We start from the raw sequence: 41,734 nt of genomic DNA, 5'->3' as shown, positions 1-41,734 counted from the left end.
TGTAATTCTTGGGCTGCCCATTTCTCCATTTTTTTGCTTACCTCCACCTTAATTCCTTCTTTCAAAACTATACCTATCAATCGTTTCCCCTTTTTTTAAGTTTCTTCTCTTTTTGTTAAGAAAGATCCGACTAATGGATAGTAAGGGGGGTGTTTGACAACTTAGCATCAAAATCTCTGTTTATTTTAATAATAATAAACGCTGGGGAGATAAAGTAACAGTCCAAGGCAAAGCTTGCTCCTTAATTTCTAACCATTTATCCTTATATAACTCTGCTTGGATATGAAAATCTCTGTCATGGTTGGAGGGTTGATTAAGTTTCAGATAGAGAGTCACCCGATGGGGTCCTTCAATGGCATTAGCCAACCAACAGGGAAAAGTATTAATATCGCTTAAATCTCGACCAAAAATAATTTGATGGGCGCGAATTCCCGTATAGGCTAAATAGTCGGGAATTCCGGGGATGGTGTGTAATTTAACATCCCAATCAATGGCCTCCAATTGTTGATTATTAATGATAATAGCACGGGAAAAATTTTTACAGCCAGTAATTTTTGCCAAACTAACGCTATCTGGTCGCTCAAAAATTTTCTGTTTAGAATTATTAGCAATTGCCCGCCCTTTTTCCATAACTAATAAATTCTCACATATTCGATAAGCTTCATCCATATTATGGGTAACAAAAATTGTCACGCCATCGTAATTACTTAAAGTTTTGATCATCTGACGTTCTAATTGAGCGCGTAGATGGGTATCAAGGGCAGAAAAAGGCTCATCTAATAATAAAGCTTCCGGATGACTAGCTAAAGCGCGAGCGATGGCGACCCGTTGCTGTTGTCCCCCCGATAATTGATGGGGATAACGGTTTTCCATGCCGGGTAACTGCACTAATTCCAATTGGTTGGCAATCTGCTGTTTAATAACTTTTTTAGATAAGTTTTTCGAGAGACCAAAAGCGATATTTTCTGCTACGGTGAGATGGGGAAAAAGGGCATAATTCTGCACCACAAAACCGATACGACGCTGACGACTGGGGAGATTAATTCCCTTTTCGGAATCGAAGAGAATGCGACCATTTAAGACAATACGGCCCCTTGAGGGCGTTTCTACCCCAGCCAGCGATCGCAAAATCAGGCTTTTTCCCGAACCCGAAGCCCCTAATAATCCTAGGGGCTGATTTTGGCAGTTAAAAGTGACCGAGAGGTTAAAACCGGGTAAATATTTCTCTATATCAACAAATAAGCCTATTTTATCCCTATAATGCTGATTTTCAGCTGCTAAAAGGGCAAAATCGCGACCCTCCCAGGGTGGCAGCCAGTCCTCCATCTCGTTAGGTTTGCTTTCTCCCGGTCGTCCTAATTGCTGTTTGCGTTGACTTTGCCAGAGATTAACGGCGATAATCCCCGATAGGGAGATTAACATGATAATAAACACCCATATCCAAGCCTCAGTCATCGCTCCTGCTTCCACAGCGAAGAAAATCGCCATCGGGATAGTTTGAGTTTGCCCCGGAATATTACCCGCTAACATCAAAGTCGCCCCAAATTCCCCCAAAGCGCGGGCAAAAGCTAGGGTTAATCCTGCTAATACTCCGGGGAAGGAGAGGGGCAAAAGTAGGCGCCAGAATATTTTCCCTTCCGATGCCCCTAGGGTGCGGGCAACCTGTAAAAGATTGGCATCCACCTGTTCAAAAGCCCCGAGGGTGGTTTTGTACATCAGGGGAAAAGCCACCACCGTCGCGGTGATGATGGCGGCATACCAAGTAAAAACGATGCGAAAGTTAAATAAGTCTAATAACTGTCCTAATGGTCCGTTTTTGCCGAATAGAAGGAGTAAAATGAAGCCTAGCACCGTCGGGGGCAAGATTAAGGGTGCGACGAAAACTGCCTCGATTAGGGATTTCCACCGTCCACGATAGCCTAACATCCAATAAGCGGCGGCAATACCGAGAAAAAAGATGATTATCAGGGCAATGGTGGCGGTTTTCAGGGATATCCATAGGGGGGAAAAGTCGGGCATTGTTTATCTGGCTATTCCGAAGCCGAATTTTTCAAAAATGTTTTTAGCGGCTGTCCTGGTGAGATATTGGGCGAAAGTCTTGGCAGCTTGCGGGTTTTTGCTGTCTTTAATCACAGCTATGGGATAAATAATCGGAGAATGGAGATTATTGGCAGCCGTAGCCACTACTTTTACCCGGTCGGAAATTTTGGCATCGGTGAGGTAAACAATGCCAGCATCGGCGTTACCAGTTTCTACGGCGGCGAGAACATTACGGACAGAGTTGGCAAAGACCAGTTTTGGTTTTATTTGCTCTAAAATGCCGATATTTTTCAGAACTTCTTCACTGTACTGACCGACGGGAACGCTGCGCGGTTCACCCACGGCAATTCTTTTGACATTACTGTTAGTCAGGGAACGAAAATCGCTGATTTTTAGGGCGGAATTCTTGGGAACGATTAAAACTAGGCGATTAGTGAGCAGGTTTCTTCTGGTAGTTGTATCGATTAAACCAGCTTTTGCTAAAGCGTCCATTTGCTTAGTGGCAGCCGAGAGGAAAACATCGGCCGGCGCACCTTGTGTAATTTGCTGTTGCAAAGCCCCCGACGCACCGAAGTTATAGTTAACTTTAATGTTGCCATGGGCTTTTTCAAACCCCGGCTTGATTTCTTCTAGGGCCTCTTTGAGACTAGCGGCGGCAGAAACTAGAATTGTCTGGGTTTGGGCGGTGGTGATAGTAGATGAAAAAAGGTTTATGCCCGCAGATAATAAGCAACTAAGGGCAATTGAGCCGATAAAAGCCAGAAAATATCGTCTTTTCATCAAGATTGATAGCAAGCGATCGATATTTATATTTCTATCACAACCAATCCACCGCCCAAAATCTGTATCTAGGGTTTGCGGCAAAAAGTTTTTCGTGGGGTGTGGGGAAGTGGGGTGTAGGGTGTGGGGTGTGGGGTGTGGGGAGAATAAATAGAAATAATCTCCTATCTCCTATCTCCTGTACCCTGACTCCTGAATCCTAGAACTTAGGGAATCGTGTGAATTTTGAGGAAATTGGTTCCTTTAGTTTTCTGCATGGGAATTCCCGCCATAATCAGGATTTTATCGCCCGATTGCGCTAGATTTTTCTGAAGCAGAATTGATTCGGTTTGCTTTAACACATCCTCAAAGACGGACACCTGATGATCGAGAAGAATCGGGATCACACCCCAGACTAGGTTGAGACGGTGATAGACTCGTTTATTGGGAGTCATAGCAATGACGGGAACCGAGGGACGTTCCTTAGAAGCCAGTAGCGAAGTGTAGCCAGAGGTGGTAAAAGTGACAATATAACGGAGATTAAGGGTTTGATCGATCGCCACTAAAGCCTCACTGAGAGCGTGAGTTTCATCGGACTGATTGGGGGGAACATTATCAAACTTCACATCCGCTTCCACATCATGGGCGATTTTGGCCAACATAGCCACCGCTTTGACGGGAAAATCTCCCACTGCTGATTCCCCCGATAACATCACCGCATCGGTTCCATCGATAATGGCATTAGCCACATCACTGGCCTCGGCCCGAGTCGGTCGGGGATTGTGAATCATGCTTTCTAACATCTGGGTGGCAGTGATGACGGGAATAGTTTTCATGTTGCAGAGTTTGATAATGCGTTTTTGCAACATGGGGACTTTTTCGGGACTTAACTCTACCCCCAAATCGCCCCGGGCCACCATAATGCCGTCACATTCCTCGATAATTGACTCTAAATTTTCGATCGCTTGCGGTTTTTCAATTTTAGCTATCACTGGCACATCCGCGTGATTTCTCTCGGCTAAAAATGCCTTAATCGCCTTGATATCTTCTCCTTTACGAACAAAACTGAGGGAAACCCAATCAACCCCCTGAGAAAGACCAAATTCTAGGTCTTGTTTGTCTTTTTCGGTCATGGAAGGTAAGCGCAAATTGAGACGGGGTAGATTAACTCCCTTGCGACTTTTGAGAATTCCTCCCTCCAATACTTGACATTTTAGGTCTTTTCCGTTAATTTCAACGATTTTTAGCTCTAATAAGCCATCATCGAGGAGAATTTGCTCACCTAGCTGTGCTTCCTCGGCCAGATAGGGATAATCGATCGAAACCGTGTTCGCTTCTCCCCGATACTCATCCATGGGTACAAGGGTGAGATAATCGCCGTCGTTGATGGTAATGGAACCATTGGGGAGATTACCGACGCGAATTTTCGGCCCTTGTAAATCTTGCAGGAGAGTGATAGGATTGTCTAATTCTTGAGAAATTTGCCGTAAAAGGCTAACAACTCTCGCATGATCTTCGTAGCTACCGTGGGAAAAGTTTAGCCGCGCTACATTCATCCCCGCACCGATCATCTGCTTGAGGACTTCTGGCGAATTACTGGCAGGGCCGATCGTGGCTACGATCTTAGTTCTATGGTTAATAATTGACATGGAACCCTTACTGATCGATCTTGGGACGATTACATGATATTCAATTTAGGTTAACTAAAAGTGAAGCGGAAAACAAATTAAGCTTTTCCACAGAGTTGCAATCGCTCCCGGTCCACTGCTTCACCGTCAGGAGTCAGTGATCAGTGATCAGATTTGAGTTTTCAATACTATTAAGTGGCAAGTTGGGAGCTTTCTTTTCACTGATTACTGTTTACTGGACGGCTACGCCGTGCCTTTGGCAACACAGCAAAAAAGCTCCAGCGCTCCCCTGGAGTCTTAACGAGTAATTTTTTAGATAGTCAACAGCTTATATCGCCCGCATTTCCTTATCTTCCTCCACATCGAGAACTCCAGGCACTGCCTTTAAAGAGGGGATCAGCGATCGAGGGGCTGAACCGGTAATAATGCCGGAAACCGATAAGATATTATCTACTGTCATACCCAGAAATTGTAAATTATTGGCCACTGTCTGAATATCGGCTAAATGCTGTTCATCGATCGTCACGATAATCTGTTCCATGGCTATTAATGAAAGTAAAAAGATGAGCAGGAGTCAGGAGATGGGAGCGGGGAAGTGGGGAGCAGGGGAAGTGGGGAGAATAAATAAAAATAATCTCCTAACTCCTAACTCCTAACTCCTGACTCCTCAATACTGACTGCTAAGGCGCTTGGACCAGTCCACTACCCACATCAACGGTGGGAATGGACAGTCGCAAGGCTTTCGAGGTGAGTAACTGCCAGAGTTGCGCCCCGCGCACTCCCGAAGCTTGAGCGTGGAGAGCAGCAATCCCGGCCACATGAGGGGTAGCCATGCTAGTGCCGTTAAAAACGTCGTAACGTCGGGGCATCGGTACAGAAGAATAGATCGCCACCCCGGGGCCGGCGATATCTACGTTAGCACCTTGGGCAGTACCAGAACCACAGGAAAAAGAGGCTAATCGCAGATTACTATTGATCGCCGCCACGGCCATAATTGAGGGACTATTAGCCGGTTGACCCACAGTACCGGGCCGGTGATTGCCGGCCGCCGCGATAATCAAACAACCATTTTGCAGAGCGCGACGACCGATAGTTTCGTAGGCAGTGGAAGGAGTTGGAACTGTATTGCCCAAGGACATAGAAATCACCGCACAGCGACTGGCGATCGCCCATTCCATGCCGGCGAGAATCCAACTTTGGGAGCCACTGCCAGCATTACTGAGAACTTTGCCCGCATAAATGGTGGCTTCGTAGGCGACCCCGTAGCGGCGACCGTTGACATCTTTAAATCCGCAAGCGGTGCCGATACAGTGAGTGCCGTGACCTTGACCATCCTGCACCGCTTCTCCTGGTACAAAAGACTTACTTTGGATCGATCGCCCAAAAAAGTCGGGATGCTTTAAATCCATACCCGTATCTAGTACAGCCACATTAATGCCGCGACCAGTGCGACCAAGGGAATTGATTACTTTCGTGGCTTTTAATCCCCAAGTGGATTGGGCATCATCGAGAAAGGCTAGGGCTGCGAGATCCTTATCTCCCAGCTCTTTTTTAGCCTTAGACTGTTCATAAAAAAGATGATTGACGGCATCGCGATAACCCTTGAGGTATTCCGAGGATAAACCCTCCTCGATTGCATAGTAAATTCGTTCGGGTTCGATCGCTAAAATTGCCGAACTTTCCCCCGCTATGTTCATGACACCGCTCAAGGCTAAGTCATCCAGGGAAACCACTGCCACCCCCAAAGTCGGAAAGGTTCCCCCTCCCGCCGCATCTAGTTCTGAACTGTCCATGGCCGAATCGGCAAAGTCCCGGGCATCGGGCAAGGCAGATATCCCCGCCACATCTCGCAGGGCGGCGATTCCTTCCGGGGTTGCTCCATCTTGGAAAGTAACAATATATCGCCCCGTGGTTTCTTCATTTGAGGCGGTACTGGGGATGGGAAAACTCGCTTGTCCAGACATAAAAAATACCTCCAAAAAATGGATATTTTAGCTAATACAATCGCGGAAAAATGGCTTAACCACCAGCCTTTTTATCGAAGATTTTTCAATCATCAACCACTGGTCTAACCATCCTTTAATTGTTCAGGATGGTTCGGCAAAAGATGAGTCAGTTAATTACCCACCCTCAAAATGTTCACGGTTTGGGAAACCATTTTCCTAAGTTCACTTCGGTCTCTAAGTGCCGTTATTTCTGGACTCCAGCCCTGGCGGTGTTAAATTTTTTCTAGTAATTCAGGCTCTGGGAAACAACGGAACTAGGTTAGGGAATCTCAATCAATTTTTTTATGTATTTGGGCTTAAACCGATCATATAAGTTTAAAACCCTCACCTTATATTTAATCGCTATTAAGCTGTGTTTTTTTCCTGGGATCAGCCTAACATTACCTCAAGGATTTTGGTTAAAAAATTTACAAATCTTTGAGAATGCTTGGCAGCACGGGGAAACAAAATAATACTTATGTTCTAACGGCAACCCTGAATGATTCAGTCGGAAAACTGGCTTTCACGGTAGGATAAACTAATAACCATCTCCGCTCGTTTAGATTTCGTTATGACCAACACATTAGACGATAAAGCCATAGTCAAGGACTATTTTAACGCCACAGGATTCGATCGCTGGCGCCGGATTTATGGGGATGGCGAAGTTAACAAAGTACAAAAAGATATTCGCATCGGTCATCAACAGACGATCGATACCGTTATCGGTTGGTTAGAAAGTGATGAAAATTTGCCCAATCTCTCAATCTGTGATGCCGGTTGTGGAGTCGGTAGTCTCAGTATTCCCCTCGCTAAAGCGGGCGCAACTATTTTCGCCAGTGATATTTCTGAGAAAATGGTGACAGAAGCCAAGGAAAGAGCAGCCAAAGAGTTAGCAGATACCAGTAAACTCACCTTTGCCGTTCAAGATTTAGAAGCATTAACCGGCCAATATCACACAGTCATCTGTCTTGATGTTCTCATTCACTATCCCACAGAAGAAGCATTAGGAATGATTAAACACCTGGGATCCCTAGCTCAATCCCGTTTAATCCTCAGTTTTGCCCCTAAAACCTGTTTATTAACCATTCTCAAGAAAATTGGTCAATTTTTCCCCGGTCCGAGTAAAACCACTCGCGCTTATCAACACAAGGAAAAAACTATTGTCGCCGCTCTCAACGAAAATGGCTTTAAAATTGAACGGACGAGTATGACTAGCACTCGTTTCTATTTTTCCCGTATCCTCGAAGCTGTCCGCAGTGAATAAAGAATGGCAGTCACCACCAGCAAATTAATCGAGTGGAAACAGCAAAAACGCGCGATTGTCACCCTCACAGCTTGGGATTATCCGATCGCGCGACTGCTCGATCGAGCAGGAATTGATATTATCTTGGTGGGTGATTCCTTAGCTATGACCGCTTTGGGCTATCCTACCACTTTACCGATCACCCTAGAGGCGATGATTCACCATGCAGCGGCCGTGTCTCGCGGGGTAAAACAAGCTTTAGTTGTCTGTGATTTGCCTTTTCTCAGCTATCAGGAAAGTGTCAGTCAGGCAATTCACTCCGCCGGAAGGATGTTAAAGGAAGCGGGAGTGCAAGGGGTAAAATTAGAGGGGGGTTATCCCGCTATGATCGAGACGATTAGCCGTTTAACCGAGATAGGCATCCCTGTTATGGGTCATATCGGATTAACTCCCCAGTCGGTGCATCGCTTAGGATACCGTCAGCAGGGAAAAACCCCATCGGATGCACAAAGACTAATCGAGGAAGCTTTAGCCTTGGAGAAAGCGGGAGTATTTGCCCTGGTTTTGGAACATATTCCCGCCAATTTAGCCGCTACTATTACCGATAAATTGACTATCCCGACGATTGGTATCGGTGCGGGGGAAGATTGTGATGGTCAGGTGTTAGTAACGGCGGATATCCTAGGATTAACCGAAAAAGCTCCCCCTTTTGCCAAAGTTTATGCTAATTTAAGCGAGACAATTACAAAAGCAGTTGTAGAATTTGCCAAGGATGTGAGGAGAAATGAATAACGGCGAAAAAGCTACCTTTGGGGCCGGCTGTTTTTGGAAAACCGAGGACGCATTTCGGCGTTTACCAGGGGTTTTAGCGACTTCTGTGGGTTATATGGGGGGAAATTTTCCCAATCCTAGTTATCTCGATGTGTTATCGCGAATTACCGGTCATGCGGAAGTGGCACAAATTGAATATAATCCCCAAGAAATAAGCTATGAGGCGTTATTAGCTGTTTTTTGGTCAATCCATGATCCGACTCAGTTAAATCGCCAAGGACCGGACCGGGGAGAACAATATCGATCAATTATTTTCTATCACACCCCGGAACAAAAGTTAATCGCCACTGCTTCCAAGCGTCAACTACAACTATCGGCAAAGTTTCAGCAAGATATCGTTACTTTGATCGAACCCGCAGGAGATTATTATCTGGCCGATCAGTCCCATCAACAGTATTTAGAGAAAAAACAGGCTCGATCGGTCGGGGATTTGCAGAAGAAAATATAAAGACAGGTTCGGGGTATAATGTAAAGTTGCTTTCGCAGGAGATCAGGAAAAATGCCCGAGGCGGTCGGAGTCATTCAAACGTTGGGTTTTCCCCCCGTTTTAGCGGCGGCGGATGCCATGGTTAAAGGGGGACGAGTCACCCTAGTTTATTTTGATCTAGCGGAAAGGGGCGAATTTTTAGTGGCGATTCGCGGTCCGATTTCCGAGGTTAAACCGGCAGTAGAGGCAGGATTAGCGGCGGCGATGACCGCTTTTGGTGGCAATGTGGTCAGTCATTACATCGTACCGAATCCTCCAGAAAATGTACTGGCGGTTTTACCAGTGCAGCATACGGCTAAGTCAGACCGTTTTCGCAGTTAATTTCCCTAGCGATTTGCCCCAAACTAGACTATAGTTAAAGACTGGAAAATAGATTGGATTCTATCAATTGAACTTATCTGATTTTTGTTATTAGGAGTTAATTTATGACAGCCCAACCCGCGGTGGGATCGATCGAGACCAAAGGTTTCCCCGGTATTCTAGCGGCCGCCGATGCGATGGTAAAAGCAGGACGGATCACGATTGTTGGTTATTTAAGGGCAGGAAGCGCCCGTTTTACCCTCAATATTCGTGGGGATGTACAGGAGGTAAAAACCGCTATGGCTGCCGGCATTGAAGCCGTCAATAAAACCGAGGGGGCAGCTTTAGAAACCTGGGTAATTATTCCCCGTCCTCACGATAACGTGGTGGCTATTTTACCGATCGATTATAGCGAGGCAGTGGAACCTTTTCGCGCCGCCGCCGACGGTGCGATGGCACCAATCCGTCGTTAATCTTCAAGGTCAATTTTTTGTTACTGGTTGGAACTTGTCTAGTTCCAACTTAGTTTTTAATGATGATTTAAGTTTTAGTTAAAAAACCGAATTTGATAATTGCTGCAACAGTTGCACCGATAACAGTGACTATCAAAGCCCATATTTGAGCCGTTGCCCTTTCTTTCAAGTCTTTGACATCTTCTTTGAGTTGGGAAACTTCGGCCTCTATTTTCGGTAATACTTCTAGTTTTGTTTCGATTCGCTCTAACCGATTGTCAAGTTTAGCGAGAATATCTTTTAAGTCAGTTTCAATGATAATAGGGTTACTCATGGGGAGATTCTTCTTTTGGGGACTAGGGGGTATCAATTTGTGTTAACAGTTCCTCTGCTAGATCAATAAACAAGTCTTTTTTGCCAATTTTAAGACTTAAGGGATCATCGGTAACTATCCAGCCATCTTTGATTAGGGCGTGTTTTACACAATCATGGAAAATATCTTTGGCAGGCATTGTTTTATGATTCGGCGATCGCGTTATTTAGTCAGTGAGCAATAGTCTCGATTAGGTTGGGACGGATAGAGGGGAATTTTTCTGACTTGAAGCAACGTGCTAGTTGATTGATTCTTAAAAAATCAGTATCTTGAGTAAAAATCACGCGACCATTGGATAAAGCAAATTGCAATTGTACTTCATCAGATACCCCCAATAAATTTTCTTCTGGAGTGGTAGTAACATCAAGGCCTCGCTGGCGCAATCCAAGAGCAATGCTATAGCTTACATTTTCATCAAGGTGAAATTTAATTTTATTGCCCATTCATTTTTTTTAGTTTTTCTTGGACTAGAGAAGGTGTTTTAGCTTGCATTTCCTTGGCAAAGGTATCATCATCTGTGATTTGTTGTCTAATTTCTTCAAGGTGATCGTGATAGTAAGAAAGGGCCGCGTAAACATCAGCTAAAGTAATGCTGGGATAATGATAAACAATTTCATCGGGTGACATTCCCAGGCGTTCGTGCCAAATAACGACATCTTGGACTTTGATGCGATGACCTGCGATGCGCGGTTTACCGCCACAGGTTTCTGGGGTAATTTCAATGTGATTGATTAAAGTTGTTGTCATTGATAATAACGAATTTGTCCGATTATAGGGTCACAAGGAATCTGCGCCCAAATGTCATATATATTATATCACGTCAAGGTTTATAGAATAATTTTATTATGACAACTCTTATAAACTTGAAGCTAATTGAGGCGCGACAATAGTTTCTAGGGAAAAAGCATTCAGATCCGTTAAGCTTTTGGCGTGTTCCAAGGTGATTGCACAAATATTACCCTGCTGATCAAGATCGGCCAAGGTATTTTCATTGATTTCTTGAGTCTCGACAATGGGATTGTTATTGAACTCTAGGTATAGAGTATCCGTATCCTGAAAGTAGGTGATTTTCATGGCTGACTTGGGTTATCAAGAGTTTCTAATCTTCTTCTAATAGTGATTCATTTGGCGGCGATTGCGGTTTTGAGAATTGTCCATGATATTTGAAAGTTAAGCGACAGCAAAGCCTGTATAGGGTCTAATTTCAGGGGATTTAAAGGCTAAAATAATCTGGTTTTGAGGGATTCCCGCAGCTACTAATTCATCGGCAATACCATCCTCAGTTCCGTCGTGTTGAATCCAAATTTTTTGATCAATAATATCAATATGTAATAGGGTTCCGTAGATTCGATAACCATTTTGCCAACCTGTTTCAACCAATAAATAGCGATCGCGGGTTTGATCTAGGACTAATTCGATTTGGATTTGGTGATCGGTGTCGAGGAAGTCGGCATAATCTTGGAATGTTTTTTCAATAATTTGCCGATATTGGGCAATTAAGGAAGCCATCGTACAATTACCTCCTGGTTGAGATCAAAACTAAATAACTGAATAATACCATCTTCAATTAAGGTTTGACCTGCTTCTTCTTCAAATACTGTTTTGCAGGTGTTTTCGCTAACAGCCAAAAATAGTTTATATTCGGGATAATAACGCTTTAAAAGATGGGTATAAACGACAAATTAACCAACTGCCTCTTCAAGGTCTTTCATATCAGAGGGACGAGTAAAGCTCTTAATTTCAACGGCTATTTTTTCTGTTCCCTTTTCTGCGGCTAATAGTCTTTCTGCTCCCAAATCAACAAACAGGTTTTTACCTCTTGCTAAACGAATCCGTAGGGGGTCATGGGTAATTGTCCAGCCGTCTTTGATTAGGGCGTGTTTTACACAGTCATGGAAAATATCTTTGGCAGGCATTGTTTTTTATAGATAAAAACTGAAATTTTCTCAGGTTTACTTTAAGTTATTGTCTGAATCTCCTAAGTTTCCTTGAATTTGCCCTAACAGTTCCTCACAATCTTTAACCAAGGTAATCCCCAATTCTTGGCATAATTCAAGCGCTTGTTGGCAGTAGTTGAGAGCGCGATCGCAGTGATTCATTTTGTGGGCTATTTCGACAAAGGCTTTTCAATGATTCTTTATCTACCGAAATTTTACGGGAAATAACGATAGAATTCTCGACGATGAAGAACACGAGCAAATGTAATTGTATCTTCTTCAACAAAAAAACCAATTCTATAGTCACCAATTCGGATACGATAGGCATTATATTCTCCTTTTAATTTTTTAAGGTTGTTAATTTCGCTTAGCTGCTTAACTGCTAAAATATCAGTAAAGACAAGGTTTTTTATGACTGAGTAAGAGGAGGTACTTTTTAAATCTTTAAGATCCTTGATAAAAGTAGGAAGATAGTTAATTTTCATTCTTTTTCTAATTCAATTAAAGCTTCCTCCAAAGTTAAGGGAGTTTCATCTTTAACGTCTATCATGGCGCAATAGAGTCCAGTATCTTCATAGGTTTCTATTATTTGTTGATAATCTTCAAAATTAATGATAACTTGCTGTATCTGACCTTGATTATCTGTAATCAAGTCTTGAGCAAAGGGATAATCTTTGATGTTCATAATTAATTGTTCCTCATTTTGTGGACGGTTTGCATTATTCACACTCCTTTGTTTCCAATTCTAATAGGATGGGAATTAAGTCTTTGGCAATATCAATGACAGCATCTATTGTATCAGCTTCAGCGACAAGTCCTTGTATATCGGGACTGGTGGCGACATAGTAATCTTGTCCGTTTTCTTGAAAGCGCTCAATAGTGAGGTTAATTGGGTTTTGCATGGAAAATCAATAAGGTTTAAAGTTTGCCTGTTAGTTTTTGTGATTAATTTGCTAAAGTTTCTTCTTTTCAGGTTTACCATAATAAATTTTCAGTATATCGCTTAAATAACTCATCTTTAGTGAGAATCGGAATATTTTCAGTTAAGCTTTGAGCGATTATTAGGCGATCAAAAGGATCTTTATGGTAGTAAGGGAGTCTCTTGAGTTGTTCGAGATGTTCGGCGTTAATAGATAGTATATCAAAGCCGTTATTATAAACATAATTTTGAATTAAATTTGGGAAAGTTGTCTTTAATTCTAATCTGTTAAGGCTGGCTTTGATGGACATTTCCCAGAGACTAGCGATACTTAATCGTTTTTGATATTGATTATTTTCTATAAGAGAACGAGCAGCATCACTAAGATTATTATCACCTTCGATAAACCATAAAAAGGCGTGGGTATCCATTAAAATTTTCATGGCATATATTCCTCAAATTCTTCGATGGGATCATCAAAATTGTCAAGCATTTTAACGATGCCTTTTGCGCTTCCATATTGGGGATGTTTAACAGTAGTAGGAAGAGAAATGAGTTGAAAGTCTTGACCCTCATTATTCTGGATAATAACTTGTTCACCTTTTGAGGCAGCTTTAAGGAGGTCAGAAAGTTGACTTTGGGCTTCGTTTAAAGTTAGTTTTATCATAGCTTTGTTCAGTTAAATATTAATTTTTGAGATGATAATTTACCTTAATTATTCTCTAATGTAGCCTGAATTTGCCCTAACAGTTCCTCACAATATTTAACCAACGGAATCCCCAATTCTTGGCATAATTCAAGCGCTTGTTGGCAATGACTGAGGGCAAGTTCAGGGCGATTAGTTTGGTGGGCGATTTCGGCAAGAACTCTTAAATTATGGGCGGTTAAATATTTAAAATTAATCTCTTGGGAAATAACTAAGGATGCTTGAATTTTGCTTTCTGCTTCGCTGTATTGTTCTAGTTTAATCAATGCTTCACCCATGTTATATAAAGAAAATGCCACCCCTCGCCGATCGCCAATTTCGTCACTGATGTCGTGAAATTGCTGGAAGTGGGAGATCGCCTTTTCATGCTCCCCTAACGAGTCATAACAAACTCCCAGATTGCCTAAAGACCTTGCCACCCCCTGCCGATTACTGATTTCCTTACTGATGTTGTGATCTTTCTGGTTGAGGGCGATCGCCTTTTCATACTGCCCTAACGAGTAATAACAACTACCCATATTGCCTAAAGAAATTGCCACCCCTCGCCGATCGCCGATTTCTTCACTGATGTCGTGATATTGCTGGTGATAGGCGATCGCCTTGTCATACTTCCCTAACGACTTATAACAAAATCCCAGATTGCCTAAAGAAATTGCCACCCCTTGCCAATCTTCCATTTCCTTACTGATGTCGAGACATTGCTGGTTGAATGCGATCGCTTTTTCGTACTGTCCCAAGGAACGATAACAACTTCCCAAATAACTTAACGAGTTACGATAACAAACTTGTTCCCGTTGACTCCCTGCAATAATTTGCTCATAAAGTTCTGCTTGCTTACGATAAAATCCTTGTAAATCTAAAAAACTATTAACCGATTTATCTTTCTCTTCTCCTCCTCGATCCTCATTCAAAATATCGTAAGCTAACTGCCATTCTCCCAATTCCCCTGCATGGTGAAACGCCTCTAAATATTCCTTCAAATCTTCCAAGGATTCCCAGGGAGGGACAGGTAAATGAGCTAAATAATAATTTAAGGCTAATTGATGGGCAGATCGCAATACTTCAGCATTTGCTTGATCTTGCACCACCATGGAAATTAAAGGCAAAAACTGAAACTGTCGCGGTTTTACATTGTATTCGGGGGGAAATTCTTGTAATAAAGATAAACGAGCTAAATAGCGTAAATCTTCCTCAGTTATTGCTGGAATTAACCCCTGCGCTAACCTGTCATCAAAATTCTCCCGCAGTACCGACAACCGCGTTAAACTCTCCCTAAACTCTTTCGATAATCGCGCTAAACTGGCGGTAATCACTTCTCTAACACAGGTTTCCGTGTCGCGGTGATACCCTTCCACATCAAACATATTTAAGCCCAAATTTTGCGACTCGGTGACAGAAACCCCTTTCCCAAACTTATCTTTCATCAAACTACAAACCAGTTCCATTAAGAGGGGATGACCTCCCATTTTATCGACAAATTGGGCTAATTCTTCATCGCTTCCCGTTAAGCCGTGATCTTCGGTGACATAACGCATCGCATCCGCTTCTTTTAACCCTTTTAAAGGCCAAGAATAATAATAATCTTGCAAATTGACGGGGAATTTTAGCTGTTCTCGACTGGTGACTAATAGCTTACTGCTGCTTTCTGTGTTTAACCATTTTTGCAAGAATTGCTGATAAACCAAATTTACTGGGGCAGTTAGTACCGTTTCCAAATTATTCAACACTAATAAACAGGGTTTAGCGGTTAACCCTTTGCTGATTGCGTCTATTAATTGCCCATCATTCCATTTTTCATCATAATTTTGTTTTAACTCCTCTAATAACCACCGTCCGAACTGTGCCAAAGGGTAAGGCTGGTTAAAATTAACCCATAATACCGGCCAATCAGCAGTTAATTGATCTGTAAACTTTCTCGCCAGGGCAGTTTTACCATAACCTCCGGCGGCGGTAATCTCGATTAACCTTAGATGGTCATTCCCTAACGCTGTTTGGAGTTCTTGCAATTCTTCCCGTCGTCCTTGCCATCTACGCACGGGTGGGAGTTGCGTATCCACTAACCCAGAGGTGGTCAGGGGTTGGGGGGAGGATTGAGCCGTTGCTTCGGGTTTAGTTACCGCTTTTTTAGAGGGTTCAGAGCGCCTTTTATGCCACTCCTCCGAAAATTTAGTCAAATTTGTTGTCTTATCGCCGCATTTCGCCCACAGAGTTAGGGAGAACCGCCATTCCTCCGACCCCTGCTGTTTGAAACGCTCATCCCGAAGAATGCCTAGATAATCGGCTAAATAGTGGCTAATCGCGTCCCTAACTTGATCTTTGGTCAATTTTTCCCCTTTCTGCTCTGCCAAGCGTACTAAAGCCGCTAAATTCGTCTCAACCTGCAAAAGCTTCCCCTCTTCCCCTAGAGCCAGCTTGACTCCCCAATCATTATCCTCACATTGACAGTGAGCCACATGATCTAATAAGACTTCAAACAAGCGTTTGACCCTTTTTTCAACAGTTTCGCCATAACTCTTCTTAGGCATGGGATTAGATCGGTAGAGGTTTGGGATAGCTTATTTTAGTCTATTTTTTGGGATGATGAAAAACACCTAAGGGACTTGCGCTTTGATAATGTACCTTTTGGGCGAACGCAGTTCGCCCCTACATTGTGGACAAAATTTGATAATGTAGGGGCGCAAGGCTTGCGCCCTCCGATCGATCAGGTTTGCTGATCACCATAAGTAGGGGGAGAGCCTTCAAGATGTTGATGATGAAAAACACCTAATCAGGCAAAACCTAGGGGCCGAAATTGAGCATCGTTGATGATTTTAACCGTTTCTCCTGATTGCTTAATCACAAATAAACCGCGCCGATAAGCATAACTATCTATCCCCTGATCGATTTCAATCCCCGCTACTGCGCCATAAACCTGAAAGTCTCGAAATTGGGGAAAGGCTAACTTAAATCGCTGTAATCGATCGAGAAAGTCATCTACATCATCCTTCGAGAGTCGAGATTTACACTCCACCGCCACTAACTCACTGCCATTCACCGCCAGAATATCAATTTCCATCGCTGCCCCGGGACGTTTACTTTTTAAGCGACTCATGGTTTGGGTGACATCAATCCCCCGTTCTTGAAATAACTGCACAACCGCCGGCTCTACCATTTCTTCTATAAAAAGACACAAAGGGGTGGTTAAGTTATTGACGGCTTCGGTGGTGGCTCGTACCAGCTTTTTCAATTCTTCCATCGTGCGATCGGCTTCAGCACTACGGCGATCGGCTTCAGCATTTCGTTGTTCAGCCTCGGCATTGCGGCGGTCCGCTTCGGCATTGCGGCGCTCGGCTTCTTTTTGGAACTCGGCAAATTGAGCCTCGGTTCTTTCAAACAGTTTGTAAATATCGGCGATCATAATAGCTTCTGACATGGCGTGTTCTTGTCTATTTGAGCAAAGCCGATCCTATTCTACCAACTCGGCCGGTTGAGAGGATATCGTTCTTTTACCCATCACTTGCTGACAGGATAAATCCGACACCATCCCGACCAAAAATCGCAAATTTTTTCCTCGAAAAGTTTGGGGTACCCCACTCCCCCAAAGCCTCCCCCAAAGCTGAAAGCCTTAGCCAATCAGCTTTTTATTATGCAATTTTTTTTAATTAGACCTCTTGCCTTAGCACATACCCCAGATTTTTTCATAGCAAGTATCAACCTATTGAAGTGGGGAAAATCTTATGTTTTCAATGCTTACGTTCTCAACTGCTACCCTAAAAAACCACCTCAAAAAAAACGGTTTTTTTGTCTTCGATAACCCTTGTGGCGATCGCTGGTTCCAATGTTTAGAGGATATTACCCAAGCAACCCCCGTTATCCAAACTAACGGAGAGATTATCTATCCTATCAAAGCAAATCCTGACGCTATGGGAAAAAGTGACGCACAATCCCCCGGAATTGGGCTTTTACCTCATACAGAATGGTCTTACAAAGCTATCCCTCCTAAATACCTCTGTTTGCGCTGTAAAACTCCGGATCGTTGGGGTGGGGGTGCGACGACTTTGGTTAAGTTTGATGACTTAATGCGTCATTTTACCCTTGAGGAACAACATTTTATGGCGGCTCAACCTCAATATTTTATGTCCAAAGACGGCAAAGAAAGCTGTTTTGCACCAATCTGGCAACGAGATGCCGAAATCATCCGCTTTAGCTATAATGTGCTGGTTTATGGGGAATTTAGCCCCGATATTAATAAACCGATCGCTTCCGGTCTAGATTCCCGTTTAATGGCTTTATGTGACAAATTTTTAGCACTGTTTGAAGCCTATCACGTTCCGCTCTATTTAAAAGCAGAACAGATACTGATCATGGATAATTATACTTGTCTCCATTCTCGCCAATCCTACATTGACCCCAATCGCTGTCTTGAAAGGGTAATGTTCGATGTTCCCTAACGGGAAATCGGGGTTAACTACCGGCTTTATCAGTAATGGCGGGAAGCGGATTTGAACCACTGACCTTCGGGTTATGAGCCCGACGAGCTACCAGACTGCTCTATCCCGCGTTGCTTTATCTAGTATAGAACTAAATCTCGGTAAATGCCAAGGAGTTTGTAATATTCCTTTACATTTACCGTCCGACCAGAGGTTAATACTTACGTTCCACGGGGGTGAAATCCTGAATCACCACGGGCATATAGTCGATATCGATGCCGGAGGGGGAATAATAGGCGAGGGTATGCTGAAGGAAATTTTGGTCATCCCGTTGGGGAAAATCCTCGCGGGAGTGGGCCCCTCGGCTTTCTTGACGATTGAGGGCAGAGGTGAGGATAATTTCCCCCACCACCATGAGACTTTGTAATTCCCAGGCCTCGATTAGTTCCGTATTCCAGCAATCCCCCCTATCATCCAGGTAAATCTGCTCGTATTTGCGCTTTAATTCGCCGATTTGTTTAATTCCCTCGCGCATGGTCGCTTCGGTGCGAAAAACGCCGCAATGTTGGGTCATACAGTCTTGGAATTGCTGACGTAGTTGACCGATGCGAATCGTGCCTTTTTTGGTCAATAAAGCGGTGATTTCCTCTTTAGCATCCTGAAGGTAAATATCGGGATTAAAGACGGGAAAAGCGCGTTTTTCGACGTATTTAGCGATCGATTTGCCGGTTCTTCTTCCATAGACCACACATTCTAACAGGGAATTACTGCCCAAACGATTGGCCCCGTGGACGGAGACACAGGAACATTCCCCGGCGGAGAAAAAGCCCTCGGTGAGGGTATCGGCACTTAAGCGAACGCGACCATCGGTATTAACGGGAATGCCGCCCATACAATAGTGAACTGTAGGACGGACGGGCATCGGTTCCTCTACCGCATCGACACCGACGAGACGGTGGGCCTCCTCCCAACAAAAGGGAATGCGACTCATAATTTTTTCCCGGCCTAAATGGCGTAAATCCAGATAGACAAAGGGACCCCCGGCGCTACCGTCCAGATTTACCCCCCGGCCGGCGCGAATTTCTAGGGTAATGGCCCGGGAAGTGATGTCCCGGGGGGCTAATTCCATGCGCGAGGGGGCGTAGTCTTCCATAAAACGACGACCTTCGCTATTGATTAAATAAGCACCTTCACCCCGGACTGCTTCCGAGATTAAAACACCGACGGGATAGAGTCCAGTGGGGTGAAATTGGACAAATTCCATGTCTTCTAGGGGAATACCCGCTTTGGCCGATAATGCTAAACCGTCCCCCGTACAGGCGAAATCGTTGGAGGTGGTGTTATAAACGCGACCATAGCCCCCCGTCCCGAACATAATTGCTTTTGCCCGAAGGATTTCTAACTGTCCGGTGGCGATTTGGTACATAACCACGCCTTTGGCCGTACCTTCTTCGAGGATAAGGCGTAAAACATACCATTCATCGTAGATTTTTACCTGATTACGGCGTAAATTGCTGACTAATTCGTGCAGCATGGCGTGACCGGTTTTATCGGCGGCGTAACAGGCACGGTTATGGCTGTGACCGCCAAAGGCTCTTTGGGCAATGCGTCCATCTTCGAGACGGGAGAATAACACGCCTAGATGTTCCAATTCGATGATAACTTCGGGGGCTTCTTGGGTGAGGATATCCACCGCATCCTGGTCAGCCAGAAAATCGGAACCTTTGACGGTATCGTAGGCGTGGGCCTTGGGATTATCTTTGGGGTCAACGTTTTGCAGAGCGGCGGCGATACCTCCCTGGGCGGCGACGGAGTGGGAACGAATTGGGTGGGTTTTGGCAACGACAGCAACATCGATAGTCGGGTTGAGGCGTTTGATTTCTAAGGCGGCGCGGCATCCTGCTAACCCACCGCCCACTATAACGACATCGTGTTCTTTCATGGCTGATTTTCCTACGGGCTTCTGTTTCTATGGTGGGGTGAGAATTGCTCGGAAGTCAGTTTTGTAACCGAGACTTTATATTTCAGGAGACAGGAGACAGGAGATAGGAGATAGGAGATAGGAGACAGGAGACAGTAGCCGGTCGTCAGGAGACTATTTTTATTTATTCTTCCCAATTCATAATTCATAATTCATAATTCATAATTCCCAAAAAACAACCCGCGGCAGTTAACCGCGAGTTATTTTTGGCTAAAATCGGATAATTACTGAACGGTAATCGTTCCGACCATACCGGCGCCGCGATGGGGTTCGCAGTAGTAGGTGTAAGTACCCGGTTCGCTGAAAGTGCTTTCAAAGGACTCACCGGCGGAAAAAGCCAGACCTTTATGGGATAATTTGCTGGCTTGGGCTTCGGGAACCTTGGCGCTATCGAAAACTATGTTATGGGGAGAAAGTTTGTTATTGACCCATTTCACCGTATCTCCTGCTTTAATAGTGAGGGCGGGGGGATCAAATTGTAGTGTACCTGCATCACCGCCCATCTTCACCGTGAAGGTTTCCGCAGCAGCGGAGGCAGTGTTGAAGAAGAAGCTAGAGACGACTAGCACCAGGGTAGCGACCAATAAACCTAATTTTTTCATGCTTGTTAATCCTTTACACGAGGGAAGATGACAAGTTTGACAGCCTGTCTTTTGACAAAAAAGTAAAAGTTTGCTTTTAACTGTCCCATTGATTAATTCTACACCAAGTTTGACAGCTTGTCTTTTGACAAGAAAACCGGTTTTTTCTGACCATGGTTGGGGAATTTCTTAAGAAATAGAGGAGAACCAATCGTGAAAAGACTATTAATTTCCCTGTGCTTGCTCTTGGCTGTGGTTACATTCGGTATGGCTCGTCCCGCTTTAGCTGATGGGGCTTCGATTTTCAGTGCTAACTGCGCTTCCTGCCACATGGGCGGTAAAAACGTGGTTAATGCCGCTAAAACCCTGAAAAAAGAAGATTTAGTTAAATACGGCAAAGATTCCGTTGAAGCTATCGTTACCCAAGTTACCAAAGGTATGGGGGCGATGCCGGCTTTCGGTGGTCGTCTCAGCGCTGAAGATATCGAAGCTGTAGCTAACTATGTCCTCGCTCAAGCGGAAAAAGGCTGGTAAAAATTAGTTATCGGTGGCGAGTTATCGGTTATCAGTCTGGTAAGAATTGTAGCGATCGAAATTCTTGGGTCAATTGCTGGCTTAAAATAGCTAATGGTTCATCTCGGGACAAGGTTGTGAAATTGCGATCGTTTTTCTATATTTTAGGTGCGACGGTAATCATTCTCCTAGGAGTCGCTACAGCCAGTTTTGCTTGGATTCTCGCCGATAGTCCTCTGTCTTTGCTCAAAGGTGGGGTGCTGCGGGAACCGATGGCGGCGATTTTTGTGCCGAAACAGGCCCCGGTTATGGTATCCTTGTTGGTCAATCCCGAACGTTTGGAGTCTTTTGGTCAATTAATCGCTACACCGGCTAATCGACGACGTTCGCACCAAGAAATTAAGGATTTAGAAAAAACTCTGCTCGGTAAAACGGGATTAAATTATCAAAAGGAAATCAAACCTTGGTTAGGGGAGGAAATTACCCTCGCTGTTACTTCCCTAGATTTCGATCGCGATACCGATAATGGTATCCAACCGGGTTATCTTTTGGCAATTCAAAGTAAAGATGGTGAACGCGCTAAGGAATTTCTGCAAGCTTCCTACTCAAAACAGGCGGTTTCGGGCAAATTTGACCTTGTTTTTGAACTCTACAAGGGAGTTAACCTCATTTATCAACGTCCCTTGACCGCAGGAGATAATAATCGTTTTCTCGCTAGTGCCGTCGTCGGTGATACGGTGCTTTTTGCCAATAATATCAAGGTTTTGCGCGAGGCACTTAATAACGTGCAAGTACCGGATTTAAACCTAAAAAATAGCCCCGATTACCGAGAAGCCCTCAAAAATATCACCGAACCGCGTATAGCTATAGTTTACGGCAATTTACCTCCGTTATCGGCTTGGATCGCTAATCAACCCGTCCCGGAGAGTCCCGAAGCAAAACAACGATTAGCCACGGCTTTTTCCCTCAAATCTGGGGGAATAGTCGCTCAAACCGCCTTAATTGGAGTCTTAGGACAGGATGACCAAGCACCAATTTTATCTAGTCCCGTGGGATCATTATCTTTTATCGGCGAAAATAGCCTTTTAGTCGCCGCTAGTCGCGATTTAAATCGTTTTTGGACTCAGGTAGAGGAGGGGTTAGAAGCAGATAGTCCCCTACAGGAATTAATAACACAGGTCTTAAACCGCTTCCAGTCGCCTTTAGGTTTAAATTTGCCTGAAGACATTTTTAGCTGGGTTAGAGGCGAATATAGCCTCGCTCTCGTGCCTAATTCAAAGGGGATGGAACCCGATAGTGTTTTTGTAGGGGAACGGGTGATGGGGGTAGAGGTGGACAGTGCGATCTCTCATTTGGATGAGTTGGCCCGCAGTCGCGGCTATAATGTGGTTAATCTGCCTTTACTCGATCGAACGGTGACAGCTTGGACAAAGTTAACCACGGCGGTCCCAGGAGGAAAAGCGCAACTAGAAACGATCGTGACGGGAGTGCATACTAGGGTCGATAATTATGAAATTATCGCTAGTTCTGTGGAAGCGATGGGTTTAGCTTTATCTGCACAGAAAAACCCCATTTTAAGTAGTGGTAAGTTTCGACAGGCAATTACTGCTTTACCCGCAGAAAATGATGGTTATTTTTACGTCGATTGGCGACAATTGCAACCGGTAATCGAGGCAAAATTCCCGATCGTGCGGGTGTTAGAATTATCGATTAAGCCTTTATTTAATAATCTGCGTTCTCTTACCATTAGCAGCCAAGGTAGCGAAAATTCTGTGCGTCGGGGAACGATTTTCTTTAATCTGGGAGTGAAGTCTTAATCAGTTATCAGTTATCAGATAGAAGCTTGTAGGTTTGGTTGAGCGATTTAATACTTAGGAGAAAACTGCTCGATTCAATGGTTTGAGCAAAACCCAACATTCTTGACGACATTGGTGTGGTTGGGTTTCCCTCAAGCGTCGCTAATAACCGTTCTGGATCCGTTATCAAGTAGCCAGTGGTATTGATTCTGTGGAAGGACTCTCTTGGGGTAGTATAAATGTAGAGGGAGAAACATTACCTCTCCAGACGCGAATCGCTGAGCGCCATCAATTCCAGGATTAGATTCCAAGGTAGCAAGCCCTAGCTTGAAAAATTCGCTAAGATATATATAATTAACTTGATCAGATTATTTATAAAGTCTGTTTAACAGCTAAAGCTAATAAAGTTTATTTTGAAGCCGATGACCAAAGAGCTACTCATACAAATCAATCGAGAAGGAAACCTCGAACTTCCTCCTGAAGTTCAAACCCGCCTCAACCCAGGAGATAAATACATGATTTCCCTGACGGAAGACTCCATCATTCTCAAAAAAGTTCATCAAGATAAAGTCAATCTAGAGCAATTCTTTGAGCGACTAGAAGCAATGGAACCAGACCCCAATCAACCGACTCTAGCTGAGATTAGCCAGATGATTAAAGAAGCTCGCCAAATTAGACGCGCCAACTCATGAAAGTTGTTCTAGATGTCAATGTTTGGATTTCAGGATTGTTGTGGGGAGGAGTTCCGGGTAAAATCCTTAAATTAGCTAAAAATCAAAAAATTACAATCATTACTCCCCAAGAATTTCTTAGTCGCTACTTTAATGAGTAGAGAAGAGGAGTAAGGTAATTAATTGACGATTTACACCAAGAGAAAAGATAAGTTTGACCTACAATAATTGCTATGATTACTGTAGGATTTAAAAAAAAGTGATCGCTCTTACTACTTTCTAATTACTTTAGATAGTAGTAGCCTAGGGCTTTTTAGACAAAAAAAGCCTATTCTGTATATTCCCAAAAAAGCAGCCTATGAATTAAGTAGGGGTTGCTGAATAAATCTAAAAACCTTGTTGGATAATATTTTTAGGCTTTTTTAGCCCAAAAACCTTTTTTAGCAGGATTTACACCGATATTCAGCCAACCCTAAGTAGAATTTAAAATCATGCCCACCGAGGAACTAGCCATGAAATCCTTTGCCCTTCTTACCACCGTCAGCCTAATCAGCCTTTCCACCCTCGCGACTGTTCGCCCCGTCATGGCGCTAGAGAGCCGACAACCAGCCGAAACCCGGATCGCTCAAGGGAACAATCAAGACGCGATCGGCCACTATAACCGGGGAGTTGGCTACATCCAACAGGAAAAATACGATCTCGCCCTCGCTGAATTCAACAAAGCGCTCAACATTAATCCCCGATTGGCTGGGGCTTACTACAATCGGGGGATTCTTTACGGCGAACAGGGGAAACCAGACCTCGCCCTGTCCGATTACAACAAAGCGATCAACATTAATCCCCGATTCGCCGAGGCTTACCTCAATCGGGGGGTTCTTTACGATGAACAGGGGAAACCCGACCTCGCCCTGTTCGATTACAATCAGGCGATCAACATTAATCCCCGATACGCCGAGGCTTACGTCAATCGGGGGATTCTTTACGCCATACAGGGGAAACCCGACCTCGCCCTGTCCGATTACAATCAGGCGATCAATATTAATCCCCGATTCGCCGAAGCTTACTACAATCGCGGGAATCTTTATTACTACCAACAGGGGAAACCCGACCTCGCCCTGTCCGATTACAATCAGGCGATCGAGATTAATCCACAATTGGCCCTGGCTTACTTCGGTCGGGGGCTTCTTTATTACTCTCGACAAGAAACGGAAAAAGCGATCGGAGATTTCCGACAAGCCGCCGAACTGTTCCGCCAGCAAGGAAACGCAGCGGCCTATGAAGCGGTTATGGAATTCCTACGGCAATTAGGTGCGGTCTAGTTCTTTTTCTTGGGTTGAGCGAATCAATGGGTTAAAGAAAACCTCTCAATTCTAAGGGAAAACGAAACCCAACAGCCAACACCTAAATCCGTCTGAATGAGCGATCGCAAATTTTGTCGGCTGCATTAACGAAGTGTCAGGCGGCAATCTCGCTGCCAACCCTGATAATAAAGCTGATCGTGGCTTGAGAGCAATTCCGTTATAATAGGGGTCAACTTAATATCGTTAGCAACGCAGAATGAGGATTTCACCATGAGGATTCCATATACATATTGGAAAGAATCAGATGGGATGTTCTTGGGCTATTTGAATGAATTTCCCGATCATTGGACCCAAGGTGTTGACTTAGAAGAATTAATCGAAAACCTGATCGATCTCTACAGAACATTTACTACGGAAGAAATCCCCGGAATCAAGAGAGTTGCAGAGTTTGAATTCGCATAAAAAGACATGATTTAATTGCACAATTGGAGCAAGCTGGCTGCTACTTGATTAGACGTGGAGGGAAACATGATATTTACCATAATCCAGATACTGGAAAAACAGAACCAATTCCCAGACATCGAGAAATTAATGAGCGATTGGCTAAAAAGATTATCAAAAGTCTTACTGGTGACAGATAAATTCACAGTGCAAATCAAACAAGGCTACAAGGAAGCAAAGGAGCTATGGAAAAATGATTACTGTAGGATTTTAAAAAAGGGCGATCGCTATTCCCATCCTCTTATTTTTTTGTTGGGTTTCCTTCTTGATCTTGAGAATCGCAATATCAACTGATTTTGGTAGATATAGCGTTTCCTAAGCTAGTGAGGTACACCTATTTTCTTCCCTTTTGCCTCTTGCCTTTTGCCTAAAACCCATAACTTTTGTACCTCAGCAGACTGAAAAACGCTATAATTGAGATGGGATTTAATCCTTATTCTTCACTTAAATTAAAATCAATTCGTTGATAAATATCCAGCAATGAGATTTGAAAATCCACAGAATAAAACCTTAAAACATCATTCTCTGATTCAGATGCTTTAAATAACCATTCTCCATTATTTTGTTGATAAAATTGTTCCACATAATAACGGTATTGATCGATCAAAATATATTCCTTAAAGTCAGGAATTGAACGATAAAACTTAAACTTATCAGTGCGATCATAATCTCTAGTTGATTTTGATAAAACCTCGACAATGATTAACGCATTAGTTACAGTATTTGTGCCTTTTCCTTCATATAATGGTTTGCCTTTAATCACCATGACATCAGGATAAGTATAAAAGCGGTATATTGGCATCCATAACCGGACATCACTCATGAAAGTCCAATAATCTTCATTATTAATCTTAGCTGGAAAATTTTTACAGAAATTCAAAGCAATCAGATTATGATTAGTAGTTGCTCCTACCATGGGAATAATTTCTCCATCTAGATATTCATTTTTGTATGCTGCTGTTTCTTCTAGCTGACAATATTCTTCAGGTGTATAATACCGTTTTTCGACTTGAACTTGCATACTAACCTCCCTTATCTTGGTTAAATTCCCATTCAATAGCAACTTTAATATTAGCTGGTGCTGAACCTTTGGTCACTAAAGGAATCCCCATTTTACCCCCAACTTGTCAGCCAAATTCTCAAGTAACCTGACTGGGTGGACTTACTTGGGAAACTCCCTGTTTGATCGAAGTTAATAATAATTGTAAGCTAAGACGTATTTAAATCGCTTATTTTTAGATTAGCCGAATCTCCCCCCAATCCCTTTATGCTACATATCAGCACAGGCACTCATGCACTCTTGCAATAGGCAAAAGGGAGAATAAATAATCATTCTTTAATAACCGGATTTAGTATGACTCCTAACCCCACCAACAAACTTTTTCAGCAAACCCTAATTATCAGTGACTCTTAAATTAATACAAACGTTTGCACAATCGTCTCCTCACTCCTGACTCCCCAGACTCTCGACTCCTCAAAACGAAAAATTTGTACCTCACCATTAAGATAACTGCTATAATACTGCATAAAATCTCGAAGTGGAACGATAGAGAGTTTAGTTGACCTCCACGGGGAGTAGCTAGATGAAAAAACGAGAGACTTTGCTGGAGAAGTTTTGTTGCTTTTTAGTTTTGCGACAAAATAGGACAGAATGGAATTGCGATCGGCGTTTGCGTCGTAACATGGAAAGCTATGGCCAAATCGATCCTAATGTCGATTCAGAGGAGTATTTGGCCCTATTCTTTCAGCAACAGTATCAGAATCACGGTTCCCAAAATCATCTTTTTCGTGGGCATTTATACGCTTATTTACAGGAACCTTGCTACTGGGCTGCTGCCGAAATCTATCAAAAATATCAAGCTAAACTAGATTATCAGATCGAAGACTACTTTAACGAAGGAATTCTTGGTTTTGAGGCTATCTTAGCTGACTTTAAGCCTTTATTCTCCACTCGCTTCGATAATTTTGCCAATCAGAGGATTAAATATCGCTTAATTGATCGCATCCGTCAGATTAGTCAAGCATTCGGCCATAATACTTGGAGCTTACTACTTAATTCTACCGGAGCGCGTCTCAGCCAAGCTCTCCAGGCGAGGGGATTAGTGGGGGAAACTCTCGAAAATTACCTTTTAGCTTGGGATTACTATAAAGAAATTTATGCCCAGGCAAAAATCAAAACCGATGGTAAAATTCAGGAACCTAGTCCAGAAATCTGGCAAAAAATCGCCGCTGCTTATAACTCGGATAGCCACTCTACCATCAAAATCAATTCTGCGACAATTACCCGATGGTTAAAGGATGCGGGACAAGCTATTTCTGATTATTTATTTCCCCAAGGAAAAACAATTTCCTTACAGCAACCTTTCGGGGATGGGGAAAGTAGCACGAGGGAAGAAATGATCGAAGATACTGATCATGATACCCCTTGGCAGCAATTAGAAGCGGCGGAAAATTTTCGCGAGTCGCAACAAAACCACCAAAAAATTCTAGCTTGGTTGCGGGCAGAAATTCAACAGATTTGTCAGCAGCCGCAACAGGCAAAACTGCATCCGCAAATTCAGTTAATTCTAGAGATGACTTATGGTTCAGGGTTGGGACAAGTGGCAATTGCCGCTAAGATTACAGAAATTACCACGGTAGTTATCAAACAATATCAGGTTTCTAGGGAACTGGATAAAGTTTATCGTCACCTCGCTAAAAAGTTTTTACCCTGGGCCAGCGAAAACCTGCATATTCCTTCCCAGTCCCACGATAGAGAAGTTATTAGTAAGGCAATAGAACCATGGCTAACATACTACTATCAAACCAGCGCAACAACTCAGGAGGATTAATTATGGTTAATGATTGGTTAGAACTAACTCCTGATAGCATTTGGCTAGAAATACCCGCAGATATTCAAGAGATAAGTTGGGCAAAAAGTGCCAGTTTTACTGATGCCAGTATTCGTCAGAGATTTTATATTAATTATCTCTGTCAACAAGTTATTTTTAACTATCTACAGTCAGGGATGCCTGGGGTTAGCTTAGTAGAAAATCAAGAGGATTTCTGGCAACTAGGAGTTAATGGTTTTACCGTTAAATTAGGCGAAAAGTCAGTAATAGTTATTGCCAGCGAAACTCTGGATCTAGAAGCGATCGAAATTCCTCAAGAATGGGTAGATATTCCTCAATTAATTGGTGATTATTATCTAGCGGTACAGGTAAACACTGCCGAAAGTTATCTAAGAATTTGGGGTTATACTACCCATAAAGATATTAAGGAAAAAGGACAATATATTAAGCGTAATCTTAACTACTCTCTACCGAGAAATCAACTGCAATCAGGATCAGATTCTTTGGATTTATGGGGAGAGTGTCAATTACAAGCAGTTAAGATTGAACCGGAAAAGATGGAGGAAAAACTATCTTTAGATAGATTGACAACCTTACTAGACATCTTAGCTAATCCTCAGTTAATCTTTCCCAGAAAAGCCGTTACTTTTCAGGAATGGGCAGCAGTTATCGTCAATAGTAACTGGAGAAAAATTTTAATTACCCGTCGGCAAAAATCCCCCGTCAAGTTAACCAATTGGTTTACTGATAATTTCCCCATTGATTGGCAAAGTGTCCTCGATTTTAGCTCACTGTCACTGGTTCCAGCATTCAAAAATACAGAAATTAAACGCATCAAAGATTTAGGAGTAGAATTACTGGGAAATCCCCTCGCTTTGATGATTACTATCGCTAAAATTGAAGAAGTATTTAGCCTGCAAGCGACTGTTTACCCCACGGGAGAAACAAGCACTTTACCCCCCCATTTAAAATTAACTATTCTCACCGAAACTGGTCAGGTTTTTCGAGAAGTAATTGCCACAGATAACGATGAATTTATTCGTTATCGATTTGATGCTGAATTGGGGGATAAATTCTTCATTGAAGTGGCCTTAGAATCGGCAAGAGTCACCGAATATTTACAAGTATAAGCGAGGAAAAACTTAATGATTAAACTCTTAACTCTCGAACTAGATGGCACATTTGATCGGGGATTTAAAGTAAAATTAGAAATTCGTCCCGATCTTAATTCTCGTCCCCAAACTGTGATCAAAGCAAGGCTACCAGCTAATTTAGAGTTATTAACTCTTTACCGTCAATGGCAACGTCACTATAGTGAATTAGAGGGATTTTTTAAAGTCTTAAAAGATAGCAATCCCCAACAAATTACCAATAGTTCTCAGCAGAATTTAGTTTTTAAAAACTGCCAAGAAAAAGCCAAATTATTTGAGGATAACTTAAACAGATGGTTGAATAATAGCCCAGAATTTGAACCGATCAAAACCGCAATTCTGCGCTCTGGCAATAACTTTCGTATCTGGTTACAAACCGATAATATTTGGCTGCAAAGATTCCCCTGGGAAAAATGGGAAATTCTCCAAAATACTGGCGCAGATATAGCCATTATTGTCTCAGAATACGATACCTTAACCAGACAATTAAGAAATCATGAAAAAATTCGGATTTTAGCCATTTTAGGCTATGCCACCGACTTAAGATTTCTCGAAGAAGATCGCAAAACCTTAGACGATATTGCGGGAAAAGCAGGAGCCGAAATTATCTGGGAAAAAGCCCCTCACCCGCAAAAATTAAATCAGTTATTGCGTCAAGAAACTTGGAATATTCTCTTTTTTAGCGGTCATAGTGCCAGTACAGAAGATGGCCAAGATTGCGAAATTCAACTAACAGAAACTCATAAATTAAAGATAGCTGATTTTAGCTTTTCTCTGGGAGAAGCCACTAAAAACGGGTTAAAGTTAGCGATATTTAACTCCTGTGATGGTATCGGTTTAGCACAACAACTATCACGGGAAAAAGGGATGGCATTACCCCATCTAATCTTTATGCGCGAGAAATTACCCGATCCTGTTTCTCCCAAATTTCTGCAATACTTTTTAACCGCTTTTACCAATAATAAATCTCTCTATAGCGCCGTACATGAAGCCCAAAAAAATCTCCACGATGACTGGGAAAAAGACTATCCCTGTGCCAGTTGGCTGCCCGTAGTTTGCCCCAATCCCACCGAAGAACCCCCCACTTGGCATAGTTTCAGTAAACCCCCTAAAAATTGGCGACGATTCGCTCTAACTTTCGGTTTAGGTTTAGCCGTAGCCATGACAGTCTTGGCAATAAGAGAAACAGGAATTTTAGAACCCTTAGAATTAAATATTTATGATCGTCTGATGCAACTAAAACCCAAAGATAAACCCGACGAAAGATTATTAATTATTACCATCGATCGCCAAGATTGGGCCTATCAAGATCGCATGGGGATGAAAAGACCAACAATACCAGGAAGCGATCAAAAACGTTCCCTCGCAGGAGAAGCATTATCGCAGCTTTTAAATAAATTACTGCCCTACGAACCGCAAATTATCGCCTTAGATATCCTCCGTCCCATCGCTGCCAGTCAAGATTATCCACCCCTAGCCAAACAATTACAAAATACTCCTAATTTTATCTCGATTTGTAAGTTCAATAATTACCCACAACCAGACGGATTTCCCCCACCCCCGGAACTGCCAAAAAATCAGAGTGGTTTTAGTAACATAGTCCCAGACGAAACCATTGCCGGAGTTCCCCGAATTCGTCGTTTTTTATATCAGGCAAAACTCGATCGCACCTCTCCCTGTCTTCCCCCGGATTCTTTGGCCAAAGTTGACTCAATGTCCTGTAATTTTAAAGATTATGCTCCTAGTTTTAGTCTCCTAATTGCCAAACGATATCTAGAATCCCAGAATCAAGATTTTGACTGCAATAAACTGGAGCGGGGAATTCTAGAAATTAATATCGGGGATACTCATCTCGGTGACTGGCTACAATCCAACCGCGGCCCCTACAGAACCAGTCAATCCGATACCCGATCCGGCCGTCAAGTTATGCTCGCTTACCGTCGAATCGCCGATAATGGCATCGATGCAATCATCAAAATTGCTCCGAAAAAATCTCTCCGACAGGTTTTAGATCCGGGTTTTAATTCCGAATCAGTCCGGGAAAAAATTGTCCTGATTGGAGTAACAGAACCCGGGATCGATGATTTTTTAACCCCCTTTAGTCGCAACCCATCGGAAGCAATTCCGGGGGTTTATTTGCACGCGCACGCGGTCAGTCAAATTCTCGATACAATGGAAGGAAAACGTACCTCGATCGCTTTCTGGAATCCCCTACAGGAGGCTTTCTGGGTGCTGGGTTGGTCCCTGGTGGGGGGATTATTAACGTGGCGTTTTCTTCGGGTAAAAACGGTACTTTTGACAGTGGCGATCGCTGTGATTTCCCTTACTGGTATCGGTTGGCTTCTCTTTAGTTATTTCGGTCTCTGGGTTCCGATTATCCCCCCAGCGATCGCACTTCTCACCACCTCCGGTATCTTCTTTTTTCTTCGTTCTTACTACTTAAAATAGCAAGGTAAGGCTTGCTGAAAAAGTACGGGCGAAGCATTCGGATAGAAAATCTCCGGTTTCACCGATAGGTGATTGCCCGAATGCTTCGCCCCTACAGGACCCGGGCCGATGAAGACGCAAGGTTTTGAAGCACGATTCTCTCAAAATCTTGCACCTGTTTCACGAGAAAAACGACAAAACTCTTACCTTGCCTACATTTCACATTTATTCAGCAAACCCTAGGTAACAACAATGATCAAACCTTCGATCGCCCTCATCCTTCTTTTCTCCCTACTGCCTCAACCCGGGTTAACCCTTGTCACCCCGGCTGCCGGAAATATTTCTAATCATCCCATTCTGACGGCACAGGGCGATCGGGAGCTTACCGAGGAGCAATTCCTACAACGAGTCACCGTTCGGATTACTAGCGAGACAAATCGGGGATCGGGGACGATTATCGCTAAAAAAGGCGATAATTACCTTATCCTAACCAACGCCCACGTTACCCGCAACACGAAAACCCTACAGGTACAAACTTACGACGGCCACAGCCGTGCGGCCCGCATTGTCCCCAATTCCCTATCGGAGAATCAAGATCTCGCTCTGCTGGAGTTTAGCGATACCCGGGACTATTCGATCGCCACCATCGCGAAGTTTACCCCCAATCAAGACAGGATCGGTTTAGAAGTGGTGGCCGCGGGATATGTTGCCGAAACGGGACAGTATCGGACGACAAAGGGAACCCTCGAACAGGTGAGCGATCGACCCCTCCGGGAAGGCTACAGCGTCGGTTATAGTGGCGATATCGTGCAGGGAATGAGTGGCGGCGGCATTTTTGTCGATGGGGAGTTAATCGGCATTAACGGGCGATCGGCCCATCCGATTCTCTCTAACTACATCTACGAAGACGGTACGAAACCCACAGACGCAGAAATCCAACAGATGAGAGCGGTTAACTGGGGCATTCCCATCAATACCCTATTAACCTACATCCGTCCCGAAATCCTCAGCGCCTATAACCTACCTCTACCGCCGGTGAACCCCGATATAGAAACCACCGCCTATACTGGCTATATCGCCGAATTAGAAACAAAAGCCAAGGGTTTCACCGTGCGGATTGATAGTAGCAGTAAAACCAATGGAAGTGGCGTAATTGCCAATGGAAGTGGCGTAATTATCGCTAAAGAAGGGAATATTTACACCGTCCTAACCGCCGATCACGTCCTTTGCGGAGAAATGGCACGCACCGACAGCTGTGCTGATTACACCTACACCGTCGTCACCAGCGACGGCAAAACTCGAAACATCGAGAAAAGCACCATCATCCGGCAGAAAGGGGTAGATTTAGCAGTTTTTCAGTTTGAAAGCCAGGACAATTATCCCGTTGCGGAAATAGCGAATTATAACCCAAATACCGGTGATTTTGTTTTTGCCGCAGGCTTCCCCAAAATTGGCGACAATCCCTCGAAATGGTTGTTTAGTGGCGGTATAATTAACGATAAAGAACAGGGATTAATAGAAACCCGCCAAAGTCCTTTAAGCACTCAACAAGGAGGAACATTACAAAGTGTTGCTTCTTTAGAAGGAGGGTATGAATTAGTTTATACCAGCATCACATTTGGGGGCATGAGTGGCGGTGCAGTCTTAGACTCCCAGGGGAGAGTAATAGGGATTCATGGAAGTTCGGAAACAGCAGGGGTAACGGAAATTCAGTTAGGGTTTAGTTTAGGGATTCCCATTAGCACTTTTATCGGATTGCAAGAAAGATTGAAGGTAAAACCGCAATTATTAACCACTGCTCAACCCCAAGTTAGTCCGCAACAAAAACTAGAAATTATTCAAGCGATTACTGGTGTTATTGTTCCTAATACCAATGCGAAGGCGGATATTTGGATAGAAAGGGGAGGACAATTATGCCGGTTAGGAAGGTGTGAGGAAGCAATTAAAGCCTTTGATGAGGCGATTAAGCAAAATGACCCCGATAATGTCTATTTAGCTTGGTATGGGAAGGGATTAGCGTTAGGTGAGTTAGGTAAAGCTCAACCAGCTATAGAAGCTTTGCAACAAGCGATTAATACCTTACCTAAACGGGAAAATTTAAAGGAGTTTCACAGTAGTATTTTACAAAAGCAAAGTGTTGTTTATCGCTATTTAGAAAATTATGAGCAAGCCTTAACGGTGATTAATCAGGCGATTTCTCTGGTTCCCAATAACTCCAATCACTATAATGAGAAATGGTCAGTATTAAGTGAATTAAAACGCTATGATGAGGGATTAGCCGCAATTACTCAGGCAATTGAGCTCGCTCCCCGTGCTGCTTGGTATGTCAATCGGGGGATTCTTTACTATAACCAAAAAAAATACGAATTAGCATCAGACGATTACAACAAAGCCATTGAACTTAATCCTAATTTAGCTATGGCTTACAACAATCGGGGGAATATTTACTATGACCAACAAAAATACGAATTAGCTTTAGCTGACTGGAACAAAGCCATTGAACTTAATCCTAATTTAGCTATGGCTTACAACAATCGGGGGAATATTTACTATGACCAACAAAAATACGAATTAGCTTTAGCTGACTACAGCAAAGCTATTGACATTAATCCTAATTTAGCTATGGCTTACTACAATCGGGGGAATATTTACTCTGACTTGCAGAAATACGATTTAGCCCTCTCTGACTACAGCAAAGCTATTGACATTAATCCTAATGATGCTAAGGCTTACTACAATCGGGGGCTTCTTTACTATGACTTGCAGAAATACGAATTAGCCCTCTCTGACTACGACAAAGCTATTGACATTAATCCTAATTTGGCTCAAGCTTACTACAATCGGGGGATTCTTTACAAAAACTTGCAGAAATACGATTTAGCCCTCTCTGACTACAGCAAAGCTATTGAAATTAATCCTAATTATGCTGAGGCTTACTACAATCGGGGGGGTCTTTACCATAACCAGCAGAAATACGAATTAGCCCTCTCTGACATCAACAAAGCTATTGAAATTAATCCTAATTTGGCTAATGCTTACTACAATCGGGGGCTTCTTTACTATAACTTGCAGAAATACGATTTAGCTTTAGCTGACTACACCAAAGCTATTGAACTTAATCCTAATTATGCTGACGCTTACAACAATCGGGGGATTCTTTACTATAACTTGCAGAAATACGATTTAGCCCTCTCTGACTACACCAAAGCTATTGAACTTAATCCTAATTATGCTGAGGCTTACGTCAATCGGGGGGTTCTTTACTTTGAGCAAAAAAAATACGAATTAGCCCTCTCTGACTACAACCAAGCTATTGAAATTAATCCTAATTATGCTCAAGCTTACTTAGGTCGTAGTATTTTATATGCCATATTAGGACAACCCGAAAAAGTAAAAATTGATCTACAACAAGCAGCCATATTATTCCGCCAACAGAATAATATGGCAACTTATGAAAAGGTGATGCAACTTTTACGCGAATTAGGGAGGTGACAAATGATGAAAACACCCGTTGATTTATACCGTAGAGGTAATGCTACATCTCCCAGAATGGATCATGTTCGTCCTAACAAAGATATTGCCATCTATGAAAATAATGGGCAAATATGGGTAAAAGAAACCCTTGTCGATGGACAAACACCGGGGGGAATTTCGACCTTTTCCGTTCAGGGAATAGGAAACAACTGGTGGAAACTAGATCGGGGAATTTCTATTCCCAGTGAGCTAGAATTAATTAATGATCGAGGTAATCACTGGTTATGGAAACCCTTATTTCCCATGTCAATAGAAACCTATCAACAAGCCTTAAGGGTAATTGGTGAATTTTTTTATCGTGTAAGTTGAGGTAAACTATGAAAACTCTATCATTTAAAGACATCCAATTTATTATCGAAGCTCTCGAATCCCTTCTCAAAAATTATAGTGACCGTATTCAACAAATAGAAGCTCTCGAAAACTATGAAGATGAAATTTCAGACTTAAGTAATGATTCTCTATTTTTACAAGAATTAATTACTGACTTACAAAATCAACAAACACAAGAATTGGTTCTACTTGTGCCAGAATTTGATTTGCAAAAAATGTCTTTACAAACATTAATTAAACAAGGAAAAAACCTGTCAATTGAGGAAAAATTAATCTTAGTGGAATCTCTAACTTCATCAATCCGCGAAGAATATAATCTAATGCGAACCTGAAATGAGAAATCAATGATTACTTATTTAGCCACCGTTCATAAAGATAACCATAGTGATTATGGGGTACAATTTTATGACTTTCCGGGTTGTATTAGTGCAGGAGAAACCATCGAAGAAGCGAAAAAAATGGCAACTGAAGCCTTAAAAGGTCATATTTCCTTCATGTTGGCAGATGGGGACGAAATTCCCACCCCTAGCACCCTCGAAACCATTTTAACCGACGCGGATCATCAAGATGCGATCGCTTTTCTGCTCATTGAGGTATCAGAAGCTATTTTAAACCATCAGGAATTGTGTGTAAAAAACTAGGTGCAGTCCCTAGCTTGGTTTGAGCGAATAAATATGTTGAAGAAAACCTCTCAATTCTCAGGGAAAGCGAAACCCAACACCCAACACCTAAATCCGTCTGAATCTTTTTTTTGGGTTTCCTTGGGTCAACCCAATCGACGATAATTGCTATGATTACTATAATTCGACCTTTTCCGTTTACCATCGACAATTTAGTTGACTTCCACAGCAGCTCTAATCCCATCTTTAAAAAATCAATTGACCGATATTTATCTCCTCAATCTGCCCCCAGTCTCAGACAATATTGAGATGACCAGTCTATACAATTATCCCCTAGGGAAAATCAAGCCTTTTGGCGAATTGATGAAAAAGCCATTAACCCCTCTTGCCAAAACAGACCACAACCTGATAGACTCATTAAACCAAGGCTTCAGGGAATAGGATCGGGCAGTTCATCCCTAAGAGGGATTGACTTTGACGAAGTTTTATGATTGCTCAACTGGAAAGTCCCCGAAATCTGGTGATTAAGAGTTTTAGCCTGTTGGCTACCGGACTGACTAAGCAGACCTAACAAATTCAACTGTATGATACCGAGTCAAGACATCGGCGAGGCAGTAGATTCAGTCAGAAAAACTGACGCACAAGACTTCTCTAATTTAATGCCTAGACCTGGCTGGCAACAAGTGGCAGGTTTAGGTAGAGGTTGTTTTTGGTATTGAACCCCGATTCTTGTAGTTATTTACCCGTTTTAGTGATTGCCAATAGGGATTTTAAGCCCGTAATTGGTTGAAAATTTCTATTTATTCGCAAAAATTCCCAGTCGCTCCCTGTTCAGTAATTTTCCCCAACCCATTCTCTGGAAATCACCTTCCAGAACAATTTAGTTATTTTATGAGTAGTAATGCCTTAACCGATCGTGAACATCTAATCGAACTGTATAATCGAGGTGAACGCAACTTTGCCGAAGTCAGACTTAGCGGAGTCAATTTAAAGAGACAGTGTTTAAACCAGATTAACCTAAGTCATAGTTACTTAAAACGAGCCAATTTAGCCGAAGCTTGTTTAATTAACGCTAATTTCAAGGACGCTTCCCTGGAAGAAGTTAATTTAAGCAAAGCTTGTCTTATCGATGCTAACCTAACTAAAGCCGATCTTTCTGGGGCAAATTTGCGCCAAAGTAACCTAAGCGGCGCAATTTTGAGTAATACCATTCTCAAAAAGGCTGATTTAAGTTCTGCCTGTTTAATTCACAGTAGCTTACTTTTTGCCCAACTGTTCAAAGCAAATCTGGAAGCCGCTAATCTCACCTCAGCCACTTTAACCCATGCCATGGCGGGGAAAGCTAACCTAAAACGGGCTATTCTCACTCGTGCTATTCTTAGCTCTGCTAATCTTAGCCATGCTAACTTAAAAGAAGCTAACCTAATTCGAGCCTATCTCTATCAAGCTAATCTGGAAAACTGCCAGCTTCAATACGCCGACCTCAGCTATGCCGATTTACGCGGGGCGGATTTACGCGGGGCGGATTTACGTTGTGCTAACCTCGAAGGTGCTAATCTGACGGGAGCTAACCTCAATTGTAGTGATTTTGAGGGAGCTAACTTAACCGGAGCCGATTTAAGCAAAACTGACGCTAATAAAGCCAATTTTCGCCAGGCTAACTTAACCGGTTGTAATCTGCTCGGTGCTAATTTAGCCTCCGCTAACCTTTCCGGTGCTAATCTACACCAAGCGGGATTACTCTTGAGTTATTTAGTGGGAAGCAATCTTAAACGAGCTAATCTCAAACAAGCTAACTTAATCGGGGCGATTTTAACCGAAAATAATCTCCTTTCTGCTTCCCTCGAAGAGACTATTCTTCCTAACGGTAGTCGCGGCAATCTCCTTTCCTAATATTCCTAGAAAAACCCAGTTATAGAGACTTTTCCGCCGAGGTTTCTATAACCGTGGGGTTTTTCTTGGGGAATGATGAATTATAAATTATAAATTATGAATTGGGAGTGGGGAGTGCCAGAGTTGGGAGTGGGGAGAATAAATGAAAATAATCTCCTGAATACTGTCTCCCGTCTCCTGTCTCCTGTCTCCACTAGGAAATTAATTTTGCACGACTATTCAGACCCCTCAAGGCCATGAACCGAAGATAATGGCAGACAATTACTTGATTTTACTGATAACGGGCGTTTTTTCGGGCTTATTAGCGGGTTTATTTGGTATTGGGGGTGGCACTATCTCCGTGGCGATCCTGTTAAATTTGGGCCACAGTTACGGGGAATCGGTGGCTACCAGCAGTTTAGCGATCGTTTTCACTTCCCTAGGGGGTACGATCCAAAATTGGCGATTAGGTTCCCTCAAATGGCAGCGAGTTCTCCTCTTAGGTTTACCCGGGATTTTTACGGCATTTATCGGGGTCTATCTGGTCAAATCTAGCCCCAAACACCTCCTAGAAGCGGCTTTTGGTTGTTTTTTACTACTCAATATCTATTTAACCAATCTCAAGCAAAATTTAAGCCAAAAAGAGCCAGTTTCTGCCCTTAGATTGCATCCTAATCTAGCCTGTCTGCTAACCGGAGGAATCGCTGGATTTCTAGCCGGTATTTTCGGAATTGGCGGTGGGGCGATCATGGTGCCACTACAAATGATTTTTTTGGCAGAAAAGATCAAAATCGCCATTGTCACCAGTTTAGGTGTGGTTTTACTCAATTCGATCGCCGCCTGTTTCGCTCATGCCCAAGCCGGTCATATTCTTTATCAAAAATTTGGGTTAAAACCCCGTCGTTTTACGACGGCTTTTCCTGATCTTTGATGTAGCACTTAAGAACTTCCAGTGGCGCACCTCTCAGTTATCAGTTATCAGTTATCAGTTATCAGTGGGTAAGTTATCAGTTATCAGATGTGAGTTTTTAAGTGTGCAGTATTAAATAGAAGTTTCCTACTGTCTTTTTACTGATTACTGATCACTGATTACTAACCGACTTGGCATTATTGACAGACCTAGTTAAAATATAGTACAAACACACACATCTTAACTCAATGAAAGCAAGGTATCAATACCGCATTTACCCAACAGACCAACAAAAGAGGTTTTTGTCTCAATTGTTCGGGTGTGTGCGCGTTGTCTGGAACGATACCTTATCTTATTGCCAAGAACTCTATCGACAAGGAGAGAAAAAACCTAAATACACTGAGTTATCTAAAAGACTAACTCAAGTCAAAAAAACAGAAGAAAAACAGTGGTTAACCGAGGTTTCTTCTATTCCTTTGCAGCAGTCCTTGAGAGACTTAGAGACAGCCTATTCTAACTTTTTTGCATCTTGTAAGGGAGAAAGGAAGGGAAAGAAAGTCAAACCTCCCAAGTTTAAAAAACGCAAATCTAAGCAATCAGCGAGATTTACCGATAACGGCTTTACCGTTAACCAACACCACGTTACTTTAGCAAAAATCGGTGATTTAAGAATAGTTTGGAGTCGTCCATTACCCTCTAAACCTTCTAGCGTCACCGTGATTAAAGACGCATCAGATCGCTATTTTCTTAGTTTTGTCGTCGAGATTCAGCCCGAAATACTTCCTAATAATGGGGAGTCAGTGGGGATTGATCTAGGGATTGCTACTTTTGCTACCCTCTCAACAGGGGAAAAGATAGACGCACCGAAACCGCTAAAGAAACGATTAAAACGACTAAGAAAAGCACAGAAAAACCTTTCTAGAAAACAGAAAGGAAGTAACCGACGGGAAAAAGCTAGGAAACGAGTAGCTAAAATCCATGCAAAGATTAAGGACACTCGCACTGATTTCTTGCATAAACTATCCACTAGAGTTGTTCGTGAAAATCAAACGATAATTTTAGAGGATTTAAACACATCGGGAATGGTTAAGAATCGTAAGTTATCCCGTGCCATATCAGACTTAGGATGGCGTTCTTTCCGAGATATGCTATCAGCAAAATCTGATAAATATGGTCGTGATTTTCGGATAATTTCTCGATGGGAGCCAACGTCTCAAAGGTGTTCCTGTTGTGGGAACATCGGCGGGAAAAAAGCGTTAAATATCCGTGAGTGGGAATGTCTTTTCTGTGGGACTTTCCACGATAGGGACATCAACGCAGCAATTAATATCAAGGTCGCCGGTGGGCAATCGGAGACCTCAAAAAACGGACGTGGAGGAAAGCGTAAGACTTCTGTTAAAGAAGCAGCATCCCGTGAAGCGTCAACCCAACCGAAGATAGTTCAATTAAGTTTGTTCGATCTGCCGGTCATCACCGTCCGGCCCCGGCGGTGAGGATGTCAATTCTTCATCCGCGCTTGCTCTTAGACCGGATCAACGGACTGGTTAATTTCTAACCCTTCCACTCTCTCCCTGATGGGCTTTTTTCCGGATTCATCAATAAAAAACGGCGAATACTTGACAAATTCGGGGGGGGGGGTAGAATGATGCTGCTTATTACTATTAAGCAATGATTTATGGGGTATAAATAACAATTTTTCCCCATTCTTAGCCATGAAATTAACTTGTCAATCAATCAAAAATGACTAATCAACTGCTAAAAGCCCTTTGCCTTCCTGCGGTGACTTGTGCCGTTTTCAGTGCCATTCCCGCCCATGCCGCCATTTTTACCGCTACCTATACGGGTACTGTTGCAGCAACCATATCTTTACCCCTTGTCGATAACGTTAGTGTCGGTGATACTGCGGTTATTACCTATCAGCTTGACAATGGGGGAACTTCCCTGTTCAACCAAACATGGACCGCGAGTAACATTGTGAGTGTCACCTTCAATTTTGGTAATGGGGCCCACGTTACTACCTTTAATCCTAATGGGGGTAATGGGTTGAATGCTACTACAGGAAGTTTTGTCACCAATGCCTCAGGAACATTAACGGCTGTTCCTTCTGATTGGAGCGATAACTCTAATGTCAATGTCGTCTCAACCAATTCTACACAAACACCTAACGCATGGTTTGTAAATGGGGCCAACGGCGTTTACTATACTAATAGTTTCTCCAACGAGGTCCGATTGACCAATGTATCAGGTAATATCGTTGCTGCTAACTGGACCATTCAAGGCACCCAGACACAGACAACCCCGGAACCAGGCACCCTTTTAGGCTTATTAGCGGTGGGTTCTCTGGGTGTATTGGCTCGCAAACGGCAATAAATGACCAATTCTGCTGTAAGGAAGGTTTAACAGCCTTCCTTTTTGGTTAGGGGGGCGGTATAGTGTTATCTCCCTTTTTGTATAGCTCTAACCTGTTTAACCTCTAACTCTAAGGCGGATGCGACTTGCTCAACGCTTAACCCTAAGGCTAACAAACGGGGGACCGCCTCTAATGCTTTGTTTAGTCTGCCTTGCTCAATGCCTTCCTCGCGACCTTCCTCAATGCCTTCCTGACGCGCTTCCTCGCGCACATCTTGAAAATACTGAGTTTGTTTT

Annotated in this window: 47 protein-coding genes, 1 tRNA gene and 3 pseudogenes; 25 read left to right on the top strand and 26 right to left on the bottom strand. The window is 43.0% G+C overall.

Going from position 1 to position 41,734, the window contains the following annotated elements; translation table 11 throughout:
* Positions 1–180: 180 nt before the first annotated feature.
* From modB to IM450_RS10335, 5 genes are all read right to left on the bottom strand, one after another.
* Positions 181–2,019: a molybdate ABC transporter permease subunit gene (gene modB, locus IM450_RS10355; protein WP_287667145.1), complete on the bottom strand. Its 1,839-nt coding sequence runs from the start codon at positions 2,017–2,019 to the stop codon at positions 181–183.
* Between the two features lie 3 nt (positions 2,020–2,022).
* Complete coding sequence (gene modA / locus IM450_RS10350; protein ID WP_287667142.1) at positions 2,023–2,820, bottom strand: molybdate ABC transporter substrate-binding protein; 798 nt, start codon at positions 2,818–2,820, stop codon at positions 2,023–2,025.
* Positions 2,821–3,026: 206 nt separating this feature from the next.
* Positions 3,027–4,448, bottom strand: coding sequence for a pyruvate kinase (gene pyk / locus IM450_RS10345; protein ID WP_287667140.1), 1,422 nt, complete (start codon positions 4,446–4,448; stop codon positions 3,027–3,029).
* 307 nt (positions 4,449–4,755) lie between these two features.
* Positions 4,756–4,968 carry a hypothetical protein gene (locus tag IM450_RS10340; protein ID WP_002800842.1) on the bottom strand — a complete coding sequence of 71 codons (213 nt, stop codon included), beginning with the start codon at positions 4,966–4,968 and terminating at the stop codon, positions 4,756–4,758.
* Positions 4,969–5,107: 139 nt separating this feature from the next.
* Positions 5,108–6,391 carry a S8 family serine peptidase gene (locus IM450_RS10335; protein ID WP_287660412.1) on the bottom strand — a complete coding sequence of 428 codons (1,284 nt, stop codon included), beginning with the start codon at positions 6,389–6,391 and terminating at the stop codon, positions 5,108–5,110.
* A 592-nt stretch (positions 6,392–6,983) separates the two neighbouring features.
* On the opposite strand from IM450_RS10335, the gene bchM reads away from it, so the two are divergent.
* The 5 genes from bchM to IM450_RS10310 all read left to right on the top strand — a co-directional run bounded on the left by bchM (position 6,984) and on the right by IM450_RS10310 (position 9,746).
* On the top strand, positions 6,984–7,676 hold the full coding sequence (gene bchM / locus IM450_RS10330; RefSeq protein WP_002800845.1) for a magnesium protoporphyrin IX methyltransferase: 693 nt from the start codon (positions 6,984–6,986) through the stop codon (positions 7,674–7,676).
* A 3-nt stretch (positions 7,677–7,679) separates the two neighbouring features.
* Positions 7,680–8,447: a 3-methyl-2-oxobutanoate hydroxymethyltransferase gene (gene panB / locus IM450_RS10325; protein ID WP_002734057.1), complete on the top strand. Its 768-nt coding sequence runs from the start codon at positions 7,680–7,682 to the stop codon at positions 8,445–8,447.
* Positions 8,440–8,934, top strand: coding sequence for a peptide-methionine (S)-S-oxide reductase MsrA (msrA, locus tag IM450_RS10320; RefSeq protein WP_002800848.1), 495 nt, complete (start codon positions 8,440–8,442; stop codon positions 8,932–8,934). Before panB ends, msrA begins: the two co-directional genes overlap by 8 nt.
* 51 nt (positions 8,935–8,985) lie before the next feature.
* Positions 8,986–9,294 (top strand): carbon dioxide-concentrating mechanism protein CcmK, encoded by a 309-nt coding sequence (locus tag IM450_RS10315; protein ID WP_002782143.1) that lies wholly within the window; start codon positions 8,986–8,988, stop codon positions 9,292–9,294.
* Positions 9,295–9,398: 104 nt separating this feature from the next.
* Complete coding sequence (locus IM450_RS10310) at positions 9,399–9,746, top strand: carbon dioxide-concentrating mechanism protein CcmK (RefSeq protein ID WP_002733188.1); 348 nt, start codon at positions 9,399–9,401, stop codon at positions 9,744–9,746.
* A gap of 67 nt (positions 9,747–9,813) precedes the next feature.
* On the opposite strand, the gene IM450_RS10305 is transcribed toward IM450_RS10310, so the two are convergent.
* The 15 genes and pseudogenes from IM450_RS10305 to IM450_RS10235 form a co-directional block, all read right to left on the bottom strand.
* Positions 9,814–10,059, bottom strand: a complete 246-nt coding sequence (locus IM450_RS10305; protein WP_002775412.1) for a hypothetical protein — start codon at positions 10,057–10,059, stop codon at positions 9,814–9,816.
* A 43-nt stretch (positions 10,060–10,102) separates the two neighbouring features.
* Positions 10,103–10,237: pseudogene (locus IM450_RS10300) on the bottom strand (element excision factor XisH family protein); the annotation flags it as partial.
* A 31-nt stretch (positions 10,238–10,268) separates the two neighbouring features.
* The gene (locus IM450_RS10295; protein ID WP_002800850.1) at positions 10,269–10,541 is read right to left on the bottom strand and encodes a DUF5615 family PIN-like protein; all 273 of its coding nucleotides are present in this window, start codon (positions 10,539–10,541) and stop codon (positions 10,269–10,271) included.
* Positions 10,531–10,845 carry a DUF433 domain-containing protein gene (locus IM450_RS10290; RefSeq protein WP_002753976.1) on the bottom strand — a complete coding sequence of 105 codons (315 nt, stop codon included), beginning with the start codon at positions 10,843–10,845 and terminating at the stop codon, positions 10,531–10,533. Before IM450_RS10290 ends, IM450_RS10295 begins: the two co-directional genes overlap by 11 nt.
* A gap of 108 nt (positions 10,846–10,953) precedes the next feature.
* The gene (locus tag IM450_RS10285) at positions 10,954–11,172 is read right to left on the bottom strand and encodes a DUF2283 domain-containing protein (RefSeq protein ID WP_046661247.1); all 219 of its coding nucleotides are present in this window, start codon (positions 11,170–11,172) and stop codon (positions 10,954–10,956) included.
* 96 nt (positions 11,173–11,268) lie between these two features.
* Positions 11,269–11,607 carry a XisI protein gene (locus tag IM450_RS10280; protein ID WP_002732833.1) on the bottom strand — a complete coding sequence of 113 codons (339 nt, stop codon included), beginning with the start codon at positions 11,605–11,607 and terminating at the stop codon, positions 11,269–11,271.
* Positions 11,595–12,014 (bottom strand): annotated as a pseudogene (locus IM450_RS10275) (XisH family protein). The gene IM450_RS10280 and the pseudogene IM450_RS10275 overlap by 13 nt, the downstream one beginning before the upstream one ends.
* 36 nt (positions 12,015–12,050) lie before the next feature.
* On the bottom strand, positions 12,051–12,197 hold the full coding sequence (locus tag IM450_RS10270; RefSeq protein WP_287667128.1) for a hypothetical protein: 147 nt from the start codon (positions 12,195–12,197) through the stop codon (positions 12,051–12,053).
* Positions 12,198–12,250: 53 nt separating this feature from the next.
* Complete coding sequence (locus IM450_RS10265) at positions 12,251–12,520, bottom strand: type II toxin-antitoxin system RelE family toxin (protein ID WP_061432389.1); 270 nt, start codon at positions 12,518–12,520, stop codon at positions 12,251–12,253.
* Positions 12,517–12,720, bottom strand: coding sequence for a hypothetical protein (locus tag IM450_RS10260; RefSeq protein WP_002800856.1), 204 nt, complete (start codon positions 12,718–12,720; stop codon positions 12,517–12,519). Before IM450_RS10260 ends, IM450_RS10265 begins: the two co-directional genes overlap by 4 nt.
* Positions 12,721–12,754: 34 nt before the next feature.
* Positions 12,755–12,937, bottom strand: a complete 183-nt coding sequence (locus IM450_RS10255; RefSeq protein ID WP_002762135.1) for a DUF1902 domain-containing protein — start codon at positions 12,935–12,937, stop codon at positions 12,755–12,757.
* Between the two features lie 73 nt (positions 12,938–13,010).
* On the bottom strand, positions 13,011–13,397 hold the full coding sequence (locus IM450_RS10250) for a type II toxin-antitoxin system VapC family toxin (protein WP_002796330.1): 387 nt from the start codon (positions 13,395–13,397) through the stop codon (positions 13,011–13,013).
* Positions 13,394–13,621: a type II toxin-antitoxin system Phd/YefM family antitoxin gene (locus tag IM450_RS10245; RefSeq protein WP_271937602.1), complete on the bottom strand. Its 228-nt coding sequence runs from the start codon at positions 13,619–13,621 to the stop codon at positions 13,394–13,396. The genes IM450_RS10250 and IM450_RS10245 overlap by 4 nt, the downstream gene beginning before the upstream one ends.
* 44 nt (positions 13,622–13,665) lie before the next feature.
* The gene (locus tag IM450_RS10240) at positions 13,666–16,185 is read right to left on the bottom strand and encodes a tetratricopeptide repeat protein (protein ID WP_287667121.1); all 2,520 of its coding nucleotides are present in this window, start codon (positions 16,183–16,185) and stop codon (positions 13,666–13,668) included.
* A 242-nt stretch (positions 16,186–16,427) separates the two neighbouring features.
* Positions 16,428–17,072, bottom strand: a complete 645-nt coding sequence (locus IM450_RS10235) for a DUF3782 domain-containing protein (RefSeq protein WP_287667118.1) — start codon at positions 17,070–17,072, stop codon at positions 16,428–16,430.
* A 304-nt stretch (positions 17,073–17,376) separates the two neighbouring features.
* Between IM450_RS10235 and IM450_RS10230 the strand changes: the two genes are divergently transcribed.
* Positions 17,377–18,090, top strand: coding sequence for a TauD/TfdA family dioxygenase (locus tag IM450_RS10230; protein WP_287715576.1), 714 nt, complete (start codon positions 17,377–17,379; stop codon positions 18,088–18,090).
* 36 nt (positions 18,091–18,126) lie between these two features.
* Here the strand turns inward: IM450_RS10230 and IM450_RS10225 are convergent.
* The 3 genes from IM450_RS10225 to petE form a co-directional block, all read right to left on the bottom strand.
* A tRNA-Met gene (locus IM450_RS10225) sits at positions 18,127–18,200 on the bottom strand.
* Between the two features lie 83 nt (positions 18,201–18,283).
* A complete protein-coding gene (locus IM450_RS10220; protein ID WP_287667112.1) occupies positions 18,284–20,011 on the bottom strand; it encodes a succinate dehydrogenase/fumarate reductase flavoprotein subunit in 1,728 nt (575 codons plus the stop codon).
* A gap of 263 nt (positions 20,012–20,274) precedes the next feature.
* Positions 20,275–20,652, bottom strand: coding sequence for a plastocyanin (gene petE, locus IM450_RS10215; protein WP_149107927.1), 378 nt, complete (start codon positions 20,650–20,652; stop codon positions 20,275–20,277).
* Positions 20,653–20,844: 192 nt separating this feature from the next.
* On the opposite strand from petE, the gene petJ reads away from it, so the two are divergent.
* From petJ to IM450_RS10175, 8 genes are all read left to right on the top strand, one after another.
* On the top strand, positions 20,845–21,165 hold the full coding sequence (gene petJ, locus IM450_RS10210; RefSeq protein WP_002732729.1) for a cytochrome c6 PetJ: 321 nt from the start codon (positions 20,845–20,847) through the stop codon (positions 21,163–21,165).
* 116 nt (positions 21,166–21,281) lie between these two features.
* Positions 21,282–22,961: a DUF3352 domain-containing protein gene (locus IM450_RS10205; protein ID WP_287667107.1), complete on the top strand. Its 1,680-nt coding sequence runs from the start codon at positions 21,282–21,284 to the stop codon at positions 22,959–22,961.
* A 401-nt stretch (positions 22,962–23,362) separates the two neighbouring features.
* Positions 23,363–23,632: a hypothetical protein gene (locus IM450_RS10200; protein WP_002796343.1), complete on the top strand. Its 270-nt coding sequence runs from the start codon at positions 23,363–23,365 to the stop codon at positions 23,630–23,632.
* Positions 23,629–23,772, top strand: coding sequence for a putative toxin-antitoxin system toxin component, PIN family (locus IM450_RS10195; RefSeq protein ID WP_002800867.1), 144 nt, complete (start codon positions 23,629–23,631; stop codon positions 23,770–23,772). Before IM450_RS10200 ends, IM450_RS10195 begins: the two co-directional genes overlap by 4 nt.
* 330 nt (positions 23,773–24,102) lie before the next feature.
* Positions 24,103–24,930 (top strand): tetratricopeptide repeat protein, encoded by an 828-nt coding sequence (locus tag IM450_RS10190; RefSeq protein ID WP_287688641.1) that lies wholly within the window; start codon positions 24,103–24,105, stop codon positions 24,928–24,930.
* A gap of 252 nt (positions 24,931–25,182) precedes the next feature.
* Positions 25,183–25,374: a type II toxin-antitoxin system HicB family antitoxin gene (locus IM450_RS10185; protein WP_002800870.1), complete on the top strand. Its 192-nt coding sequence runs from the start codon at positions 25,183–25,185 to the stop codon at positions 25,372–25,374.
* Entirely contained in the window at positions 25,371–25,553 is a 183-nt protein-coding gene (locus IM450_RS10180; protein WP_012267861.1) for a type II toxin-antitoxin system HicA family toxin, read from the top strand. The genes IM450_RS10185 and IM450_RS10180 overlap by 4 nt, the downstream gene beginning before the upstream one ends.
* Positions 25,504–25,707, top strand: a complete 204-nt coding sequence (locus tag IM450_RS10175; RefSeq protein ID WP_287667098.1) for a hypothetical protein — start codon at positions 25,504–25,506, stop codon at positions 25,705–25,707. Before IM450_RS10180 ends, IM450_RS10175 begins: the two co-directional genes overlap by 50 nt.
* Before the next feature lie 139 nt (positions 25,708–25,846).
* Here the strand turns inward: IM450_RS10175 and IM450_RS10170 are convergent, their stop codons facing one another.
* Entirely contained in the window at positions 25,847–26,434 is a 588-nt protein-coding gene (locus IM450_RS10170) for a Uma2 family endonuclease (protein ID WP_287667095.1), read from the bottom strand.
* 1 nt (position 26,435) lies between these two features.
* A pseudogene (locus IM450_RS10165) lies at positions 26,436–26,528 on the bottom strand (CU044_2847 family protein); the annotation flags it as partial.
* A 468-nt stretch (positions 26,529–26,996) separates the two neighbouring features.
* On the opposite strand from IM450_RS10165, the gene IM450_RS10160 reads away from it, so the two are divergent.
* The 11 genes from IM450_RS10160 to IM450_RS10110 all read left to right on the top strand — a co-directional run bounded on the left by IM450_RS10160 (position 26,997) and on the right by IM450_RS10110 (position 41,458).
* Positions 26,997–28,244 (top strand): RNA polymerase subunit sigma-70, encoded by a 1,248-nt coding sequence (locus IM450_RS10160; protein WP_287667092.1) that lies wholly within the window; start codon positions 26,997–26,999, stop codon positions 28,242–28,244.
* Between the two features lie 2 nt (positions 28,245–28,246).
* Positions 28,247–29,374, top strand: coding sequence for a DUF1822 family protein (locus IM450_RS10155; RefSeq protein WP_287667089.1), 1,128 nt, complete (start codon positions 28,247–28,249; stop codon positions 29,372–29,374).
* 15 nt (positions 29,375–29,389) lie between these two features.
* A complete protein-coding gene (locus tag IM450_RS10150; RefSeq protein WP_287667086.1) occupies positions 29,390–31,843 on the top strand; it encodes a CHASE2 domain-containing protein in 2,454 nt (817 codons plus the stop codon).
* Between the two features lie 231 nt (positions 31,844–32,074).
* Positions 32,075–35,314 carry a serine protease gene (locus IM450_RS10145; protein ID WP_287688639.1) on the top strand — a complete coding sequence of 1,080 codons (3,240 nt, stop codon included), beginning with the start codon at positions 32,075–32,077 and terminating at the stop codon, positions 35,312–35,314.
* Between the two features lie 3 nt (positions 35,315–35,317).
* A complete protein-coding gene (locus IM450_RS10140; protein ID WP_287709524.1) occupies positions 35,318–35,665 on the top strand; it encodes a hypothetical protein in 348 nt (115 codons plus the stop codon).
* Between the two features lie 8 nt (positions 35,666–35,673).
* The gene (locus IM450_RS10135; protein WP_004163768.1) at positions 35,674–36,018 is read left to right on the top strand and encodes a hypothetical protein; all 345 of its coding nucleotides are present in this window, start codon (positions 35,674–35,676) and stop codon (positions 36,016–36,018) included.
* 12 nt (positions 36,019–36,030) lie between these two features.
* Positions 36,031–36,327, top strand: coding sequence for a type II toxin-antitoxin system HicB family antitoxin (locus IM450_RS10130; protein ID WP_002763050.1), 297 nt, complete (start codon positions 36,031–36,033; stop codon positions 36,325–36,327).
* An 870-nt stretch (positions 36,328–37,197) separates the two neighbouring features.
* Positions 37,198–38,199, top strand: a complete 1,002-nt coding sequence (locus IM450_RS10125) for a pentapeptide repeat-containing protein (protein WP_287667074.1) — start codon at positions 37,198–37,200, stop codon at positions 38,197–38,199.
* A gap of 250 nt (positions 38,200–38,449) precedes the next feature.
* Positions 38,450–39,109, top strand: coding sequence for a sulfite exporter TauE/SafE family protein (locus tag IM450_RS10120; RefSeq protein WP_159297591.1), 660 nt, complete (start codon positions 38,450–38,452; stop codon positions 39,107–39,109).
* A 227-nt stretch (positions 39,110–39,336) separates the two neighbouring features.
* Positions 39,337–40,581: an RNA-guided endonuclease InsQ/TnpB family protein gene (locus tag IM450_RS10115; RefSeq protein ID WP_287667070.1), complete on the top strand. Its 1,245-nt coding sequence runs from the start codon at positions 39,337–39,339 to the stop codon at positions 40,579–40,581.
* A 247-nt stretch (positions 40,582–40,828) separates the two neighbouring features.
* Positions 40,829–41,458 carry a PEP-CTERM sorting domain-containing protein gene (locus IM450_RS10110; RefSeq protein ID WP_287667067.1) on the top strand — a complete coding sequence of 210 codons (630 nt, stop codon included), beginning with the start codon at positions 40,829–40,831 and terminating at the stop codon, positions 41,456–41,458.
* Between the two features lie 65 nt (positions 41,459–41,523).
* Here IM450_RS10110 and IM450_RS10105 read toward each other — a convergent pair.
* Positions 41,524–41,734, bottom strand: a 211-nt coding sequence (locus IM450_RS10105; protein ID WP_287720623.1) for a hypothetical protein, incomplete at its 5' end; no start/stop codon positions are given.

The organism is Microcystis sp. M083S1, from assembly GCF_020246405.1.
GTDB classification, from domain to species: Bacteria; Cyanobacteriota; Cyanobacteriia; order Cyanobacteriales; family Microcystaceae; genus Microcystis; species Microcystis aeruginosa_C.
This window is presented reverse-complemented; position numbering and strand designations above follow the sequence as displayed.

Excerpts from the sequence above, each read along its gene's own strand:
- modB (WP_287667145.1), bottom strand. The coding sequence starts at position 2,019 with ATGCCCGACTTTTCCCCCCTATGGATATCCCTGAAAACCGCCACCATT.
- modA (WP_287667142.1), bottom strand. The coding sequence starts at position 2,820 with ATGAAAAGACGATATTTTCTGGCTTTTATCGGCTCAATTGCCCTTAGT.
- pyk (WP_287667140.1), bottom strand. The coding sequence starts at position 4,448 with ATGTCAATTATTAACCATAGAACTAAGATCGTAGCCACGATCGGCCCT.
- IM450_RS10340 (WP_002800842.1), bottom strand. The coding sequence starts at position 4,968 with ATGGAACAGATTATCGTGACGATCGATGAACAGCATTTAGCCGATATT.
- IM450_RS10335 (WP_287660412.1), bottom strand. The coding sequence starts at position 6,391 with ATGTCTGGACAAGCGAGTTTTCCCATCCCCAGTACCGCCTCAAATGAA.
- bchM (WP_002800845.1), top strand. The coding sequence starts at position 6,984 with ATGACCAACACATTAGACGATAAAGCCATAGTCAAGGACTATTTTAAC.
- panB (WP_002734057.1), top strand. The coding sequence starts at position 7,680 with ATGGCAGTCACCACCAGCAAATTAATCGAGTGGAAACAGCAAAAACGC.
- msrA (WP_002800848.1), top strand. The coding sequence starts at position 8,440 with ATGAATAACGGCGAAAAAGCTACCTTTGGGGCCGGCTGTTTTTGGAAA.
- IM450_RS10315 (WP_002782143.1), top strand. The coding sequence starts at position 8,986 with ATGCCCGAGGCGGTCGGAGTCATTCAAACGTTGGGTTTTCCCCCCGTT.
- IM450_RS10310 (WP_002733188.1), top strand. The coding sequence starts at position 9,399 with ATGACAGCCCAACCCGCGGTGGGATCGATCGAGACCAAAGGTTTCCCC.
- IM450_RS10305 (WP_002775412.1), bottom strand. The coding sequence starts at position 10,059 with ATGAGTAACCCTATTATCATTGAAACTGACTTAAAAGATATTCTCGCT.
- IM450_RS10295 (WP_002800850.1), bottom strand. The coding sequence starts at position 10,541 with ATGGGCAATAAAATTAAATTTCACCTTGATGAAAATGTAAGCTATAGC.
- IM450_RS10290 (WP_002753976.1), bottom strand. The coding sequence starts at position 10,845 with ATGACAACAACTTTAATCAATCACATTGAAATTACCCCAGAAACCTGT.
- IM450_RS10285 (WP_046661247.1), bottom strand. The coding sequence starts at position 11,172 with ATGAAAATCACCTACTTTCAGGATACGGATACTCTATACCTAGAGTTC.
- IM450_RS10280 (WP_002732833.1), bottom strand. The coding sequence starts at position 11,607 with ATGGCTTCCTTAATTGCCCAATATCGGCAAATTATTGAAAAAACATTC.
- IM450_RS10270 (WP_287667128.1), bottom strand. The coding sequence starts at position 12,197 with ATGAATCACTGCGATCGCGCTCTCAACTACTGCCAACAAGCGCTTGAA.
- IM450_RS10265 (WP_061432389.1), bottom strand. The coding sequence starts at position 12,520 with ATGAAAATTAACTATCTTCCTACTTTTATCAAGGATCTTAAAGATTTA.
- IM450_RS10260 (WP_002800856.1), bottom strand. The coding sequence starts at position 12,720 with ATGAACATCAAAGATTATCCCTTTGCTCAAGACTTGATTACAGATAAT.
- IM450_RS10255 (WP_002762135.1), bottom strand. The coding sequence starts at position 12,937 with ATGCAAAACCCAATTAACCTCACTATTGAGCGCTTTCAAGAAAACGGA.
- IM450_RS10250 (WP_002796330.1), bottom strand. The coding sequence starts at position 13,397 with ATGAAAATTTTAATGGATACCCACGCCTTTTTATGGTTTATCGAAGGT.
- IM450_RS10245 (WP_271937602.1), bottom strand. The coding sequence starts at position 13,621 with ATGATAAAACTAACTTTAAACGAAGCCCAAAGTCAACTTTCTGACCTC.
- IM450_RS10240 (WP_287667121.1), bottom strand. The coding sequence starts at position 16,185 with ATGCCTAAGAAGAGTTATGGCGAAACTGTTGAAAAAAGGGTCAAACGC.
- IM450_RS10235 (WP_287667118.1), bottom strand. The coding sequence starts at position 17,072 with ATGTCAGAAGCTATTATGATCGCCGATATTTACAAACTGTTTGAAAGA.
- IM450_RS10230 (WP_287715576.1), top strand. The coding sequence starts at position 17,377 with ATGTTTTCAATGCTTACGTTCTCAACTGCTACCCTAAAAAACCACCTC.
- IM450_RS10220 (WP_287667112.1), bottom strand. The coding sequence starts at position 20,011 with ATGAAAGAACACGATGTCGTTATAGTGGGCGGTGGGTTAGCAGGATGC.
- petE (WP_149107927.1), bottom strand. The coding sequence starts at position 20,652 with ATGAAAAAATTAGGTTTATTGGTCGCTACCCTGGTGCTAGTCGTCTCT.
- IM450_RS10200 (WP_002796343.1), top strand. The coding sequence starts at position 23,363 with ATGACCAAAGAGCTACTCATACAAATCAATCGAGAAGGAAACCTCGAA.
- IM450_RS10195 (WP_002800867.1), top strand. The coding sequence starts at position 23,629 with ATGAAAGTTGTTCTAGATGTCAATGTTTGGATTTCAGGATTGTTGTGG.
- IM450_RS10190 (WP_287688641.1), top strand. The coding sequence starts at position 24,103 with ATGCCCACCGAGGAACTAGCCATGAAATCCTTTGCCCTTCTTACCACC.
- IM450_RS10185 (WP_002800870.1), top strand. The coding sequence starts at position 25,183 with ATGAGGATTCCATATACATATTGGAAAGAATCAGATGGGATGTTCTTG.
- IM450_RS10175 (WP_287667098.1), top strand. The coding sequence starts at position 25,504 with ATGAGCGATTGGCTAAAAAGATTATCAAAAGTCTTACTGGTGACAGAT.
- IM450_RS10170 (WP_287667095.1), bottom strand. The coding sequence starts at position 26,434 with ATGCAAGTTCAAGTCGAAAAACGGTATTATACACCTGAAGAATATTGT.
- IM450_RS10160 (WP_287667092.1), top strand. The coding sequence starts at position 26,997 with ATGAAAAAACGAGAGACTTTGCTGGAGAAGTTTTGTTGCTTTTTAGTT.
- IM450_RS10155 (WP_287667089.1), top strand. The coding sequence starts at position 28,247 with ATGGTTAATGATTGGTTAGAACTAACTCCTGATAGCATTTGGCTAGAA.
- IM450_RS10150 (WP_287667086.1), top strand. The coding sequence starts at position 29,390 with ATGATTAAACTCTTAACTCTCGAACTAGATGGCACATTTGATCGGGGA.
- IM450_RS10145 (WP_287688639.1), top strand. The coding sequence starts at position 32,075 with ATGATCAAACCTTCGATCGCCCTCATCCTTCTTTTCTCCCTACTGCCT.
- IM450_RS10140 (WP_287709524.1), top strand. The coding sequence starts at position 35,318 with ATGATGAAAACACCCGTTGATTTATACCGTAGAGGTAATGCTACATCT.
- IM450_RS10135 (WP_004163768.1), top strand. The coding sequence starts at position 35,674 with ATGAAAACTCTATCATTTAAAGACATCCAATTTATTATCGAAGCTCTC.
- IM450_RS10130 (WP_002763050.1), top strand. The coding sequence starts at position 36,031 with ATGATTACTTATTTAGCCACCGTTCATAAAGATAACCATAGTGATTAT.
- IM450_RS10125 (WP_287667074.1), top strand. The coding sequence starts at position 37,198 with ATGAGTAGTAATGCCTTAACCGATCGTGAACATCTAATCGAACTGTAT.
- IM450_RS10120 (WP_159297591.1), top strand. The coding sequence starts at position 38,450 with ATGGCAGACAATTACTTGATTTTACTGATAACGGGCGTTTTTTCGGGC.
- IM450_RS10115 (WP_287667070.1), top strand. The coding sequence starts at position 39,337 with ATGAAAGCAAGGTATCAATACCGCATTTACCCAACAGACCAACAAAAG.
- IM450_RS10110 (WP_287667067.1), top strand. The coding sequence starts at position 40,829 with ATGACTAATCAACTGCTAAAAGCCCTTTGCCTTCCTGCGGTGACTTGT.